This is a genomic window from Bradyrhizobium sp. I71 (assembly GCF_022354745.1).
In the GTDB taxonomy this organism is placed as follows: domain Bacteria; phylum Pseudomonadota; class Alphaproteobacteria; order Rhizobiales; family Xanthobacteraceae; genus Bradyrhizobium; species Bradyrhizobium liaoningense.
In genome coordinates this window covers 4,339,653-4,394,033 of record NZ_CP059398.1, presented here as the reverse complement: position 1 = coordinate 4,394,033, position 54,381 = coordinate 4,339,653, and the positions used below count along the sequence as shown (strand labels likewise).

The 54,381-nt window shown below is 65.0% G+C and carries 59 protein-coding genes, 1 tRNA gene and 1 pseudogene (2 of these 61 running past the window's edge); 34 read left to right on the top strand and 27 right to left on the bottom strand.

Annotated elements, in window-relative coordinates; translation table 11 throughout:
- From FJV43_RS21240 to FJV43_RS21220, 5 genes are all read right to left on the bottom strand, one after another.
- On the bottom strand, positions 1-25 hold the 5' end (the start) of the coding sequence (locus FJV43_RS21240; protein WP_239620592.1) for a DsbA family protein. The gene continues 638 nt to the left of window position 1, outside the view; only the first 25 of its 663 coding nucleotides appear in the window; the start codon lies at positions 23-25; its stop codon lies off the left edge, out of view.
- Between the two features lie 86 nt (positions 26-111).
- Positions 112-834 carry an LrgB family protein gene (locus FJV43_RS21235; RefSeq protein WP_239620590.1) on the bottom strand — a complete coding sequence of 241 codons (723 nt, stop codon included), beginning with the start codon at positions 832-834 and terminating at the stop codon, positions 112-114.
- On the bottom strand, positions 831-1,214 hold the full coding sequence (locus FJV43_RS21230; RefSeq protein ID WP_239629535.1) for a CidA/LrgA family protein: 384 nt from the start codon (positions 1,212-1,214) through the stop codon (positions 831-833). Before FJV43_RS21230 ends, FJV43_RS21235 begins: the two co-directional genes overlap by 4 nt.
- A gap of 34 nt (positions 1,215-1,248) precedes the next feature.
- Positions 1,249-1,734 (bottom strand): PaaI family thioesterase, encoded by a 486-nt coding sequence (locus FJV43_RS21225; protein WP_239620588.1) that lies wholly within the window; start codon positions 1,732-1,734, stop codon positions 1,249-1,251.
- Between the two features lie 3 nt (positions 1,735-1,737).
- Positions 1,738-2,166: an acyl-CoA thioesterase gene (locus FJV43_RS21220; RefSeq protein WP_239620587.1), complete on the bottom strand. Its 429-nt coding sequence runs from the start codon at positions 2,164-2,166 to the stop codon at positions 1,738-1,740.
- 107 nt (positions 2,167-2,273) lie between these two features.
- Here FJV43_RS21220 and FJV43_RS21215 point away from each other — a divergent pair, with 107 nt between their 5' ends.
- The gene (locus FJV43_RS21215; protein ID WP_239620585.1) at positions 2,274-2,822 is read left to right on the top strand and encodes a TetR/AcrR family transcriptional regulator; all 549 of its coding nucleotides are present in this window, start codon (positions 2,274-2,276) and stop codon (positions 2,820-2,822) included.
- A 146-nt stretch (positions 2,823-2,968) separates the two neighbouring features.
- On the opposite strand, the gene FJV43_RS21210 is transcribed toward FJV43_RS21215, so the two are convergent.
- Positions 2,969-3,460, bottom strand: a complete 492-nt coding sequence (locus FJV43_RS21210) for a hypothetical protein (RefSeq protein WP_239620583.1) — start codon at positions 3,458-3,460, stop codon at positions 2,969-2,971.
- Positions 3,461-3,660: 200 nt separating this feature from the next.
- Here FJV43_RS21210 and FJV43_RS21205 point away from each other — a divergent pair, with 200 nt between their 5' ends.
- The gene (locus FJV43_RS21205; protein ID WP_239620581.1) at positions 3,661-3,963 is read left to right on the top strand and encodes a PsiF family protein; all 303 of its coding nucleotides are present in this window, start codon (positions 3,661-3,663) and stop codon (positions 3,961-3,963) included.
- A gap of 99 nt (positions 3,964-4,062) precedes the next feature.
- Positions 4,063-5,148, top strand: a complete 1,086-nt coding sequence (locus tag FJV43_RS21200; protein WP_239620574.1) for an AbrB family transcriptional regulator — start codon at positions 4,063-4,065, stop codon at positions 5,146-5,148.
- Positions 5,149-5,260: 112 nt separating this feature from the next.
- Here the strand turns inward: FJV43_RS21200 and FJV43_RS21195 are convergent, their stop codons facing one another.
- Positions 5,261-5,800 (bottom strand): disulfide bond formation protein B, encoded by a 540-nt coding sequence (locus tag FJV43_RS21195; RefSeq protein WP_239620572.1) that lies wholly within the window; start codon positions 5,798-5,800, stop codon positions 5,261-5,263.
- A gap of 156 nt (positions 5,801-5,956) precedes the next feature.
- On the opposite strand from FJV43_RS21195, the gene FJV43_RS21190 reads away from it, so the two are divergent.
- From FJV43_RS21190 to FJV43_RS21170, 5 genes are all read left to right on the top strand, one after another.
- Positions 5,957-6,041: transfer RNA gene (locus FJV43_RS21190), tRNA-Leu, on the top strand.
- Positions 6,042-6,212: 171 nt separating this feature from the next.
- Positions 6,213-6,515, top strand: coding sequence for a hypothetical protein (locus FJV43_RS21185; protein WP_239620570.1), 303 nt, complete (start codon positions 6,213-6,215; stop codon positions 6,513-6,515).
- A gap of 950 nt (positions 6,516-7,465) precedes the next feature.
- Positions 7,466-7,693, top strand: a complete 228-nt coding sequence (locus tag FJV43_RS21180) for a hypothetical protein (protein WP_239620568.1) — start codon at positions 7,466-7,468, stop codon at positions 7,691-7,693.
- A 1,275-nt stretch (positions 7,694-8,968) separates the two neighbouring features.
- Positions 8,969-9,652, top strand: coding sequence for a response regulator transcription factor (locus FJV43_RS21175; protein WP_239620562.1), 684 nt, complete (start codon positions 8,969-8,971; stop codon positions 9,650-9,652).
- Entirely contained in the window at positions 9,649-11,586 is a 1,938-nt protein-coding gene (locus tag FJV43_RS21170; protein ID WP_239620560.1) for an ATP-binding protein, read from the top strand. The genes FJV43_RS21175 and FJV43_RS21170 overlap by 4 nt, the downstream gene beginning before the upstream one ends.
- A gap of 135 nt (positions 11,587-11,721) precedes the next feature.
- On the opposite strand, the gene FJV43_RS21165 is transcribed toward FJV43_RS21170, so the two are convergent.
- Positions 11,722-12,012 carry a hypothetical protein gene (locus FJV43_RS21165; protein WP_239620559.1) on the bottom strand — a complete coding sequence of 97 codons (291 nt, stop codon included), beginning with the start codon at positions 12,010-12,012 and terminating at the stop codon, positions 11,722-11,724.
- Positions 12,013-12,247: 235 nt separating this feature from the next.
- Between FJV43_RS21165 and FJV43_RS21160 the strand changes: the two genes are divergently transcribed.
- Positions 12,248-12,472 carry a cysteine rich repeat-containing protein gene (locus FJV43_RS21160; protein WP_131872197.1) on the top strand — a complete coding sequence of 75 codons (225 nt, stop codon included), beginning with the start codon at positions 12,248-12,250 and terminating at the stop codon, positions 12,470-12,472.
- Positions 12,473-12,626: 154 nt separating this feature from the next.
- Here FJV43_RS21160 and FJV43_RS21155 read toward each other — a convergent pair whose 3' ends face one another.
- Together FJV43_RS21155 and mddA are read right to left on the bottom strand one after the other, a co-directional pair.
- Complete coding sequence (locus FJV43_RS21155; protein WP_239620557.1) at positions 12,627-13,049, bottom strand: GFA family protein; 423 nt, start codon at positions 13,047-13,049, stop codon at positions 12,627-12,629.
- 90 nt (positions 13,050-13,139) lie between these two features.
- Positions 13,140-13,928 (bottom strand): methanethiol S-methyltransferase, encoded by a 789-nt coding sequence (mddA, locus tag FJV43_RS21150; protein ID WP_239620555.1) that lies wholly within the window; start codon positions 13,926-13,928, stop codon positions 13,140-13,142.
- 133 nt (positions 13,929-14,061) lie between these two features.
- Between mddA and FJV43_RS21145 the strand changes: the two genes are divergently transcribed.
- The gene (locus FJV43_RS21145) at positions 14,062-15,609 is read left to right on the top strand and encodes a winged helix-turn-helix domain-containing tetratricopeptide repeat protein (protein WP_239620553.1); all 1,548 of its coding nucleotides are present in this window, start codon (positions 14,062-14,064) and stop codon (positions 15,607-15,609) included.
- A gap of 19 nt (positions 15,610-15,628) precedes the next feature.
- Here FJV43_RS21145 and irr read toward each other — a convergent pair whose 3' ends face one another.
- The 4 genes from irr to FJV43_RS21125 all read right to left on the bottom strand — a co-directional run bounded on the left by irr (position 15,629) and on the right by FJV43_RS21125 (position 18,531).
- A complete protein-coding gene (gene irr, locus FJV43_RS21140) occupies positions 15,629-16,117 on the bottom strand; it encodes a Fur family transcriptional regulator Irr (protein ID WP_239620551.1) in 489 nt (162 codons plus the stop codon).
- Positions 16,118-16,365: 248 nt separating this feature from the next.
- Positions 16,366-16,935: a DUF2147 domain-containing protein gene (locus FJV43_RS21135; protein WP_239620549.1), complete on the bottom strand. Its 570-nt coding sequence runs from the start codon at positions 16,933-16,935 to the stop codon at positions 16,366-16,368.
- Between the two features lie 32 nt (positions 16,936-16,967).
- The gene (locus FJV43_RS21130) at positions 16,968-17,630 is read right to left on the bottom strand and encodes a DUF3313 domain-containing protein (protein ID WP_239620548.1); all 663 of its coding nucleotides are present in this window, start codon (positions 17,628-17,630) and stop codon (positions 16,968-16,970) included.
- A gap of 253 nt (positions 17,631-17,883) precedes the next feature.
- The gene (locus FJV43_RS21125; RefSeq protein WP_239620546.1) at positions 17,884-18,531 is read right to left on the bottom strand and encodes a TetR/AcrR family transcriptional regulator; all 648 of its coding nucleotides are present in this window, start codon (positions 18,529-18,531) and stop codon (positions 17,884-17,886) included.
- Between the two features lie 216 nt (positions 18,532-18,747).
- Between FJV43_RS21125 and FJV43_RS21120 the strand changes: the two genes are divergently transcribed.
- From FJV43_RS21120 to FJV43_RS21075, 10 genes are all read left to right on the top strand, one after another.
- Positions 18,748-20,298, top strand: coding sequence for an ABC transporter substrate-binding protein (locus FJV43_RS21120; RefSeq protein WP_239620545.1), 1,551 nt, complete (start codon positions 18,748-18,750; stop codon positions 20,296-20,298).
- 283 nt (positions 20,299-20,581) lie between these two features.
- Positions 20,582-21,553 (top strand): ABC transporter permease, encoded by a 972-nt coding sequence (locus FJV43_RS21115; protein WP_239620543.1) that lies wholly within the window; start codon positions 20,582-20,584, stop codon positions 21,551-21,553.
- Entirely contained in the window at positions 21,550-22,389 is an 840-nt protein-coding gene (locus FJV43_RS21110; protein WP_239620541.1) for an ABC transporter permease, read from the top strand. Before FJV43_RS21115 ends, FJV43_RS21110 begins: the two co-directional genes overlap by 4 nt.
- 1 nt (position 22,390) lies before the next feature.
- Positions 22,391-24,010, top strand: coding sequence for an ABC transporter ATP-binding protein (locus tag FJV43_RS21105; RefSeq protein WP_239620535.1), 1,620 nt, complete (start codon positions 22,391-22,393; stop codon positions 24,008-24,010).
- Positions 24,011-24,369: 359 nt separating this feature from the next.
- Complete coding sequence (locus FJV43_RS21100) at positions 24,370-24,537, top strand: hypothetical protein (RefSeq protein WP_239620533.1); 168 nt, start codon at positions 24,370-24,372, stop codon at positions 24,535-24,537.
- Between the two features lie 6 nt (positions 24,538-24,543).
- Entirely contained in the window at positions 24,544-24,753 is a 210-nt protein-coding gene (locus FJV43_RS21095; protein WP_239620531.1) for a hypothetical protein, read from the top strand.
- Positions 24,754-24,950: 197 nt separating this feature from the next.
- Positions 24,951-25,271 (top strand): hypothetical protein, encoded by a 321-nt coding sequence (locus FJV43_RS21090; protein WP_239620529.1) that lies wholly within the window; start codon positions 24,951-24,953, stop codon positions 25,269-25,271.
- 226 nt (positions 25,272-25,497) lie between these two features.
- Positions 25,498-26,223, top strand: a complete 726-nt coding sequence (locus FJV43_RS21085) for an outer membrane protein (RefSeq protein WP_239620527.1) — start codon at positions 25,498-25,500, stop codon at positions 26,221-26,223.
- Positions 26,224-26,387: 164 nt separating this feature from the next.
- Complete coding sequence (locus FJV43_RS21080; protein ID WP_239620525.1) at positions 26,388-28,544, top strand: methyl-accepting chemotaxis protein; 2,157 nt, start codon at positions 26,388-26,390, stop codon at positions 28,542-28,544.
- A gap of 236 nt (positions 28,545-28,780) precedes the next feature.
- Entirely contained in the window at positions 28,781-29,842 is a 1,062-nt protein-coding gene (locus FJV43_RS21075; RefSeq protein WP_239620523.1) for an MBL fold metallo-hydrolase, read from the top strand.
- A gap of 253 nt (positions 29,843-30,095) precedes the next feature.
- On the opposite strand, the gene aroQ is transcribed toward FJV43_RS21075, so the two are convergent.
- Positions 30,096-30,527, bottom strand: a complete 432-nt coding sequence (gene aroQ / locus FJV43_RS21070; RefSeq protein ID WP_239620522.1) for a type II 3-dehydroquinate dehydratase — start codon at positions 30,525-30,527, stop codon at positions 30,096-30,098.
- A gap of 336 nt (positions 30,528-30,863) precedes the next feature.
- Between aroQ and hemA the strand changes: the two genes are divergently transcribed.
- Both hemA and FJV43_RS21060 read left to right on the top strand, forming a co-directional pair.
- Positions 30,864-32,093 carry a 5-aminolevulinate synthase gene (gene hemA, locus FJV43_RS21065; RefSeq protein WP_239620520.1) on the top strand — a complete coding sequence of 410 codons (1,230 nt, stop codon included), beginning with the start codon at positions 30,864-30,866 and terminating at the stop codon, positions 32,091-32,093.
- A gap of 378 nt (positions 32,094-32,471) precedes the next feature.
- Complete coding sequence (locus tag FJV43_RS21060; RefSeq protein ID WP_239620514.1) at positions 32,472-35,981, top strand: PAS domain-containing hybrid sensor histidine kinase/response regulator; 3,510 nt, start codon at positions 32,472-32,474, stop codon at positions 35,979-35,981.
- Positions 35,982-36,050: 69 nt separating this feature from the next.
- Here FJV43_RS21060 and FJV43_RS21055 read toward each other — a convergent pair whose 3' ends face one another.
- From FJV43_RS21055 to FJV43_RS37220, 3 genes and pseudogenes are all read right to left on the bottom strand, one after another.
- Positions 36,051-36,614, bottom strand: a complete 564-nt coding sequence (locus FJV43_RS21055) for a cytochrome P460 family protein (protein WP_239620512.1) — start codon at positions 36,612-36,614, stop codon at positions 36,051-36,053.
- 72 nt (positions 36,615-36,686) lie between these two features.
- Complete coding sequence (locus FJV43_RS21050; RefSeq protein ID WP_239620510.1) at positions 36,687-37,715, bottom strand: alpha/beta hydrolase; 1,029 nt, start codon at positions 37,713-37,715, stop codon at positions 36,687-36,689.
- Between the two features lie 35 nt (positions 37,716-37,750).
- Positions 37,751-37,966, bottom strand: a pseudogene (locus tag FJV43_RS37220) (OsmC family protein); the annotation flags it as partial.
- Positions 37,967-37,978: 12 nt separating this feature from the next.
- Here FJV43_RS37220 and FJV43_RS21040 point away from each other — a divergent pair.
- Positions 37,979-38,638 (top strand): hypothetical protein, encoded by a 660-nt coding sequence (locus FJV43_RS21040; protein WP_239620508.1) that lies wholly within the window; start codon positions 37,979-37,981, stop codon positions 38,636-38,638.
- A 5-nt stretch (positions 38,639-38,643) separates the two neighbouring features.
- Here the strand turns inward: FJV43_RS21040 and FJV43_RS21035 are convergent, their stop codons facing one another.
- The 3 genes from FJV43_RS21035 to FJV43_RS21025 all read right to left on the bottom strand — a co-directional run bounded on the left by FJV43_RS21035 (position 38,644) and on the right by FJV43_RS21025 (position 42,326).
- On the bottom strand, positions 38,644-39,324 hold the full coding sequence (locus FJV43_RS21035; protein ID WP_239620506.1) for a response regulator transcription factor: 681 nt from the start codon (positions 39,322-39,324) through the stop codon (positions 38,644-38,646).
- 182 nt (positions 39,325-39,506) lie between these two features.
- Positions 39,507-41,615: a DUF294 nucleotidyltransferase-like domain-containing protein gene (locus FJV43_RS21030; RefSeq protein ID WP_239620504.1), complete on the bottom strand. Its 2,109-nt coding sequence runs from the start codon at positions 41,613-41,615 to the stop codon at positions 39,507-39,509.
- Between the two features lie 102 nt (positions 41,616-41,717).
- A complete protein-coding gene (locus FJV43_RS21025; protein WP_239620493.1) occupies positions 41,718-42,326 on the bottom strand; it encodes a hypothetical protein in 609 nt (202 codons plus the stop codon).
- A 270-nt stretch (positions 42,327-42,596) separates the two neighbouring features.
- Here FJV43_RS21025 and FJV43_RS21020 point away from each other — a divergent pair, with 270 nt between their 5' ends.
- From FJV43_RS21020 to FJV43_RS20995, 6 genes are all read left to right on the top strand, one after another.
- Complete coding sequence (locus FJV43_RS21020) at positions 42,597-42,875, top strand: DUF4212 domain-containing protein (RefSeq protein WP_239620492.1); 279 nt, start codon at positions 42,597-42,599, stop codon at positions 42,873-42,875.
- 11 nt (positions 42,876-42,886) lie between these two features.
- Positions 42,887-44,866: a sodium:solute symporter family protein gene (locus FJV43_RS21015; RefSeq protein ID WP_239620491.1), complete on the top strand. Its 1,980-nt coding sequence runs from the start codon at positions 42,887-42,889 to the stop codon at positions 44,864-44,866.
- A gap of 204 nt (positions 44,867-45,070) precedes the next feature.
- Positions 45,071-45,391, top strand: a complete 321-nt coding sequence (locus FJV43_RS21010) for a hypothetical protein (RefSeq protein ID WP_239620490.1) — start codon at positions 45,071-45,073, stop codon at positions 45,389-45,391.
- On the top strand, positions 45,388-45,711 hold the full coding sequence (locus FJV43_RS21005) for a hypothetical protein (protein ID WP_239620488.1): 324 nt from the start codon (positions 45,388-45,390) through the stop codon (positions 45,709-45,711). The genes FJV43_RS21010 and FJV43_RS21005 overlap by 4 nt, the downstream gene beginning before the upstream one ends.
- Positions 45,712-45,803: 92 nt before the next feature.
- On the top strand, positions 45,804-46,172 hold the full coding sequence (locus FJV43_RS21000; RefSeq protein ID WP_239620486.1) for a hypothetical protein: 369 nt from the start codon (positions 45,804-45,806) through the stop codon (positions 46,170-46,172).
- A 243-nt stretch (positions 46,173-46,415) separates the two neighbouring features.
- On the top strand, positions 46,416-48,041 hold the full coding sequence (locus tag FJV43_RS20995; RefSeq protein ID WP_239629534.1) for an MFS transporter: 1,626 nt from the start codon (positions 46,416-46,418) through the stop codon (positions 48,039-48,041).
- A 65-nt stretch (positions 48,042-48,106) separates the two neighbouring features.
- On the opposite strand, the gene FJV43_RS20990 is transcribed toward FJV43_RS20995, so the two are convergent.
- The 3 genes from FJV43_RS20990 to FJV43_RS20980 are packed head-to-tail and all read right to left on the bottom strand — an operon-like array spanning position 48,107 to position 49,388.
- Complete coding sequence (locus tag FJV43_RS20990) at positions 48,107-48,580, bottom strand: secondary thiamine-phosphate synthase enzyme YjbQ (RefSeq protein WP_239620484.1); 474 nt, start codon at positions 48,578-48,580, stop codon at positions 48,107-48,109.
- Positions 48,581-48,588: 8 nt separating this feature from the next.
- On the bottom strand, positions 48,589-49,104 hold the full coding sequence (locus tag FJV43_RS20985; protein ID WP_028178156.1) for a hypothetical protein: 516 nt from the start codon (positions 49,102-49,104) through the stop codon (positions 48,589-48,591).
- A gap of 41 nt (positions 49,105-49,145) precedes the next feature.
- Complete coding sequence (locus FJV43_RS20980; RefSeq protein ID WP_239620477.1) at positions 49,146-49,388, bottom strand: hypothetical protein; 243 nt, start codon at positions 49,386-49,388, stop codon at positions 49,146-49,148.
- 75 nt (positions 49,389-49,463) lie between these two features.
- Here FJV43_RS20980 and FJV43_RS20975 point away from each other — a divergent pair, with 75 nt between their 5' ends.
- The 5 genes from FJV43_RS20975 (at position 49,464) to FJV43_RS20955 (ending at position 52,103) form a co-directional block, all read left to right on the top strand.
- Positions 49,464-49,838: an AtpZ/AtpI family protein gene (locus tag FJV43_RS20975; protein ID WP_239620475.1), complete on the top strand. Its 375-nt coding sequence runs from the start codon at positions 49,464-49,466 to the stop codon at positions 49,836-49,838.
- A 111-nt stretch (positions 49,839-49,949) separates the two neighbouring features.
- The gene (locus tag FJV43_RS20970) at positions 49,950-50,699 is read left to right on the top strand and encodes a F0F1 ATP synthase subunit A (RefSeq protein WP_061882481.1); all 750 of its coding nucleotides are present in this window, start codon (positions 49,950-49,952) and stop codon (positions 50,697-50,699) included.
- Positions 50,700-50,752: 53 nt separating this feature from the next.
- Entirely contained in the window at positions 50,753-50,983 is a 231-nt protein-coding gene (locus FJV43_RS20965) for a F0F1 ATP synthase subunit C (protein WP_007599451.1), read from the top strand.
- Between the two features lie 65 nt (positions 50,984-51,048).
- A complete protein-coding gene (locus FJV43_RS20960) occupies positions 51,049-51,612 on the top strand; it encodes a F0F1 ATP synthase subunit B (RefSeq protein ID WP_239620473.1) in 564 nt (187 codons plus the stop codon).
- Positions 51,613-51,617: 5 nt separating this feature from the next.
- Positions 51,618-52,103, top strand: a complete 486-nt coding sequence (locus FJV43_RS20955; RefSeq protein ID WP_061882483.1) for an ATP F0F1 synthase subunit B — start codon at positions 51,618-51,620, stop codon at positions 52,101-52,103.
- A gap of 207 nt (positions 52,104-52,310) precedes the next feature.
- Here the strand turns inward: FJV43_RS20955 and FJV43_RS20950 are convergent, their stop codons facing one another.
- From FJV43_RS20950 to FJV43_RS20940, 3 genes are all read right to left on the bottom strand, one after another.
- Positions 52,311-52,961 carry a hypothetical protein gene (locus FJV43_RS20950; protein ID WP_239620471.1) on the bottom strand — a complete coding sequence of 217 codons (651 nt, stop codon included), beginning with the start codon at positions 52,959-52,961 and terminating at the stop codon, positions 52,311-52,313.
- 133 nt (positions 52,962-53,094) lie between these two features.
- Positions 53,095-53,682, bottom strand: a complete 588-nt coding sequence (locus FJV43_RS20945) for a GNAT family protein (RefSeq protein WP_028178162.1) — start codon at positions 53,680-53,682, stop codon at positions 53,095-53,097.
- A 38-nt stretch (positions 53,683-53,720) separates the two neighbouring features.
- Positions 53,721-54,381, bottom strand: partial view of a pitrilysin family protein gene (locus tag FJV43_RS20940; protein ID WP_239620470.1) — the 3' portion only. It continues 629 nt past the right edge of the window; 661 of the gene's 1,290 nt are visible here — the last part of the coding sequence; its start codon lies beyond the right edge, outside the window; its stop codon occupies positions 53,721-53,723.

Here is a 54,381-nt window from a genome sequence, read left to right as displayed (position 1 = left end):
GGCCCTTGTTCCCAAATTCGGTCATATCTTGTCCCGTTTCGGCCCCATCACCGCAAATACGGCTCAGGACCAGGAAATGTTACGGACATATAGAGCCTCGCGGCAGCGATGTCATCGCACCAGCAGTGTGACTGCCAGCGGGACCAGGAACGAGGTCACCAAGGCGTTCAGGCTCATGGCGATGCCGGAAAAGACGCCGGCAATCTCGTCGACCTGGAACGCGCGCGCGGTGCCGATGCCGTGCGCGGCAAGGCCGGCGGCGAAGCCGCGAGCCCGATAATCGGTGACGCCGGTGCGGTTCATCAGCGGGGTCACGATGATGGCGCCCATGATGCCGGTGAGGATGACCGCGACGGCCGCCAGCGAAGGATCGGCATGCAGGGATTCGGCGATACCCATGGCGACGCCGGCGGTGACTGATTTCGGCGCCAGCGACAGCACCACGTCGCGCGGCAGGCCGGCAAGTTCGGCCAGCAACACGACCGACACCACCGCGGTGACCGAGCCCGCGACCAGCGCCACCAGCATCGGAACGATCGATGAGACGACGCGCTTGCGGTTCTCATAGAGCGGCACCGCGAGCGCGACGGTCGCCGGCCCCAGCAGGAAGTGCACGAACTGCGCGCCGGCGAAATAAGTCGTGTAGGAGGTGCCGGTCAACAGCAGGAACGCGCCGATGATCCACATCGCGTGCAGCACGGGATTGGCCAGCGGATGACGCCGGGTCGCCAGCGAGACCGCGTCCGTGGTCGCATAGACCAGCAGCGTCACGGTGAGCCAGAGCAGCGGCGATTGCGAGAGATAGACCCACAGCGAGAACGGATTGTCCTTCATCGCGCGTCCTGTTGCTTCAACAGGCGGCTGACGAGGCGAAAGGTCAGCACGGTCGCGAGCAGCGTGATGACCACGGACAGCGCGAGCACGAGAATGATGGCGATGCCGTGAGACGCGAGCAGATCGAGCTCCTGCACGACGCCAACGCCGGCCGGCACGAATAGTAACGAGAGATGGGCCAGCAGGCCCTTGCTCGCCGTCTCGACACCGTCATTGCGCAGCGGCCCCCGCGCGAGCAGCGCAAAGCGGTCGCGGGCGAGCAGCAGGATCAGAAGCAGCAGCAGACCGAGCACGGGTCCCGGCAACGGCAGGCCGAGCCCACGCACGACGGCTTCGCCGATCAATTGGCAGAGCAGGATGAGGCCGAGACTTGCAAGCATGACGATCGCATCAAGGGATGCGCTGGCACGCTTGTCAATCGCCGCCATGCGCAGACGTGCGCGGCACGTCCGCGGCCACTATGCGGGGCAGCATCGCCATCAAGGTCCCGGTCATGGTCGCGATCAGCGTGGTCTTGCCGTCATGCTCGGCAAATGCCTTGGCCTCGCAGAAGGTCAGCGTGCGGCCAGGCTTGACGACTTCGGCCCTGAAGACGAAGCGGTCGCCCCGGGCCGGCGCAAGCAGCGTGGTCTTGAACTCGACGGTGAGGATGTCGGCTTCGCGCGGCATCAGGGTGAAGGCGGCGACGCCGCAGGCATTGTCCAGGCCTGCCGTGATGATACCGGCGTGCACGAAGCCGTTCTGCTGCGTAAAGGCGGATGCATACGGCATCGCCAGTTCGACCTGACCCGGCGCCAGAGAGACGATCGATATGCCCAGCGTGCGCATCGCCGGCTGAGCGGCGAACATCGCGGTCGCGGCCGGGCGGTACTCGGGGTTTCTCGGCTCGAATGTGGCCATCGCTCAGGCCTCCGCCGGCTCGGAAAGGTGCGTCACGGCGATCCCCCGGATCGCATCGGCGAATGGTGCGGACTTCCGCAATTGACGGTCCATGTGCACGCCGGTGATCTCGCACGTCGCTGCGAGTTCGCCGGTCTCCGCATTCGTCATGTCGTGCCGGAAGCGGATCGACCTGTCGCGAAGCTCGAGCAGATGGCTGCGGATCTCGACGATGTCGCCGGCCAGCAGCTCGCGCCGGTAGGCGATGTTCTGCCGCACGGCGGCCATGCCGCGGCCGGAGCTGCGCAGATAGCTCGGCGTCAGGCCCAGGCGGGCGAACAGATTCCAGTTGGCCTCGTCGAACTTGCCGACATACCACATGATGTTCATGTGCCCGACGTGATCGCATTGCCACGGATAGACCGTGCCACGATAGGTCGCCTCCTGCTCCATCGCACTTCCTCCCGCAATTTCGTCTTTGATCGTTGATACGGTAGCGTATCAAACCCGAGTCGCGTTAGCAATACGGTACCGTATCAAGAGCCGGTGGGGTTTCCTTCATGAGTGACGGCAAGGGCGATGTCTGGGTCGAGGCAGGCTTTGCCGAGCTCGCCCGCGCGGGGGTCGAGGGCGTGCGGGTCGAGGTGATCGCCAAGAATCTTGGCGTCACCAAGGGCGGATTCTACCGCCGCTTTGCCGACCGCGCCGCGCTGCTCGATGCCATGCGGGAAGGCTGGCGCGAGGGACGCGTCGCCGCAATCGCGCAGCAGACCAGTCTCGACGGGCAAGAGCCCCGCGAGCGCCTGAAGGCTCTGATCCAGCTCTATTCCGAGCGGCTCAATCCGGAAGGAATGGCGATCGAGCTCGCGATCCGGCAATGGGCCCGCTCGGACGAGAACGCCGCGGCGGCGGTGGCGAGCGTGGACGCGGCGCGGCTCAAGCACGTCAGCGAACTCTATCGCGCGACCGGCCTTGCGGCCGAGGCGGCCGACGCGCAGGCGTTCCTGTTCTACTGCTTCATCTTCGGCCAGAGCCTGCTGTTCGTCGAGGGCGGCCCGCGCAAGCGGTCGCAGCTCGTGACGAACTCGGCCGAGAAGCTGCTCGGCTAGAGCCTTCCCGTTCCGATGGAATCGGAACGCGCTCCAGCTTCTTGTCTTGACGCGTTTTCTTGACGCGAACCGGTGTCCACTTCGCTCGAAAACGCTCCAGGCGAAATGGCCGGAGCGCTGCTCCGGCCATCGTCTCGATTCGAAGCTCAGGCGGCGCCCTTCAGCTTCTTGGTGCATTCGCTGTAATAGCCGCCGCCCTTCTGGATCCACTTCAAGCCGCCATTGCCGTTGGTGGCCTTGTTGGCGTTGTACTGGTCGACGCAGGTATGCAGCCGCGCCTTGCCGGGAGTCTCCTTGGCATATTTCGGATCGACCGCGTTCGGATAGACCGCCGGTCCGGCCGGCAGGGCCGGCGCGGCGGCGGGTGCCGCCTCCTTCGCCGCCTGCTTCGGCTCGGCAGGAGCGGTGGGCGCAGCCGGAGCAGCTGCGGTCGGTGCAGCGGCGGGCTTCGCATCGGCACCGCACTGGGCCTTGCGGAAGTCATTCCACTTCATGGTCCCGAGCGAGCCGTCCTTCTTGGCGGCCTGATATTTCGCGCCGCATTCCTGCGCGGTCAGTGCCTGCGCCGGCGCGCTCGCCAGCAATGCCGCGACACCGGACGCCGCAATCGCGCACAACAATCTTGTCTGAATGATCATCCCTGGGTCTCCTGCTTGGTCTTCCCCGACGGAAGTGAAACGAGGATTGCTATCCTAGCGTGTCGGCCGCTTGCGACAAGGATGCGATGGCTATCGCCGCCAAAATATAGTGATCCCATCGCTCAGCTCATTCATGTCGCGTTCAGCAATGCAGGCCGACGTTCCAGCCCTTCGTCATTCTCCCAAGCAGAGTGCAACACATGACCTTCACGTCTCGCCTCGCCGCCGTCGCCCTCGCCTCCCTGCTCGTCACCGGCACCGCCTTTGCACAGACCGCAGCGCCGGCAGCCAAGACCGAAACCAAGACCGATGCCGCCGCCACCGCCGACAAGATGGCGCCGAAGGAGCGTTCGGCCGAGTCGCTCGAATGCTCCAAGCAGGCGGACGCCAAGGGATTGAAAGGCAAGGAGCGCAAGAAGTTTCGCCGTGAGTGCAAGAAGGAAGCGAGGGCCGGCACCGCCGCTCCCGCCGCGCCCACCGCCCCCGCCGCAGACAAGAAGTAAGTCCGTCACGATCCTCCGCGAGCATCGGCGAGAGGCGCGCGCATTGCGGCATGACGAGCCTGCAATTGTGCGCCTCCCGACGATTTGCGATAAGGTGGTGTGAAGCAGATCACCGCCTCCCTGACGTTCGAATGGCCGAGCCGTGCCAGCATATTGAGCACGGTGGAGACGCTCGTCATCGGCACCGCCGGCGGTCTCGTGTTTCTCGTCGCGAACCTTCCCGGCGGGCTGATCTCGGGCTCGATGATCGCGGTCGGGATCGCCGCGATCGCCGGCCGCCAGCTGACGCTGCCGCCGATCCTGACCCAGACCGTGCTGGTGCTGCTCGGCATCTCGCTGGGCTCGGTCGTCTCGCGCCATTTGCTTCAGCAGGTCGGCGCCTATCCCCTCACCATCGGGCTGCTCGCGCTCGCCACCTTCTGCTCGACGTTCGGCTCGAGCTATTACCTCCAGCGCATCCATGGCTGGGACCGCACCTCGGCTTTCCTGGCCGGCAGTCCCGGCGCGCTGTCGCAGATCACCATCCTTGCGGTCGAGCGCGGCGCCGACCTGCCGGGCATCGCGGTGGTGCAGACCATGCGCGTCATCATCCTGACCGCCGCGCTGCCGATGGTGCTGGCGATTGCAGGCGTGGCGTCCTCTGCTGCGCCGTCGCCGACGACGACGATCGCCTCGCCGCTCGACCTCCTCGAACTGGCCGCGGCCTCGCTGGCCGCAGCGCTCGTCTTGCGGCTGATCAAGTTTCCGGCGAGCTGGATGTTCGGCGCGATGATCGCCTCCAGCGTGCTGCACGGCGCCGGATGGGTCGAGGGCGGCCTGCCGGACTGGGTCCGCGGCGTGGCGCTGGTCGGTATCGGTGCACTGATCGGCAGCCGCTTCGCGCGGATGCGGATCAAGACGCTCGCCGGCCACCTCAGCGCGGCACTGGGCTCGTTTGCCGTGGCCATCGCCGTCTCCGCCATCTTCGTCGGGATCGTGGCGCTGACCACCCAGGTGAAATTCTCCGACGTGGTCGTCGCCTTCGCGCCGGGCGCGATGGATGCGATGCTGGCCCTGGCGCTGACATTGCACATCGACCCGATCTTCGTCGGCGCCCATCATCTGTCGCGTTTCGTCTTCGTGACGATCGCGACGCCGGGCATCGTGCACCTGTTCGGGCGCACGCAGGACGATGTGGATGATTGACGGGGCGCAGCTCCCGTAGGGTGGGCGAAGGCGCTCTTGCGCCGTGCCCACCATCCTTCCAGAATGGAGATAGAAGTGGTGGGCACGCTTCGCTTTGCCCACCCTACGGCAACTACGACCGTTGCGTCCGCACGAATCCCCACGCGGCGATCGCGGCCATCAGCACCGAGATCAGCACGTTGTAGCCGGCGAGCGACAGGCCGAGGAAGCGCCACTGCACCTCGTCGCAGCGCACCACCTTGACCGTGTCGAGCTTCGACAGCAGATCAGCCGCGCTGCCGAGATTGACGACGGGCCCGGAGCAGTCGGTCGGCCCCTTCCAGAATCCCCATTCGACGCCGGCGTGATAGGTGCCGAGTCCGGCATTGGCGAGCGTCGCCAGTGCGAGGATCGCGAGCCCCGCCAGCAGCAGCGGCCGCGGCGCGCCGCTCCTCGCCGCCAGCGCCGTGAGCGCACCGAGCGGAATCGCGAGGTAATAGGCGTAGCGCTGCTCCAGGCAGAGCGGACAGGGCAGGATCTCCAGCACGAGCTGGAAGAACCAGGCGCCGGCGATCGTGACTGCGGCGATCAGCGTGACCAGCAGCGAGGCGGTCAGCGCGGGGCCCGCACTGGCCTGCTTGAACGCTGGTATGGCGGCACTCTGGGTCGTCACGGCAGCCTCTTTCCGGTGGTCGCACCCTCAAGCCTCTAGCTCCGGCCCGTGCGGCTGTCGAGAACGGCCGGGATCACTTTGGCGCGGGTTGACCCCGTCTTGTCCATGGCTATAGTCCGCCGGCTTCGCGACGCCCCCCTTTAGGGCCGACCGGGGGCCCCTGTGGCGGAACTGGTAGACGCGCTCGACTCAAAATCGAGTTCCGCAAGGAGTGCTGGTTCGATTCCGGCCAGGGGCACCACGCTTCGCCCTTCGGGCTACGCGTGGCGCGGCCATGCTGAACCGAAGGGCGAAGCGTGTCCGTCCGGCGAAGCCTCTTGGCGAAGACGGACTGGCGACAATCCCTCCCTAGCCATCTTCCCATGCCCCCTGTATAAACCGGTAGCTTCTTCCGTCACTCGAAGGAGCTCACATGAACGACCTGCACGCGTGGCTTTCGCAGCAACACCACGGCTTGCGGACCTTCCAGACCTTTCAGCAAAAGCTCGAGACGCTCGGCCGGGACGATCCCGCCCAGCGCGGACTATGCCGCCTGTTGAGCGGCCTCGTCGGCGGCTATGTCGACGCCTTCGACGAGGCTCCGCTGCCGGTCGACGTCGCCGATCGCGCTTACCGACGCCTGCTGACGCTGGTCGGCAGCCTCGATCCGCACGGAAACGCCGACCGCCGCCTCGCCGACATCAACCGCGTGGCGACCTGCGACTTGTGGCGGTGACTGGCAGGACAAGCTGGCACAGATCAACTTTCAAACAACGGGACACGCCAGTACGGCCTCGCGACGCATGGCGCCCGAGCCTTGCTTCTCTCGACGCCCCTTCCTTCGAAAGGGCGCAGGGAAGGCCGGGCGCCGGCTGGCACCCGCGGTCCGCTGTGCGCAAATTGCGCGAAGACAGATGCACAGCGGCATACAGGGCAGCCTGGACATCCCGGCCTTTCCCTGCGCAGTGGTTTGACGGCTTATGGCGCGCTCTCCCCGGGGAGCGATGCACTATTGCCCCCGTCGCCTTGCGGATGACCGATGCGCGGACCCGGTCGGACCGCCACATCGCCGCAAGCCTTGACGCACAGGCCCCGGGCGTCAGGACCACACGCTTTTGCCGTACGCTGGAATCGCACCGGTCGTGTGCGCGCCGCGCAACCGCTCACGGGCCAAGCCCGCCCTGCAATTGCCGGCGCGCCGATGCACTCCACGTCCACCGCCACCCGGCCCGCGTATCGTGACGATCGCGAAACGCCCCTATCCTTGGGCCGGGATGGCGCATGTGTTACGCTATTTCCGAATTTCGGTCAACCGGAATTTTTGAGTTTCGAAGCGGCGAGCGTTCGGGCAAACCTCGTTCCGGCTAAGAACCATCTTCGCAACAGTTCATTCTTGCCCCGCCTATGTCCGCATCATCATTGCGAGCGCAGCGAAGCAATCAAGGAATGCACCCGCGGAGCTAGCCTGGATTGCTTCGTCGCAAGGGCTCCTCGCAATGACGAGGAGGAGAGATTGCGCGCCCAACTGCCGTATCGGCGCGGAGCCCCCGGGAGCGAAGCGGCACCTGCTGTTCGAACGTCGACTATCGATAGGGGCTAGATCCCGTACCGCCGCGAGGCATTCGACTCCGCACGGTCGCTGCCTATATCCTCTCGCATACGATGGGATGCAGTGAGCAGCTTTCGATGGCCAGGACACGCAGGACGGATGCCGACGACCTTCCCCGCTATTTCGTCTGGGTGCGGGGCCTTGAAGGCCCCGAGCCGCAGAAATGGATGGCGATGGATTTCGGCATCGGCGACTGGAAGCGCCCGCTCGTGCTGGCCTATCTGGAACTGCCGGAGGACGAACGGCGTCTGTCGCTTTCGATGCTGGCCCGGCGCTATCCGCCACCGCGGGTTGACCTTTCGTGAGCCGGGCCGGGGTGTACTCACAGGCGTCGGCTCCGCAAGGTGAAGCGGAAGTCACCCGCTTGAGCGCAATCGGCGGCCTGTGACCCGTAGCGGACTCGAGGGTCATACTCCCGCTCGCCAGAGCCTTTGGAGAGAGTCGAATTGAAGACGGCAGCCCGCAGCGCCCCGTTGTCCCTGATCAAGCACGTGACCCTGCTTGGTCTCAACTTCGCTGTGTTCGCTGTGCTCGCGCGTGACCAAAGGCAATGTGGACTAGCGGCGCCCTGATCGCTTAAGTTCTGCGACCTTAAACCTGTTGCCAGCGGCCAGGCTGCTGCACAACCAGTGAGCCTTGTTGCGGCCTTCGCCCAAGAACGTCTTTGTTTCGACGCAACCCAGGTAAGATGTGTGGGTGATGGTGTCTCGGCAGGTTGGTGAGAAGGGTCCGTAGTCTATTTGGCCGCCCGACTCGCTACATCCGATCCAAGGCTCCTTGCCTTTCGGAAAACTCGATGCACAGCCACCGTTGCAACTGCTGGCGACTTTCTCCAGGCTGGCAATCCTCCCCATAACAGAACCTGGCGCATATGCAGGCGCGCGCGCGGTTGACGGTCGAGTTGTTGATGCAGTTCGACGCGGCGCCGTTGTGTCTGTTCCCCGCTCCGAGACGTGCGGCTTCGCCACCTGTTTCGGCGCATCGACTGTGACGGGAGGAAGCGTGGCGGCGGAGCCGGTTGGGATCTGCGACGCAGCCGGGGCGCACAGCAAGACAGTCGACAAGACAGCGACGGTTGAAGGCACGACAAGGCTCGATGACAATCTCATGACCATGTCCTTCCAGGTCCGGGCGGGAAACGCCGTACCGGTAAATGCACCCTAGCATACATACTGGACTGCGCAACCTTTGGTTGGGAGCATACAACCTGTCGATAACTGTGGCGTTGGTCGCCTGGCCCTTCGCTGACATTCGGGTTGATCCGGATCTGAAGTCCGATAATGGGCCCGTAACTCGCCTTCGGCGATCGTCGTCCCTAAGTCGCTCTTGGCCCAACTCGGACATCTGGTGAGATGCCGTCATGGGCCGGTGTCGGAGGCAGAGTGGACCTCATCCATGCGCTGAATGCAGCGCGGATTATGAGCACGCGCTCAAGCCTCGGCGCAACCAACGACCGTCCATCCGCGCCGGACACCGCCCCGTGTCATCCCCGCCCCCATGATTATGGGTGTCGCGGCATCCGCGCTGCGGTTAAACTTGCCTCGCGCCGCGGGGGACACGCGGGTCGCGGGACGATGATCATGACCGAACAGGGCGAGACGGGTGAAGCCATCACCATCCTCCTCGTCGAGGACGACGCGCCGACCTGCTGGCGGCTCCAGGATGCGCTGGTCAAGGCCGATTACGAGGTGCGAAGCGCCGGTACGCTCGCGGAGGCGCGGCAGGCCCTGAGCGTCGGCGCGCCGCGCGTGCTGCTGACCGACCTGCGGCTGCCCGACGGCCACGGCGTCGAGCTGATCCGCGAGACCCGGCGGCGCTTTCCGGACACCGAGATCATGGTGATCTCCGCGCTCGGCGACGAGGAGAGCGTGATCTCCGCGATCACGGTCGGCGCCACCGGCTATCTGCTCAAGGATGCCTTCCCCACCGACATCGCCACCACCGTGCGCGACCTGGTCGCGGGACATTCGCCGATCTCGGCCTCGATCGCCCGTTTCATCGTGCGCAGAACACAGGGGGCCGCACAGAATTCGGCGGAGCCGCCGCCCGGGCCCGCGCTCAACACGGCCAGGCTGACCCCGCGCGAGATCGACATCCTCTGGGGCATCGCGAAGGGCTTCAGCTATGCCGAGATCGCGAGCCATCTCGGCCTGTCCAGGCAGACCGTGCCCGGCCACATCAAGAATATCTATCGCAAGCTCGAAGTGCACACGCGCAGCGAAGCGGTGTTCGAGGCGGTGCAGCAGGGCCTGATCAAGCTGTGAGCGAGCTCGCGGCCAAGGCACCTATGAAGGCACCGGCCACACCCGCGCGGCGCCGGCTGCTGGCCTCGCGCCTCGTGCCCTATCTGCTGTTCCAGGCGCTGATCGTGATCGCCACCATTCTCGGCTTGCGGCTGCTCCAGCCGAGCGACCCCGAGGATTTTGCGCTCGGCAGATTCGCGCTGCGGGAGGACGGCGTCACGCGCCCCGTGACGCTGCCGCATTTCACCTCGTCGCGCTACTCCCTGGCCGACCCGCCGTTCTACACCGGCGCCTTCACCTTCCAGAGCGGCGATGCGGCCTCGGGCTGGTCGGTGTTCCTGCCCCGCTTCAGCAACGCGGTGGAGGTCGCCGTCAACGGCGTCGTCGTGCTCGACTCCCGGCGCGATGCCAACGCCAACCGGCCCGACCGCAACACGCCGCAGATCGCACTCATCCCCGCTTCGCTGCTGCGCGAGGGCGGAAACGAGATCGCGGTGCGGCTGTTCGTGTGGGGACCGCTCAAGGGCTTCCTCGACACCGTCTATGTCGGGCCGGATGCCGCCTTGCGCCCGGCCTATGAGACACGCACGCTGCTGTTCGTCACGCTGCCGGTGGTGTTCTCCGCCTGGCAGGCGATCCTGGCCGTCATCCTCGCGATCATGTGGCTGATGCGGCGCCGCGAGCCGGTCTATGGCGTGCTGGCGGTGGCGATGGTGCTCGGCCTGGTGCAGGCGTTCGCGCAGGCGCCGGTGCCGCCGGCCACCGCATCCCGGCTCGCCGCGGTGCTGCTGGCGTCCGCGCCGATCGAGAGTGCGCTGGTCGTCGTGTTCGGCGTGCTGTTCTTCGGCTGGCGCTGGCCGCGCTACGGCACGCTGCTGTTCGTGCCCGGCGTCGTCGTGTTCGTGGTCGGGCTGATCGGGGGGCCGCCGCTGCCGCGCATCCTCTTCCTGGTGCTCGGCATTCCCACCGTCGGCCTCTGCCTGTTCCTGATGGCCTGCGTCGCGGCTGCCGCGGTGGTACGACGGCAGGACGCGGCGAGCTTCATGATCGGCTGCGCGGTGACCATCGTGCTGGTCTGCTGGATCCAGGACATGCTCACGGTGCTCGAAATCGAGACCAACGATCGCATCTTCGTCTCGCGCCTGTCCTATTCGGCCATGCTGGTCGCGATCGGCGCCGGGCTGACCTGGCGCTTTGCCCGCGCGTTGAACCAGGTCGACAGCTTTGCCGGCCAGCTCGTGACGCGCGTGCGCGAAGCCGAGGAACGGCTGAAGGCGAGCTTCGCCCGCGAGGAGGAGCGCGCCCGCGCCGCCGCGCTCGCCAACGAGCGCACGCGCCTGATGCGGGACCTGCATGACGGCCTCGGCGGGCAGCTCGTGAGCATCGTCGCATTGTCCGAGCGCGGCAGTGAGGGCGCGACCATCACGGACGCCGCCCGTGCGGCGCTGAAGGACCTGCGCCTCGTCATCGACTCCATGGACGACATCGGCGGCGACCTGATGCTCGCGCTCGGCTCCTGGCGCGAGCGCGCGACCGCGCAATTGCGGCCGCACGACATCGCGCTCGACTGGCGCGTGGCGACGCCGCAGGGCCTGCCGCTGCATCCCGAGCTGAGGCCATGGCACGTCATCCAGATCGTGCGCATCCTCGACGAGGCCGTGACCAACGCGGCCAAGCACGCACAGGCCCGCCACGTCGCGGTCACCATCGAGACGCATGATGGAAGCCAGGGGCCTTACGGCGTGATCAGCGTCACGGATGACGGCCGGGGCTTTGCGCTGGCCGGCGACTGCGAGGCCGCGGGCGCGGGCCAGACCGCGCGCGGCCTGCGCAACATGAGAAGCCGTGCCGCGCGCTGCGGCGCGGTGCTCGACCTGAGCTCGGATGCCTCCGGCACGCGCGTGCGGCTGCAATTGCCGCAGCGCTTTCCCGACAGCGACATGGCTGCGGGCTGAAAAGCCCCCTCTCCGGACGTGTAGGGCGCACGGAGAGAGGGGACGGGCCGGGTGATTGCCTGCGGAGGACGGGGGGTGTTCGTCCGCAGGCTCCGTTGGCCCGAAGCAATGCAATCAAATCAATCGAATGAAGTATCAGCGCACGCCGACGCGATTGACAGGACCGCCGCGATTCATCGGCGTACCTGCGCGCACGCCGACGCCGGGCGCGCCGACACCGGGGGTCGCCACCGCAGCCCGCGCAACCGGAGCTCCCGGCGCAACCAGCACCGCCGCGGTCGGCCGCACCACGCAGCCCTTGGGCACCCCGACGGTCTTGCAATAGACCACCGCCTGCGCCGGGCTCGTGCCCAGCGACACCATCGCCGCGCCCGCCAGGGCCATGATCGTCAGCCCGGCGCTCAGCGCTCCAGCTCTCTTTGACATCTTGCTCTCCTGCTTCCCGTTCGGCGTCCCGATGCAATCACCGGTTTTCGCAGCCGAGGTGCAGCCTGAATGGCAAAAGTCGGGACGCGGATACATGCCATGAAGATGGGGGTACGGCGCTCGGGTCACCGAGCCGGTGCCATGAACATGGCATGGACCCACGCCTGGGCTTCGCGAGATGGTCCGGCCCGCGTGATCCCGGTCGGGACCAACCACGATTCCAAAGAGGTGCCTTATGAAGATTTCGGTTCTTGCCGCGCTGCTGCTCACTGCTGCCGCCCTGCCCGCTGCTGCACAGTCCGGCCCATCGATCCAGGAGCAAATGGCCTGCCGCGGCGACGCCAGTAAATTCTGCGCCGAACATGTCGGCAAGCCGCCGCAGATGAACGCCTGTCTGCGCGAGAACAAGTCGAAGCTCTCGGACTCCTGCCGCAAGGTCGTTGAATCGCGCGGAGGCTAGTCCTTCGTCCTTCTCCCCATCAAGAGCGAGGGCGGCGCTCTGCCGCCCTCTGGAGAGAAGGCCGAAGCAGAGCTTCGGCCTTGGCTTGCGGATGGGGGCGGCCCCCACGAGCTCCTTATCGGATTTGTGGTGAGGGTCACCTCACCCACCGCCGCTACTCCTGCATCATCTCGCCGCTACCGCCGAACTCGGCCGGAAAATCCTTCAGCTTGGGCAGGCCATCGTGCATCGGCAGCACGGTCTCGGCATAGTTGACGTGGACGCCGGGCGTGAACGCGAGCGTCGGGATGGTGGCGGCGAAGACGTCGACCAGACCGAGCGGCGGATGGTTGGTCATGAGATGGCCACCGCACTTCCTGCAATATTTGCGCTGGCTGAGCGGCGTCTTGACGAAGGTCTCGACATTCTGAGCGCCTTCGGTGATGCGCACCGCTTCGGGCTTCCACAGGCTGAAGGCGTTGACCGGACCGCCCGACCAGGAGCGGCAGGAGCGGCAATGGCAATAGCCCATCGCCTCCGGTGCACCCGTGACCTCGACCGTGACCGCGCCACAGAAGCAATTTCCGACATGTTTCATTTAGGCGTCTCCGTTCTTTTTTGGGATCATCATTGCGCGTCGGCGCCCCGCGCGCCCTCCTTTCGGTGGACGCGCGGGGCGAGGCTCAGACTATACCGACCGGCGCCAGGGAATAAGCATGGAGACGCGTTGCCTGTACTGCCGGTACTCCTCGCCGAAGAGATCGACGAGATCGTTCTCCTCCAGCGCGATGCCGGCGAAGATGTAGAGCGTGGTCACGGCCGCGAACAGCAGGTGGCCCGCGGTCATGGTCGGCGCCGCCCAGAACGCGATGATGAAGCCGAGATAGATCGGATGGCGGACGAACTTGTAGAGCAGCGGCGTCTTGAAGCGCGGCGGCGCCGCCTCCTTGCCGACGAGATGGTCGGTCACCTGATGCAGTCCGAACAATTCGAAATGGTTGATCATGAAGGTCGAGGTGAACACCAGCACCCAGCCGGCGAAGGACATCGTGACCAGGGTCACGGCAAGATCCGGATTCTCGACGTTCCATATGACCGACGGCAGCGGGCGCCACTGCCAGAACAGGAGGAGCAATGACAGGCTCGCGAACAGCACATAGGTCGAGCGCTCAACCGTCTTGGGCACGAATTGGGTCCACCAGGCCTTGAACTGCTTGCGTGCCATCACGCTGTGCTGAAGGGCGAACAGCGTCATCAGGAGGAGGTTGACGATGAGGGCCTCGACCGTCGACGAGTCGCTTCCGGTGTCGATGGTCTTGGGCACCATCACCCCCATGACGAAGCCGATGGCGTAGAGAATGGTGACGAAAAACACGAGATATGCCGCAATTCCGTACAGAAAGGCGATGAACTTGAAAATGCGAGAGCCCGTCACCTCCGGGCCGACAGAATGAACGTGTTGATCAAGTTGGGTCATGAAATGCTCCGTTGTGCCGAGACATCGACACGGTTTGGTCGTCGCACCATGCCGGATCGGTCGTCCCGGGACTTTCGCGGACGGTTGATTTTCGCCTGAGACGACTTTGATTTTTGCTTGAGACGACGAAAACGTGCGATTTCGCTTTGAAAACAATGTGCTCGACAGTGACCTGCGGGAGCTCACTTGCGACGGGACGGCCGTTCCATTGCAGCCGCAAGTGTTCGATCTGTTGCTTTATCTGGTCACGCAACGCGCCCGTTTGGTCAGTAAGGATGACCTGATCAGCCAGATCTGGGGCGACCGCATCATCTCGGATTCCGCCCTGAACAGCCGGATCAACGCCGCGCGCAAGGCGATTGGCGACGACGGCGCGGCGCAGCGGCTGATCAAGACCATTCCGCGCAAGGGCTTTCGTTTCGTCGGCGAGGTCCGGGAAGAAGCGGCAGCATCTCCCGCGCAGGCAGGAACCAAGCCCACTCCCCCACGCGTGACGGACCGGCCGGCGATCGCGGTGCTCGCCTTCGAGAACATGAGCGGCGATCCCGCGCAGGACTATTTCGGCGACGGGATCAGCGAAGACATCCTCACCGCGCTGTCGAAGCAGCGCTGGTTCATGGTGATCGCCCGCAACTCGTCCTTCACCTACAAGGGGCGCGCGGTCCACATCAGGCAGATCGCCGAGGAGCTCGGCGTCCGCTACGTCGTCGAAGGCAGCGTGCGCAAGGCGGACAACCGGGTGCGCATCACCGCGCAGCTCAACGACGCCGTGTCGGGAAACCATCTCTGGGCCGAACGTTATGACCGCGAGCTCGTCGACGTCTTCGCCGTGCAGGACGAAATCACCAATGCGATCGCGGCGGCGATCGAGCCGCAGATCCACGCGGCGGAGAATTTTCGTGCCCATCGCAAGCCGCCCGCAAGCCTGGACGCCTGGGACCTCTTGATGCGTGCGCTGTCGCATTACTGGCGCGTGACCCGGCAGGATCACGGCGCCGCCCGGGGGCTGCTCGAGCGCGCGATTGCAATCGATCCGAACTACGGCCAGGCGCTGTCGGTGCTGGCCGTGAACGACATGTTCGGCGTGCATCTCGGCTGGGCCGAGCTGGCCGCGGTTGCCCCGGCCGCGGAAGCCGCCGCGCTCGCCGCGGTGCGGTGCGACCATGAGGACGCCTGGGCGCATGCCGCGCTCGGCAGCGTCTGCTTTTCGACACGCAGGCTTGCGGACGCGCTGTCCGAGTTCGAGCAGGCGCTCGCGCTCAATCCGAACTTCTCGCTGGCGCAGGGCTATTACGCGCTGGCGCTGTCCTATGCCGGACGTTCCCGGGATTCGTTCGAGGCCGCGCAAAGGGCGATCCGGCTGTCGCCGCGCGATCCGTCATTGGCGATCTATCACGGCATCGCCGCCTATGCCCGCTTCACCGAGCGGCATTATGACGAGGCCATCGCGCTGGCGCGCGAGGCGATCCGCCACCGCGGCGACCTCACCGGCGCCTACCGGGTGCTGGCGGTCTCCGCCGGCATGACGGGCGACGGGGCGCTTGCGGAGATGGCGCTCGGCGAGCTCCGTCGCACCCAACCGAACATCTCGCTGCACTGGATCGAGACGCAACTGCCGTGGGCCAATGACGGGGATCGCGAGCACTATCTGGAGGGATTTCGGCGGGCGGGCTTGCGGTAGGAAATTCGCAAGGCCCGGGTTACGCCATGCGCTTGCGGCGCAAATGGACGATGACGTCGAGCCGCGCGATCTCGTGGCCGGGAAGCGCCTCGGGCACTTTTGTGAAGGCCAGGCCGTCGGCAACGTCGATCAGCATATCCTCGCCTTCGAGATAGAAGTGCGGATGCACGGATGTGTCGGTGTCGAAGAACGACTTGATGCCGTCGGCCGCGATCCGGCGCAGCAGGCCGGCTTCGGTGAACTGGTTCAGCGTGTTGTAGACGGTCGCGAGCGACAGATATGCGTTCGCCGCCATCGCCTCTTCATAGAGGCTCTCCGCGGTGACGTGACGATGGCCGCCCAGGAACAGCAACTGGCCGAGCGCCAGGCGCTGGCGCGTCGGACGCAGGCCGGCATTGCTCAGCAATCGCAGGCAGTGCTGCACGCCCGCCTCCGACGAGTGCTCGAGGCCGGCGACCTCGGCCCCGCAATCGTCATCCGTTGGGGTAGTCGTGGCCAGAATGTCCATGGATCGTCTCACGGCTCAAGGAAACGGGACGCGCAGTGCCGCGTCCCGCCAGTTGCCATTCGATCGCAAAAGCGGCGGCTTGGCTTTGATCCGGATCAAATTCGCGGGCGGATCCGCCACTGACCGATCGCGAGGGCGGTCATGAGCCCACCGGGAGCGTCGCGGCCGTCCCAACCACGACTTCGCGTACCGCGAGCAACGCGCAGGCGCGCTCGACGAGTTGCGACGGGCTGGAGACCTCCTGAAGGCTACTTCGCCTTCGCCTGCATCGGCTTCGGAGCCGGCACCGCGGCCCATTCCTTGTCGGCGCGCGGACCGTTGAGATCGCCGGTCAGGCCGACGAGCTGGCCGGGCAGAACGTCGAGGGTCTGCTGCCAGGTCTGGGTCTGGCAGAGCAGCTTGATGAGGCAGCCCTTGAGCTTGAGGCGGTCGGCGGATTCGCGCCACAGCGAGACCGAATAGAACTTGCCGTCCTCGGCATTGTAGATGTCGCCGGCAAACCGGCCCTCGGGCGTCGCCTGCAGGCCCATGATGAGCTGGTGGCCGAGCAGTGCGCGGGCGCGTTTGTCGGGGTCCGGATTCTGACTGTCGCGATAGGGCTGGCCGCGCTTGTCCGCCGGCTCCTTCATCCAGACGATGAAGCCGCAGATGCGGTCACGCGTCGGACCGCAGCGCTCGAGCCGAATGCGGGCGCGGCCGTCCTCTACGAGCCATGTGCCGCTGGGATCGGCGGGAGCGGCCGCGCCCGCGCGGCCACCGATGATCATCATCACGACGGTGATCGCGACGCGCAGCACGAAGCGAAGCAGGAAGTTCATCAGCGGCACCTTTCGTTGCAGGGGTTGCGGCTTCAATTCAGTTGCGCCATCAGCGCATCGGCGCCCTTGTCGAGGCCGGCGGTGGCGGCCGCGAGCGCGCCGACGCTGGCCTTGATGTCGTAGGCGCCCGGATATTGCTTGGTGACGTAGGCCGAGAGCAGGCGCGAGGTCGTGGCATCGAAGATCTCGACACCGTAGATGACCGAGCCGGTCATCATCCCCTCGCCGTCGCGCGCAGCCTGCACCCCGTTGTAGACGGCGCCGGCCATGTCGAAGCGCGAGAGCGTGCCGAGCACCGGTGTGTTAGTGACCGCGCCGGTGAGCGTCAGCCTGATCCGCAGCGTGTTCGGTCCGCGCTCGCGCACGAGCGTGAACCGGCTACGCAGCCGCTCGGCGAAACAGTTCTGCATGTAGGCGGCGAGCGTCGCCTTGTCCTTGTCGGACATGTCGCCGAACTGGTGATCCCGGCCGCGATAGACCGCGACGGGTTGGAGGATCACATTACGATAGGCACGCCAGTCGACCGGCGTGGAATAGCGGTAGGGCACGCGGCCTGATGCGTCCGCCTTGTCCGGGGCCATGTAGGCCGAGGACGCCAACTCCGAATAGGGCACGGGCGCGACAGATGCGCAGCCGGCGATGCCCGCGCAAAGCACCAGCGTTCCCAGACCGCGCAGGGCGATCGAGCGATCCATTCCAAACTCCTCTTGCGGCTTCTTGGGAAGGCAAGGACGACCGCAGCCGCGCTTTGGGACCAATCGCGGCTGCGGCGCTCACCATTGCCAACCCAAGGCATCGTCCGGGGCGTTTCGGATGCCTTGGGCCGTCTCAGTGTTTCAATTTATAAAACCGACTGGTTGGTTTGTAAAGTCGCAAAAATGCGTCCTGACACATTTGGCCGCAGGCGCGGTTTTGGGCAGCGATCGGTCGGAATTCATTAACGATGAATCAGGCGCGCTTGCGAGGGGTTGCGGCCTTTGCGGCCGATGCCGTCCCCGATTTAGCGGGATTGGCGGTGCGCGTCGCGGCCGGCTGTTCGAGGCCGCTCCATTGCGCGTCGTCGAGCAGACGCGCGAAGAGTCGCTGGTGCTCGTCGTTGCTGAGCGGCGACATGCCGAACAGCGAGCTCAGCAGCAGTCCCATCGCTCCGGCCCAGCGTATCATCGCAAGGTCCGGATCTGCGGCCTCTTCCCTGATCGCCGCCATCCTCTCCATCTCGCGCTCGCGCGGCAGCGCCATCAGGCGGGGATTCTCGACCATGGCCGCAACCAGGGCCAGCGCGGCAGAGTTCGGCGAGCTCGCCGCTTCCCTGATCGTGGCGAGCTGCGTCGCCAGATTGGGGCTTGCCGAGGACGCGCTCACCTTGGCCATGTGGCGCGTCGAGAACTCCTCGAAATGCGCCATCTGCCGCTCGAGCAACGCCTTCAGCACCGCCTCCTTGGTGCGGAACTGATGCATCACCCCGCCCTTGCTGAGGCCGCTCTCGCGCGCGATGGCATCGAGCGTCAGCCGGCCGGGTCCGTCGCGTGCGATGATGGCGATCGCCGCCTCGAGCGCGGCATTGCGGGACCGTTCGGAGCGCGTGGCATTGTCCATGGCGGACTTCTCTCCGTGACACGAGAATGAATCAAGTGAAAACAGGACGCGCTGTACATTTTTTGTGCGAACACTGTCGAGACTTTCATCTTGCGGCGCCGAACGAGACTGTGTGAGCCTCGATATCGGATGGGGACTGGGATGGGCCGACCGTCGCTTTGCGCGCCAGGACGTTGCGAAGCGTTTGCGGCTGGCCTCGCTTGAGAAAGATACGACATGCCAAAACGAGTGTTGCTTGGTCTTCTCCTGGCTTGCGGCCTCACGGCCTCGGCGCTGGCGCAAGAGCCGAAAGCAGGGGGCGCGATCAATGCCGTGATCCAGCCCGAGCCACCCGGCCTGATGCTTGCGCAGATCCAGAACGGCCCGACCCAGATGGTATCGGGCAACATCTTCGAAGGCCTGCTGCGCTACAGCCCCAAGCTCGAGCCGCAGCCGGAGCTTGCCGAGAGCTGGAGCGTCAGCGAGGACGCCAAGACCTACACCTTCAAGCTCAAGAAGGGCGTGACCTGGCATGACGGCAAGCCCTTCACCGCCGCCGACGTTCTGTTTTCGATCGAGATGCTGAAGCAGACCCACGCGCGCGCCCGCAACAATCTCGCGCAGGTCGAGAAGGTCGAGGCGCCCGACGACCACACGGTGGTGTTCACGCTGAAGCAGCCGTTCGGCCCCTTCCTCGGCATCTTCGAGGTCGGCTCGATGCCGATGGTGCCGAAGCATCTCTACGAAGGCACCGACTGGAAGACCAATCCCTACAACAACGCGCCGGTGGGCACCGGCCCCTTCATGTTCAAGGAATGGCAGAAGGGCTCGTTCATCCGCCTGGTCAAGAACCCGAACTACCACGAGAAGGGCAAGCCCTATCTCGACGAGATCTACTGGCAGGTCATTCCCGACGCCGCGGCGCGCGCGGTGGCGTATGAGACCGGCAAGGTGGACGTGCTGCCCGGCGGCTCGGTCGAGAATTTCGACGTGCCGCGGCTGTCCAAGCTCAAGGACACCTGCGTCACCGGCGCCGGCTGGGAGTTCTTCTCGCCGCTGGCCTGGCTGTGGCTGAACAACCGCCAGGGGCCGCTCGCTGACAAGCGGGTGCGGCAGGCGATCATGTACGCGATCGACCGCGACTTCGCCAAGGACGTGATCTGGAACGGGCTCGGCAAGGTCGCGACCGGCCCGTCAGCCTCGACCATCAAGTTCTACACCGACGACGTGAAGAAATATCCGTACGATCCGGCCAAGGCCAAGGCGCTGCTGAAGGAAGCCGGCTACAAGGGCGAGAAGATCCGCCTGCTGCCGCTCGCCTATGGCGAGACCTGGCAGCGCTGGGGCGAAGCGGTGAAGCAGAATCTCCAGGACGTCGGCATGACCATCGAGACGATCGCCACCGACGTTGCCGGCGGCAACCAGAAGATCGCCGAGTGGGACTACGACATCGCCTTCACCTATCTGTACCAGTACGGCGATCCCGCGCTCGGCGTGGGGCGCAACTACGTCTCCAGTGCCATCGCCAAGGGCCAGATGTTCAACAACGTCGAGGGCTATTCCAACCCGGAGATCGACAAGCTGTTCGCCGACGGCGCGGTCGCGACGCCGGATTCCAAGCGCAAGGAGATCTACGAGAAGGCGCAGAAGATCCTGGTCGAGGACGTGCCGGTGGCCTGGATGCTCGAGCTGCAGTTCCCGACCATCATGCGCTGCAAGGTCAAGAACCTGATCACCACGGGGATCGGGGTCAATGACGGCTTCAAGGACGCATGGCTCGACAAGTGACGAGGTGCATGCGACACCGCGATGAAATCTCAGTCGCGGCGTCGCGCTCCAGGGTACGAACTGATTCACGATGAAATCATATCGAGACGCTGAGGCATCGGCGGTGCCCACCTCTCCCATCGGGAGAGGTCGGATCGCATCGTCAGATGCGATCCGGGTGAGGGGTTGCACTCCCTCGTGGGACCAGATCCCCCTCACCCGCGCCTTCGGCGCAACCTCTCCCCGTCGGGGAGAGGTGTTCCTCGCGGCGAGACCGCCTCGATCAACTGGCATACGAGTCTAGATGCTCTCCTTTGTTGCCCAGCGTGTCGTGAAGGGCGTGATCGTCCTGCTCGCGATCGTCGTCCTCAATTTCTTCCTGATTCGCCTTGCGCCCGGCGACCCCGCGGTGGTGATGGCGGGCGAGGCCGGGGCCACCGATCAGGTCTTCGTCAAGCAGCTCCGGGAGAAGTTCGGGCTCGACAAGCCATTGCCCGAGCAGCTCTTCATCTACGTCAAGGGCGTCGTGACGCTCGACCTCGGCTTCTCCTTCCGCCAGCAGGCGCCGGTCGCAAAGCTGATCGGCGAGCGGCTTCCGGCGACGCTGCTGCTGACTCTGACTGCCTTCGCGATCTCGCTCGCGCTCGGCATCCTGTTCGGCTCCTTCGCGGCGCGCTTTGCCGGCACCTTCCTCGACACCGCCATCACCGTGTTCGCGCTGATCTTCTACGCCATGCCGATCTTCTGGGTGGCGCTGATGGGCATCCTGCTGTTCTCGGTCACCATGGATTGGTTGCCGAGCTTCGGTTACGAGACGGTCGGCGCCAATCTCACCGGCCTTGCTCATGCGCTCGACGTCGCAAAACATCTGATCATGCCGGCGATGACGCTCGGCCTGTTCTTCATGGCGACTTACACCCGCATGACGCGCGCCTCGATGCTGGAGGTGAAACGCCTCGACTTCGTCAAGACGGCGCGTGCGAAAGGTCTCTCCGACGCCGTGATCCAGCGCCGCCACGTGCTCCGCAACGCGCTGCTTCCCGTCGTGACGCTCGCCGGCGTCCATTCGGGCACGCTGATCGGCGGCGCCGTCATCACCGAGACCGTGTTCGCCTGGCCGGGCATCGGGCGCCTGATGTACGACGCGCTGCTGCAGCGGGACTACAATCTGCTGCTCGGCGTCTTCGTGATCTGCTCCGCCATGGTCCTGATCTTCAACCTCATCACCGACCTGGTCTACCGACTGGTCGACCCACGCATCGAATTCGCCTCATGAAACAGTTCTGGAAATCGATGCTGAAAAGCCCGAGCGGCGTCATCGGGCTCATCATCCTCCTGCTTGCGATCTCCGTCGCGGTGTTCGGACCGATGCTGTTCCCGAACTCGCCGTGGCGCATGGTGCAGCGGCCGTTCCTGCCGCCGTTCACGCTCTCGTCCGTCCCGCTCGGCACCGACGCGCTCGGCCGCGACGTGTTCGCCGGCATGATCTTCGGCGCACGGGTGTCGCTGCTGGTCGGCCTCGTCTCCACGCTGGTCGCACTGATCGTCGGCGTGCCGATCGGCGCCATGGCCGGCTATTTCGGCGGCAAGGTCGATGACGCCCTGATGCGCTTCACCGAATTCTTCCAGACCATTCCGAGCTTCGCGCTCGCGATCGTGCTGGTCGCCATCCTGCAGCCCTCGATCTATTCGATCGTGACCTCGATCGCGGTGGTGAGCTGGCCGCCGGTGGCACGCCTCGTCCGCGGCGAGGTGCTGTCGCTGCGCACGCGCGAATATGTCCAGGCCGCCGTGGTCACCGGCCAGAGCAACAGCTGGATCATCCTGCGCGAGATCCTGCCGAACGCGTTGTCGCCCGTGATCGTGCTGGCCTCGCTGATGGTGGCGACCGCGATCCTCCTGGAATCCTCGCTGTCGTTCCTCGGCCTCGGCGATCCCAACCTGATTTCCTGGGGCTACATGGTCGGCGCCGGCCGCACCGTGATCCGCCAGGCGTGGTGGATCACGGTCTTTCCCGGTGTCGCCATCCTGATTTCGGTGCTCGGCCTCAATCTGATCGGCGAAGGCCTCAACGACGCGCTCAATCCGCGCCTGTCGCGCGAGGGACGCTGACATGACCGCCCCCGCCACCGTCTCCATCAAGAACCTGCGGATCGCGCTGCCCAAGAGCGCCGAACGGCCGTACGCCGTCGACGGCATCTCGCTGGACCTGCGGGCCGGCAAGATCGTCTGCGTGGTCGGCGAATCCGGTTCCGGCAAATCGATGTGCGCGCACGCGCTGATGGGCCTCTTGCCCGATACGGTCGACGTCACGGCCGGCGAGATCATGTTCGAGGGCCGCGACCTGCTCAAGCTCGACGACGACGGCTGGCGCGATCTGCGCGGCCGCCGGCTGGCGATGATCTTCCAGGAGCCGATGACGGCGCTCAATCCGTTGATGCGGATCGGCGACCAGATGGCGGAGATGTTCGAGGCGCACGGCCTGCTGACGCCGAGGGAGCGCCGCGCGAGGGCGCTCGCATTGGCACGCGAAGTCGGCCTGCCCGATCCTGAACGAATCGTGCGCGCCTACCCGCACCAGCTCTCCGGCGGCCAGCGCCAGCGCGCCATGATCGCGATGGCCCTCGCGCTCGAGCCGGCCGTGCTGGTCGCTGACGAGCCGACGACCGCGCTCGACGTCACCACGCAGGCGCAGATCCTGAAGCTGATCCGCAATCTCCAGCGCAACCGCAACATGGCGGTGATGTTCATCACCCATGATTTCGGCGTCGTCGCCGACATTGCCGACCAGGTCGTGGTGCTCAGGCACGGCAAGGTCGTCGAGGAAGGTCCCGCCGCGACCGTCTTCAGCGCGCCGCAGCACGACTACACCAAGGCGCTGCTCGCCGCCGTGCCGTCGATGGATCCGCCGGCGCGCGCGCCCCTCGACGATCGGGCCAGGGCCGTCGAGGTGATCGGGCTGGACAAGACCTACGTCACCTCGGGCGGCTGGTTTCGCGAGGACCGCCGCGTCGATGCGGCGCGCGCGGTCAATTTCAACATCTTCAAGGGCGAGACGCTCGGCCTGGTCGGCGAATCCGGCTCCGGCAAATCGTCCGTGGCGCGCCTGGTGATGCGGCTGATCGAGGCCGACCGCGGCACGGTGCGGATCGGTGAGACCGACCTGACCTCGCTTTCCGGCAAGGCGCTGCGCGCCGAGCGTCATCGCATCCAGATGATCTTTCAGGATCCATTCGCCTCGCTCAATCCGCGCCGCAAGATCGGTCACATCATCGCCGACGGCCCGATCGCGGCCGGCGTCGATCCGAAGGTCGCGTTCGACCGCGCCCGCGATCTCCTCAAGATGGTCGGCCTGGACGCCGGCTCGCTCGAACGCTATCCGCACGAATTCTCCGGCGGCCAGCGTCAGCGCATCGGCATTGCGCGCGCGCTTGCGCTCGAGCCGGAGATCGTCGTCGCCGACGAGGCCGTCTCCGCGCTCGACGTCTCGGTGCAGGCGCAGGTGTTGAAGCTGCTCGAAGACCTCAAGGCGCGCCTCGGCCTCTCGATGCTGTTCATCACCCACGATCTGCGCGTCGCAGCCCAGATCTGCGACCGCATCGCGGTGATGCAACGCGGCGCCATCGTCGAGCTGAAGCCGACCGCGCAACTGTTCGCCGCGCCCGAGCATGCCTATACGCGCGAGCTGCTCGCGGCGGTGCCGGGTCGAAAGGAGCAAGCCCCGGCGGCCTGAGGGGCTGGTCGGGCGGATTCACCGGATTTCGAGATCGTTCCAAGAACTTGCACGCCGCAAGAGGCGAAACAGATTCGCTCCGGCAGCACTGCTTCGTGCGACCTTCCTTGCCAACGGGCGCAAGGACAGGCCGACACAAGCATTTCCCCGCTCGGCTGCTGGAGTTGCGCAACTGACATGAAGTGGTGGACCGGCCTTGCAACCCAACGAAACACCGGGACGTTGGGATGTGCGGTCACGCGCTTTTTATTCGGTCGTGACTGCCGCGCCGCTTCAAGGTCGAAGGCGGCACCATAGATGACGATTGGATGTTTTGCGTCATCTCATGACAGACTCATGAGTTGAGATTTGGAGCCGCCATGGGCGAAGTCATTCGATTTGTCTCGAAATCCGAGCGCGAGCGAGCACGTCTCATCCAGGAGGCGCGCGCCATCTACGACAGCATCTTCCCTCCGGCGGACCGGGCCGGCGAGGAGCAGGACGAACCGGCGATCGGTCGCACCTTCATCGGCCGCGACGGGGAGTAGCGTATCGTGATCAAGATCATCGCCGTGCTTTGCAGTCTCGCCTCTCCCACCAATTGTCACGAGCAGATCGTCACCACTTCGGACTTTGCGCAAATCTCGGTGCAGTCCTGCCTGATGGGTGCCCCGCAGCTCGCCGAATGGATGAACCAGCATCCGGCCGAGCGGCTGGCTGCATGGCGCTGCGTGATCGGCGACCGGGGTGGCAGAGGCATCTGAGGCCTAAGCCGGCAGCGCATCAGCCCGTCGCCTTCGGATGGACCCGAATCAGCGCTAAAGAGCGATGCGATTGGGATGAATCGTCATCGCGCTTCAGGTCATTGTTTGAGCATGGTCCTTTTCGGAAAACCGCTGCACACTCTTCCGGATCATGCTGTAGTGCCTTGCGTTCGGCCACTTCCCTGGACGCAAGCAGCATGACCGGCCCCGAACTGAAGCAGCTTCGCAACGACCTGTCCGATGCCCTCGAGCGAAAGCTCACTGCGGCCGACATGGCCAGGCTTTGCGGATTGCCGGAGACAGGCGGCACCGACACCATCCGGCGCTGGGAGATCAGTGGCCCGACGCCGGCGGCGACCAGGGTTCTGCGCGTGCTCGCGATGGCGAGCGAGCGCTATCCGATCCTGGAGAAGTTCGACATCTTCGATCGTCATGACGTGCGCGAGGATGACCGGCCGGCAAAGCGCGCGGCCTTTCGCGAACAGATGCGCGATGAGGTTCGGCGGCGTCTTGGTTAACAAAAGGCGCGCGCAAGTTACCTGGGATGCGCGAAGTTAAGCCTTCCTTCACCACTTCTTAAGCCGCCATTAAGCACGAAAATCATTTACAGCCCAATAAGTTAGGTTGGCTGTGGCCGTGCCATGCATGTGACAGCATTTTCATCAAAAGCGAGCTATCTGCAAAACCAACGACGGCGCAGGAAAGCGCGCCTGCCGGGGACCTTACGTGTTGGAGTTCAAGACGATGAAGAAGATTCTGTTTGCGACCGTGGCGCTGCTCGTGGTGGGCGCGGCTGCGCCGGCCGTCGGCGCCGATCTCGGCAACCGCAGCTATTACAAGTCGCCCGCGCCGGCCTATGCCGCGCCGATCTACAATTGGACGGGCTTCTATCTCGGCGCCCATGTCGGCGGCGCGTTCTCCAGCGACAACAATTTCAACGGCCTCTCCACCGGCAGCAACGGCAACGGCCGCTTCCTCGGCGGCGTGCAGGTCGGCGCGGACTGGCAGTTCAACCCGAACTTCGTGGTCGGCGTCGAAGGCCAGTATTCCTGGCTCACGGGCAGCGTCGGCGCAGTGTTTCCGGGCGGCATCGCCTATACCAATGACCAGCGCGGCCTCGGCTCGATCACCGGCCGCGTCGGCTACACCTGGGGCCCCGGACTGCTCTACGTGAAGGGCGGCTACGCCTATTCGGACAACAACGAGAAGGTGACCGTGGGCGGCGTGCCGACCGGCTTCATCATCGACGGCGATCACCGCAACGGCTACACCGTCGGCGCCGGCCTGGAATACATGTTCGCCCCGAACTGGTCGGCCAAGGCCGAGTACCAGTACTACAATTTCGGCGATGCGCACTTCACGGCAGGCCCGCTGGTGGGCACCGGCAACTTCACCACCGACGACCATACCTTCAAGGCAGGCGTCAACTACCGCTTCAACTGGGCAGGCTCGGCGGTCGCGCCCTACTGACCGGTTATCAAAACCTTATCACGATGAAGGGCCGGCCTCGTTGCCGGCCCTTCTTTTTTCGCTCTGCGGAACATGCGCAACCAATTGTGCCAAGTGCGATTTTTTAACCGGTGCTGCCGATACTGCGCTCACAAACAGAAGCAAGAACATTGGGGGAATTTTCGATGGCGATCCGTCTGGGCCTTGGCCGTTTCCTTGGCCGTCTCCGTCCTCGTTTCAGAATGCCGAAATGGGGCGTGCGCGGCAGCCTGTTCGCGGCCTTCGCAGTGATCGCGGGCATGGGCCTCGTGATCGCGGCCGGCGCCGGGCTGGCGCTGCAGAATCTCGGCGGACGCATGACCGAACTGAGCGGCCGGGACATTCCGCGCCTTTCCGCCAGCCTCCAATTGTCGGCACTCAGTGCCAGCCTTGCGGCGCAGGGACCGGCCCTGCTTGCGGCGCAAAGCGACGACGCCCTGAATGAGCGCACCAAGAAGCTCATGGAATTGCAGGAGCAGACGCAGCGGAAGCTCACGGAGATCATCGATCTCGGCGGCGACAAGAGCGTCGTCTCCGGGCTCAGCGACACGATGAAGAGCATCAACGAGGCAACTCAGAGCCTTGCGAAGGCCGCCCGCGAACGGCTCGACATCGCGGCCCTCCACGAGAAGCAATATGATGCGCTTCGAAACGCGCAGGGCGCGTTCGTCGGCGCGGCGAGCCCGGCGATGCTGGACGCGCAGACCCGCGTCAACGCCATTCTCGGCTCGGCCGACCTGTCCGCCGCAGATGCAACCGAAGCCGCGCAGACCGTCGGTCAGCTCGGCAACGTCGTCGCCAGCGGCAACCTCGCCGCCGCCAACATGAGCGCGGCGCTGTCGGCGAGCACGAGCGACAAGCTCGACGACATCCAGAAGGAATTCAAGACGGCGCAGGGACGCCTGCGTTCCAACCTCGACCTGTTGCCGGACAACCAGGGCAACAAGATGCTGCGCGAGACGGCGGAAAAGCTGCTCGCGCTCGGAACCGGCAAGACCGGCGTGTTCAATCTGCGCGAGAAGGAGCTCGACTCCATCGACTATGGCCAGACCATTCTGGACGAGACCCGCAAGCTCAATGTCGGTCTCGGCATCAGCGTGCAGCAGCTCGTCGACGGCGTGCAGAAGGAGACCAACGCCTCGACCTTCCAGGCGCGGCAGGAGATTTCGCTCGCGACGTCGGTCATGCTGGCGATGGGCGCGTTGATGCTGGTCGGCTCGGCGCTGTTCGTCTGGCTCTATGTCGGGCGCAGCATCCTGCGCCGGATCGGCGCCCTGCATCAATCGATGCAGTTGCTCGCGAACGGCGACCTCGAAACCGACATCTATCGCTCGAAGAACCACAACGACGAGATCTCGGTGATGGCGAACACGCTGCAAGTGTTCCGGGAGAGCATGATCGAGGCCCGCGCGCTGACGAGCGAGCAGGACAGGGACCGTATCGCCAAGGCCGAGCGTGCCGCGCGCATGGAAGCGAAGATCGCCGAATTCGAAAGCACGGTGCGCTCCGCGCTCGACAATCTCGCGCAGTCGGCCAATTCGATGCAATCGACCGCGCAGAGCATGTCGAACACCGCCGACCAGTCCAACGCGCTGGTGAACGCGGTCGCCTCCGCCGCGGAGGAAACGTCTGTCAACGTACAGACCGTATCGGCCGGCACCGAGCAGCTGTCCTCCTCGATCCAGGAGATCAGCCGCCAGGTCGTGACCTCCGCCGAGATCGCCAAGAAGGCGGTCGACGAAGCGGGAGCAACCGACGCCACCGTGCAGAGCCTCGCCGACGGCGCGAGCCGCATCAGCGTCGTCGTCGACCTGATCCAGACCATCGCCTCGCAGACCAACCTGCTCGCGCTCAACGCGACCATCGAGGCTGCGCGCGCAGGCGAGGCCGGCCGCGGCTTCGCCGTGGTCGCCTCCGAAGTGAAGAGCCTGGCGAGCCAGACTGCCAAGGCGACAGACGAGATCCGCACCCAGATCGCCAGCATGCAAGACGTCACGACCTCCGCGGTCGGCGCCATCCAGGGCATCGGCCGGATCATCGGCGAGATCAACGACGTCACCACGACGATCGCAGCCGCGGTCGAGGAACAGGGCGCCGCCACGCGCGAAATCGCCCGCAACATCCAGCATGCCGCCGGCGGCACCAGCGAAGTCTCCAGCAACATCGTCGGCGTCTCCACCGCGTCCGCCGAAGCGGGCGCTGCGGCAAGCGACGTGCTGAGCGCCTCGGACGCGCTCCGGCGCGAGGCCGATATGCTGCGCGGGGAAATCGACGCTTTCCTCAACGACATGCGGGCGGCCTGATCGTCGTTCCGGGGCCCTCGAAGAGGCGCCCCCGGAATCCCGCACCACGATCTCCGGATTCTCAGGTGCGCAACCGCGCACCAGAGCTCGCGCTTACGCGCGCCCCGGAATGACTGCGTTTTTGGCGGCCTCAAACCGAGAGGCGGAAAAACACGGCCGGTATGACGGCCATGCGGCGCCCGCCAGGCGTGCTTTTTCGGCTGGCGCCCTGCGCGCGCTGGGTTTAAGCGGGTAGCATGAGCTCAAAAACCGACATCGCACAGTCCTCGGCCGAGGCCCTGCGCTACCCCTGGGACCAGCATCCCGGCCACGACGAGGTCGTCGAAGTCCGGCCCGGCGTGTTGTGGGCGCGGCTGAAACTGCCGTTCCGCCTCAACCACGTGAACATCTACCTGCTCGCCGACGGCGACGGCTATGCCATGGTCGATACCGGATTCGGCAACGAGGAGACGATCGAGGCCTGGACCAAGCTGTTCGACGGGCCGCTGAAGGGCGTCAACATCACGCGCCTGATCGTCACCCACTCCCACCCCGACCATGTCGGCCTCGCCGGGTGGATCGTCGAACGCTTCAACTGCCCGCTGGTGATGTCGCAGGTCGAGTATCTGCAATCGGTCTATCACCAGAACCGCGGCACCGAGGAGCGGCGCGAGGCGCAGCGGCTGTTCTTCCGCCGTCACGGCATGGACGAGTCGCTGACCGAGAAGCTGCTCGGGCGCGGCCAGGATTACCTCAAGCGCGTCTCAGTGCTGCCGCCGTCCTACCGCCGCATCTCGCATGGCGACGAGGTCGTGATCGGCACGCGCCGCTTCAAGGTGATCACCGGCGGCGGCCACGCGCTCGACCAGGTGATGCTGTATTGCGCCGACGACAAGCTGTTCCTCTCCGCCGACCAGGTGTTGAGCAAGATCTCGCCCAATGTCAGCGTCTGGGCGGTCGAGCCCGACCAGAACTCGCTCGGCGAATACCTGGCCTCGCTCGCGAGCCTCACCACCACCCTGCCCTATGATCTGCTGGTGCTGCCCGGCCATGGCGTGCCGTTCTATGGATTGAAGACCCGCATCAAGCAGCTCGCCGACCATCACGAGGAGCGCTGCCGCCTGATCGCGGAAGCCTGCCGCGAGACGCCGCAAACCTCGCGCGCCTTGGTGCCTGTCGTGTTCAACAAGCACGTGCTGGACGAGCACCAGATGGGCTTTGCCGCCGGCGAACTCGTCGCCCACGTCAATTATATGATCGTCGAGGGCCGGCTGACGGCAGAGATGCAAGACGGCGTGCTGCAATTCAGGACGACGTAATTTCTTCGCCTCTCCCCGCAAGCGGCAGGGCAATCGCATATGATGTGCAGGATGCAGCGGCATCGGCAGTGGGCTCCCTCCCCCGCTTGCGGGGCGCGACGAGCTTCGCTCGCGCTGAGAGGGTTGGGGAGAGGGTGTCTCCGCGCTGGGATTATTGAGATTAACTGAGGACGTCCCTGTGCGGCGAGAGCCCTCACCCACGCGCTCTGCGAGCGCGTTGGCCTCTCCCACAAGCGAGGCGAGGGAGAAGTTCTCACTTCATGTTCGCAATCGCGTGCAGCGCCGCGATGTAGCCGAACGGCCCGAGCCCGCAGATTACGCCCGTCGCCACGAACGAAATTTTGGAGTGGCGATGATATTCGTCGCGGGCGTGGATGTTGGAGATGTGGACCTCAAGCACCGGGCCCTCGAACGTCTTGATCGCGTCCATGATCGACACCGAGGTGAAGGAGAGACCGGCCGGGTTGATGACGATGGCGTCGGCATCCTGCCGCGCCGACTGGATCAGATCGACGAGCACGCCCTCGTGGTTGGACTGGTGGAAGGCGAGCTTGAGCCCGAGCTTGGCGGCGGCGTCCTCGCAGCTCGCGTTGACCTCCGCGAGCGTCGTCGTGCCGTAGATGTGCGGCTCGCGGATGCCGAGCATATTGAGGTTGGGACCGTTGAGGATCATGACACGCTTCATCGGGGCTTCCTTTCGCATGGGCTGTCCGACTGACCGGCACACCGCCCCAGCCGGGCACGGCTATGGCGTCGGTGCCGCCAGCTTGGCCATCATGGATGGTGCGCGCGCCATGGACAAAATGTCCACGGCAGCCCCTGCCTCCCCCGGTCAGTCCGGTCGCGGCCGGCAATCCCGTGTTAGGCGCTTGATCCAAATCAACAATCGCCGCCGGACCGGCGGTTATCAATTGGCACGCTCGCCTTGCCTCAAATGTGTGCTGGCGCATAGACATTGGAGCTCGAAAAGCTCTAAAAAATGAGCGGCCGTCATGGCCGGGTTCCGTTGCAGGTCTTGCCGATGGATTACAACCAGTTCTTCAATTCCGCTCTCGATCGTCTCCACACTGAGCGGCGCTATCGGGTGTTCGCCGACCTCGAACGCACGGCCGGCCGGTTCCCGCACGCGGTGTGGCACTCGTCCAAGGGCAAGCGCGACGTCGTGATCTGGTGCTCCAACGACTATCTCGGCATGGGCCAGCACCCGAAGGTGGTCGGCGCCATGGTCGAGACCGCGACGCGCGTCGGCACCGGTGCCGGCGGCACCCGCAACATTGCCGGCACGCACCATCCGCTGATCCAGCTCGAAGCCGAGCTCGCCGACCTCCACGGCAAGGAAGCCGCGCTGCTGTTCACCTCGGGCTATGTCTCGAACCAGACCGGCATCCCGACCATCGCAAAGCTGATTCCGAATTGCCTGATCCTGTCGGACGAGCTCAACCACAATTCGATGATCGAGGGCATCCGGCAGTCCGGCTGCGAGCGGGTCGTGTTCCGCCACAACGACGTTGCGCATCTCGAAGAGCTGTTGAAAGCGGCCGGCCCGAATCGGCCGAAGCTGATCGTCTGCGAGAGCCTCTATTCCATGGACGGCGACGTCGCGCCGCTCGCCAAGATCTGCGATCTCGCCGAGACGTATGGCGCAATGACCTATGTCGACGAAGTCCACGCCGTCGGCATGTACGGCCCGCGCGGCGGCGGCATCGCCGAGCGTGACGGCGTCATGCATCGCATCGACGTTCTCGAGGGCACACTCGCCAAGGCGTTCGGCTGTCTCGGCGGCTATATCGCCGCCAGTGGCCAGATCATCGACGCCGTGCGCTCCTACGCGCCGGGCTTCATCTTCACCACCGCGCTGCCGCCGGCGGTCTGCTCGGCCGCGACTGCCGCGATCAAGCACCTGAAGAGCTCGAACTGGGAGCGCGAGCGCCACCAGGACCGCGCCGCCCGCGTCAAGGCGATCCTCAATGCCGCCGGCCTGCCCGTCATGTCGAGCGACACCCACATCGTGCCGCTGTTCGTCGGCGATCCCGAGAAGTGCAAGCAGGCCTCCGACCTCCTGCTCGAAGAGCACGGTATCTACATCCAGCCGATCAACTATCCCACCGTCGCCAAGGGCACCGAGCGCCTGCGCATCACGCCCTCGCCCTATCACGACGACGGCCTGATCGATCAGCTCGCCGAAGCTCTGCTCCAGGTGTGGGACCGCCTCGGCCTGCCGCTGCGCGAGAAGTCGCTGGCAGCGGAGTAGACCCCCTTCCACCCTTCTCCGGATGGCGAGGCCTTCTCCGGATGGCGAGGCGGAACGCATTTGAGATTTTGCAGAGGTCGTCATGCCCGGGCTTGTCCCGGGCATCCGCGTTCTTTGTGCTGCATGGAAGGCGTGGATGGCCGGGACAAGGCCCGGCCATGACGCTGTGGAGACCGTCGGTGCTCCACAAGCCCGCATGTAGCGTTCCCCCCGTCCTCCAGCAAGTAAGGGCCGCCTCCTGGCCGCACCTTAACGACAACCCCGGTTCCTCCCCCACCCTCGGCATTTCGCTGTCGCTTGCGACCGTCCAACGCGCTAGGTTTGCGGGGAAAATGAGCACGGGCGCTGCCAGCGCCCAGGGAGAGAAGCACGCTCACCATGCTGCACGACTGGGGCGTGATCGCCGCCGCGTTCGGTTATATCGGCTTCCTGTTCCTGGTGGCGAGCCATGGCGACCGCCGCTCGCCGGCCGGGCGCGGTCGCGCCTCCGGGCTGATCTATCCGCTGTCGCTGGCGATCTACTGCACCTCCTGGACCTTCTTCGGCTCGGTCGGCTTCGCCACCCGCACCTCGACCGACTTCCTCGCGATCTATCTCGGTCCGATCCTGATGATCGGGCTCGGCGCCGGCGTGTTGCGCCGCGTGATCCAGCTCGCCAAAACCCACAACATCACCTCGATCGCCGACTTCATCGGGGCCCGCTACGGCAAGAGCCAGGCGGTGGCGGCGACCGTCGCGCTGATGGCGATCATCGGTTCGGTGCCCTACATCGCGCTCCAGCTCAAGGCGGTTGCCTCCTCGCTCGAAACGATCCTGAGCGAGGACCAGGCCTTCTCCCACATCCCGATCGTCGGCGACGTGGCGCTGATGGTGACGCTGTCGATGGCGGCCTTCGCGGTGCTGTTCGGCACGCGGCAGACCGATGCCACCGAGCACCAGCACGGCCTGATGCTGGCGGTCGCGACCGAATCCATCATCAAGCTGATCGCCTTTCTCGCCGCCGGCATCTTCGTCACCTTCTGGATGTTCTCGCCGCATGAGCTGATCGAGCGGGCGATGAAGACGCCGGAAGCGGTGCGCGCGATCAACTATTCGCCGTCGATCGGCAACTTCCTGACCATGACGCTGCTGTCGCTGTGCGCGATCATGCTGCTGCCGCGCCAGTTCCACGTCAGCGTGGTGGAGAATTCCTCCGATGCCGAGGTCGGCCGGGCGCGATGGCTGTTCCCGCTCTACCTCGTCGCCATCAATCTGTTCGTGATCCCGATCGCGATCGCCGGCCTCGTGACCTTCCCGTTCGGCGCCGCCGATCCCGACATGTACGTGCTGGCGCTGCCGATGGAAGGCGGCGCCGATCTGCTCAGCGTCGTCATCTTCGTCGGCGGCCTGTCGGCGGCGACCGCGATGGTGATCGTCGAATGCGTCGCGCTCTCCATCATGGTCTCGAACGACCTCGTGGTGCCGCTGGTGCTGAAACGTCGGCCGGAGGGCCGCGCCGGCGGTGCCGATTTCAGCGACTTCCTGCTGCGCTCGCGGCGGCTCGCGATCTTCGCCATCATGGTGATGGCCTATTTCTACTATCGCGCGCTCGGCAATACCCAGCTCGCGGCCATCGGTCTGCTCTCCTTTGCCGCCATCGCCCAGCTTGCGCCGAGCTTCTTCGGCGGGCTGCTCTGGCGGCGCGCGACCGCGCGCGGCGCCATCGGCGGCATGCTGGTGGGCTTTGTGGTGTGGCTCTACACGCTGTTCATTCCGAGCTTCATGGACTCCTCGACGGCCGGCATCATGCTGCTCCAGCACGGCCCGTTCGGCATCGAGGCGCTGCGGCCGCAGGCGCTGTTCGGCGCCGACCTGCCGCCGCTGATGCACGGCGTCATCTGGTCGCTGTCGCTCAACATCCTGACCTATGTGCTGCTGTCGCTGGCGCGCCAGCCGTCGTCCATCGAGCTGTTGCAGGCCGATCTGTTCGTGCCCAATACGCTCGCACCGATCTCCCCGAGCTTCCGCCGCTGGCGCACCAGCATCACCGTGCAGGACATCCAGACCACGGTGGCGCAATATCTCGGACCCGACCGCGCGCGGCATTCCTTCGAGGCATTCTCGGCGCGGCGAAACGTGCGGCTGGAGCCCGGAGCACCCGCCGATTTCGAGCTGCTGCAGCACGCCGAGCACCTGATCGCGTCCTCGATCGGCGCGGCCTCCTCCCGCCTCGTGATGTCGCTGCTGCTGCGCAAGCGGACGGTCTCCGCCAAGGCCGCGCTGAAGCTGCTCGACGACTCGCACGCGGCGCTGCATTTCAACCGCGAGATCCTCCAGACCGCGCTCAACCACGTGCGCCAGGGCATCGCCGTGTTCGATGCCGATCTGCAACTGATCTGCTCCAACCGGCAGTTCGGCGATCTCCTCAACGTTCCCCCGCATCTGATCCAGTTCGGCACGCCCCTGCGCGAAATCCTGGAATTCATCGGCGTGGGCGATCCAGAGCATCCGCTCGAGAGCGAGGCCCTGCTGGAGCGGCGCCTCGCCGCCTACACCACCGACAGCGAGCCTTATCTCGAACGCCTGCCGGAACGCCACATGGTGATCGAAGTGCTCACCAACCATATGCCCGGCGGCGGCTTCGTCATCACTTTCACCGACGTCACGCCCACTTTCGAAGCCGCGGAAGCTTTGGAGCGCGCCAATGCGACGCTGGAAAAGCGCGTGCGCGACCGCACCGAGGAGCTGACGCGGCTGAACTCCGAGCTGGCACTGGCCAAGAGCGCGGCGGAAGACGCCAGCATCTCGAAGACGCGTTTCCTCGCCGCCGCCAGCCACGACATCCTCCAGCCGCTGAACGCGGCGCGGCTCTACGTCACGAGCCTGGTCGAGCGTCAGCACGAAGGCGAAGAGACGCGGCTGGTCGAGAACATCGACGAATCGCTGCAGGCCATCGAGGAGATCCTCGGCGCGCTGCTCGACATCTCCAGGCTCGATGCCGGTGCGATGACGACCTCGATCTCGAGCTTCAAGATGGCCGATCTGATGCGCTCGCTGGAGATCGAGTTCGCGCCGATCGCGCGCGCCAAGGGCCTGGAGCTCAGCTTCGTGCCCTGCTCGCTGCCGGTCGAGTCGGACCGGCTCTTGCTGCGGCGCCTGCTCCAGAACCTGATCTCGAACGCGATCAAGTATACCCCGCGCGGCCGCGTGCTGGTCGGCTGCCGCCGCCGCGGCACCTCGCTCAAGATCTGCGTCTACGACACCGGTGTCGGCATCCCCCCGGTCAAGCGCGGCGAGATCTTCAAGGAATTCCATCGCCTGGAGCAGGGGGCGCGGATCGCGCGCGGCCTGGGGCTGGGGTTATCGATCGTCGAGCGGCTGGCACGCGTGCTCAAGCACGGCATCGCCATCGACGCCAATGCCAGCGGCGGCTCGGTCTTCTCCGTGACGGTGCCGACGGCCAAGGCAATCACCCATACCGCGGCCGTGACCAGCGCGACGCCGTTGGCGCGCACGCCGATCTCGGGCGCACTGATTGTCTGCATTGAGAACGATGCGGCCATCCTCGACGGCATGCGCACGCTCCTGAAGGCCTGGGACGCCGAGGTGATCGCGGTCGCCGACCCCGAAGGTGCGATCGCCGCAATCGAAACAGCCGGACGGCGCGTCACCGGCCTGCTCGTCGACTATCACCTCGATCGCGGCAACGGCATCGCCGCCATCCGCGAGATCCGCCGCCGCTTCGGCGACGCCATCCCCGCGATCCTGATCACCGCCGATCGCAGCCCCGCCGTGCAGGTCGCCGCCCGGGACGAGAAGATCGCGGTGCTCAACAAGCCCGTGAAGCCGGCTTCGCTCCGTGCCCTGCTGGGTCAGTGGCGCACGCAGCAGATGGTGGCGGCGGAATGAGACGCGTGGGTCAGTAGTCGGTCGATAGGCTGAGCGCCCGCCACCTCTCCAATTCCTCTCTCCGGATGCTCAGGGCGCCAGGCGCGTGAAGACGTAATCGTGACTCCTGGCTCGAGCCTCGTGGCAGGCGAAGCAGGTGCGATGCTGGGCCTCGTCCACCGGCCTGCCGTTGATGAAGCGGCCGAAACCCCAGCCACCGGTGGCAGCGTATTTCTTGGAATCCTTGACCATCACCTGGACCGTGGTGGCGGCGCCGGGAATGGTTGCGGACGCGAACTCCGGCGATTGCTTCCGCTTCCAGGCGCGCTTGACCAGAATGGTGCCGTCCGGGAACGGGAGTTTCCCGGCCTGATAGGCTTCGATTGCGGTCTGGTTGCCGACCACAGCGCGAAGCTCGTCGAGTGGCGCCGCCTCCTCGGCCGGCGCGACCAGCTCCCACTGCTTGTAGCCTTGCGGAATCGTGACGCCGAAGATCGGTGAGGCATCCGCCGCGCTGCGTTCTGCCGGCCCCTCTGCGGAGGCGATCGTGACGAGATACGGCCCGCAGGTCAGGAGCACGACAAGCAAGACCACCGTCAGCACGAACATCGTGGCGTAGAAGGACTTCTTCTTTTCAGGTTCGGTTGGCGACATGACGTCCTTCAAGCTGGGATCAACGGGGCGATCCTCGATCCAGCCGGGCTGGACCGAGGTGCTGACAGATGCTCAGGCGCCGTCGGCGTCGACGACGGCCTTGGCAAAAGCTTGCGGTGCTTCCTGCGGCAGATTATGGCCAATGCCGCCGGTGATCAGGCGAAACTCGTAACGGCCCGAGAATTTCCTGGCATAGGCGCTCGGATCGGGATGCGGCGCGCCGTTGGCGTCGCCTTCCATCGTGATGGTCGGCACATCGATGACGGGAGCCGCCGCGAGCTTCTTTTCGAGATGCTCGTACTTCGCCTCGCCCTGGGCGAGCCCGAGCCGCCAGCGGTAATTGTGGATCGTGATCGCGACATGATCCTTGTTGTCGAGCGCCGCCGCGCTGCGATTGAAGGTGGCGTCGTCGAACTTCCACTGCGGCGAGGCGAGCTTCCAGATCAGCTTGGCGAAATCGTGCGTGTACTTCTCGTATCCGGCGCGGCCGCGCTCGGTGGCGAAGTAGAACTGGTACCACCATTGCAGCTCCGCCTGCGGCGGCAACGGCGCACTGCCGGCAGCCTGGCTGGAAATCAGATAGCCGCTGACCGACACCAGTGCGCGGCAGCGGTCGGGCCACAGCGCGGCGATGACGTCCGCGGTGCGCGCGCCCCAGTCGAACCCGGCGACGACGGCTTTCTTGATATCGAGCTTGTCCATCAGCGCGATGATGTCGACGGCCATCGCCGCAGGCTCGCCGTTGCGCGGCGTTTCACTGGAGAGGAAGTGCGTCGTGCCGTAGCCGCGCAAATAAGGGATGATCACGCGATAGCCGGCCTTCGCCAGGATCGGCGCGACATCGACAAAGGCGTGAATGTCGTAGGGCCAGCCGTGCAGCAGGATCGCGACGGGACCGTTCGAGGGTCCCACCTCCGCATAACCGATGTTGAGAACGCCGGCGTCGATCTGCTTGATCGCCCCGAAGGACGCATTCGATGCGGAGGATCGAAGCGGTTCCGTCTCGGCACGTGCGAGATCGATCACGCCGAGACCGACGGCGACGGCTCCTGTGGCGATGCCGAGAAGCTGGCGGCGGTGCTCATCGATGATCTGCTTCATGGCGTTGCGACCTCCTGGTGATTGATGATGCTGCGTCAGACCAGCGCGACCGTGACGTCGATGTTGCCGCGGACGGCCTTGGAGTAGGGGCAGGTTTGATGCGCTTCAGCGACGATGCCCTGTGCGGTCTCGCGATCGAGACCCGGCAGGCTGACATTGAGGCGCGCCCGGAGGGCATAAGTGCCTTCATCGAGAAGAAGATCGATTTCCGTATCGACCGCACTTTTCCTGGGAAGCACGATTTTCCGCTTGAGGCCGCGCAGATGGAGCACCCGATCACGCTCTGCATCGCGCTGATCTGGGCGGTCTCGATCTCGCTCTGGGGCGGCGATCTCGACGGCGCGGAAGAGAGCATCGACCAGTTCATCGCCCATGCCGAATCTCGGTCGATGGGTCCCTATCTCGTGGTCGGCCGCGGCGCGAAAGGGGAGCTGGCGATCCGGCGGGGAGACGCCGCGTATGGCGTCGAGACGATCAGGGCTTGCCTGCGCGAGCTCCACGAGGCCGGCTACGAATTGCTCACCACGACCTTCAACATCGCGCTGGTTCATGGCTCGTTGGCGCTTGGACAGTTCGAGCAGAGCGCGGGCCTGATCGACGACGCGATCCGGCTCGTCGAGCACAGCGGCGATCATCTCTACATGCCCGAGCTGTTGCGGATGAAGGGCAAGGTCCTGCTGTCGCTGCCGCAGCCCAGGGCTGAGCAAGCAGAGGTCTACCTGATGCAATCCCTGGGTTTGAGCCGCCGCCAAGGCGCCACAGCCTGGGAGCTGCGCGCCGCGATCGATCTTGCCGGACTATTTGCCGAACGCGGGCTGCACGAGGATGCGAGGCGATTGCTCCAATCGTCCCTCGAGGGCTTTGCCGAGGGCTCCGAAACGGCGGATATCAGAGCGGCCAACGTGCTTCTGACCACACTGTAGCGACCTCACCCCGTCGGCGTGCCCTGCGTCCACTGGCCGCCGGCGATCTTTGCGGCAGCGATTACGGCTTGGGTGCGGCTCTCGACGCCGAGCTTTTGCAGGATGGCCGAGACATGCGCCTTGATCGTGGCCTCGGAGACACCGAGCTCATAGGCGATCTGCTTGTTGAGAAGGCCCTCCGACAGCATCATGAGGACCCGGACCTGCTGCGGCGTCAGCGTCACCAGGCGATCGCGCAGACGGGTCATGTCGGGATCGGCCGCAGCCGACAGGTCGGTGTCGGCGGGAACCCAGACGTCGCCTTCCATCACCTTGAGGATGGCGTCACGCAACGTCTCGACGCCGAAACGCTTTGGAATGAAGCCGGAGGCACCGAAATCGAGCGAGCGGCGGATCGTGGCGCTGTCGTCGGACGCCGAGACGATCACGACCGGAATCGCCGGATATTGCGCGCGCAGATAGATCAGACCGGAAAAGCCGGAGATCCCGGGCATCGAGAGGTCGAGCAGGATCAGGTCGACGTCGGAGGTCTGCTCCAGCAGCCCGGTCAGGTCCTCGAAGGATCCGGCCTCGTCGATCCTGGCCGACGGGAGGACACCCGCCACCGCCTGTCGCAGCGCATCGCGGAACAGGGGATGGTCATCGGCGATGACGAGATGGGTGTTTGCATTGGCTGTTGCAGTCATCTGTTCCGCAGGCCGACGAAAGATCGGGAAAGAATTTCAACTCGTTGCTGATCAAGCAGCAATTGACGATTGTTCACTGACTGGAGCCGTCTTGCAAGGCAACCTTCCGCCCCCAGTCGCAAGGCAGTTAATCACAGCCGCGAACCAATTGATGCTGCAACGCAAAAAGCCGCTGACGGGTCTCATAAATCCCTGAACAGCAGGTCCCGGATCAAATCATCGATCACGGCGACCGCTTGAAGCGCTGCCCTCAATCGCTCGCGGTCACGGGCCGACAATCGCTTGACCAACACCGCATTGGAGGGCGGCGTCCCCTGCGCCACATCCGCAATCTGTTGCGACACGATCAGCTCCAGAAAGACACCATGGGCCTCGTCGAGCGCATCGAGATCGGTCTCGCCACGGCCAACCACGGCCTTCACACCCGCGAGTCGCTGCGATGTCGACCGGCCCATCACATGGTAGCGAATCGCCATCGCACGCGCTGCAGCGACCAGGCCGAACAGCCCTGCCGCCTTGAGGTCGATGCGACCGCCTTCAGTGCGGATGCCGCCGAAGAATTTCAGGCTCGCGGGGACGCTGATCCCTTCGACCAGAAGCTTGGCGAATGCGACCTGCCCCTCGGCTGCCGCGAAGGCCGCCTGCCTGACGGAGACGGCAAGGCTGCCGTCGCCATGAACGGCCCGCAGATCGAAGAAGATATCCACCGACAGCAGATCCTTTGGACTTGAGCGCCAGACCCAGTGCTCGATGCGGTCCCGCCACGTTGCAACAGAGCCGCGCCAGGGCGGGTTTTTCGCCATGACGCCCCCCTTGCAATAGGGCACACCGGCCTCGTGCAGAATATCTGCAACGTGCGCCCCGAACGTCTCAAACCAGCGATCCTCGTCGCCTCCCGGCTCGCCTTGCCCGAAGATCACGGCATTGTCCTGATCCATCGCCAGCAGGCTTTCGCCGCGTCCGGCAGACCCGAGCACGACCAGCGTGTATGGCGTTGGGGGGTCGCCCTCGCCGCGCTCCCGCATGAGCCGCTCGGCAATCACAGCGGCCTGACGGGTGAGGGCGCAGAGCTCGCTGGAAATCACGTCCGCAACCTGGCGGCCGGACAATCCTTCCGCCAGGAGCACCTCCGCAACCCGCGGCAGCTTCGCCCACGCCAGCGCCAATGCCCGCGTATCCGCGGCATCCTCGATCTCGTCCCCGAGCGAGATGGCCTCCCCTGCCCGCAGACGGAGCAGGTCCCGCGCGGACAACGCACCGACGACCCGGCCGGCCTCATCGACAACGCCGAGATGACGGGTCTTGAGGCGATTCATCCGGCCAATCGCGCGATAGACGAGCGCGTCGTCGGGAATCGACGCCAGCGGCCTGCTCATGATCCGATGCACCGGCAGCTCCAGCGCCGGGGCACCGAGCCGGGCGATCGCCCGCAGCACGTCGCGCTCGGTGACGATCCCGGCCTCGACGGCCTTGACGTCGTCCGCGGCCGCATCCGGCGCGCCGACGTACACAGCCGATATTCTCTCGCTGGTCATTCGCGCCAGGGCGTCGCCTACCGAAACCTCCGCACCGACGAAAATGGCGGGATACCGCATGATGTCGCGGTTGCGGTGGCGATAGGCATAGGCGTCGAACCGCTTCAGCGTTTGCTCTGCATCGATGCGGGCTGTCGCTTCGACCGCCTCGATCCAGCCCATCCGCACCTGATCGTCGAGCACGGCGGTGAGCGCGCGACAGACCCGCTCGGCTTGAGCAACGGTCCGGATGCCGTGCTCGCGCAGCCTCGGCAGCAGCGCCAGGAAGATCCGTGCCGTCGTGACCGCATCGCCGAGAGCGGAATGCCGGCCGGCCACGTCAATGCCAAGCCAGGCCGCAAGATTCTCCAGCTGGTATCCGCCGAGGTCCGGCGCAACGATCTCCGCGAGCAGTCTGGTGTCGAGCGTTCGAGGCCGGGACCATGGCAATCCCGCCAGATCGCATTCGCGCTTCAGGACCGCCAGATCGAAACCGATCATGTGCCCGATGACGACAGCCCGACCGAGAAACGCCTCGAAACGCGGCCAGACCTCCACAAACAGCGGCGATTCGGCGACCGTGGCATCATCGATGCCGTGAATGCGCGTCGTCTCGGCGGGGATCGGTTGATCGGCCGGCCGCAGCAATTGAACGAACGAACCGCCGTCGACCAGCTTTCCGGCCGACAGACGCACGCCGGCAAGCTCAATCACCCGCGCCTTGCGCGGATCGAGCCCGGTCGTTTCGGCATCGATGACAACGGCGTCGAGCGACAAAAGCGGGGCAGCACCACTTGTCGTATCCATTGTCCTCCCTCGGAAGGCCCGGACCGTGCGATGCCGGCCGGCAAACCGGGCATTGGCAGAGGCCGGGCGATGCTACGCCAGCAGCCTGTTGGTCACCGCAGCCGCATCGATGCGATCGACCAATTCGTCATGGATGTTGCACAGGCTGACGCGCAGGTAATTGCGTATCGTCTCGAGATCCCGTCCGCGCAGTTTTTCGTGGATCGGCATCATCGCGAAATAGGTTTCCGCCAGCGGCTCGGGAATATCCATCACGCGCTTGGGCGCATGCCCGCCAACGAGGTCGAGCCGCTGCTCCAGCTCGCGCCGGGCCTGAAACCAGGCGTCCTCGCCGATCGACGGCGGCACTGGATAACGGTCGAAAACCGAGAGGACGACGAGGATCATCCGGTCGAGAACCGCCCGGCGCTGCATGCCGGCATGTGGGCGCAATACCCCCTCGACCATCTCGCCGACCATCGCAAGCCCGAGCGGATAAGCCTGCCAGCGCGAACGTTCGACGGCTAGTGCAAATCCTTCCTCGGCAAACAGCACCTTGGCGTAGTGGCCGGCGCGGGCACGCGAATACTCGTAGATGCCCTTTTGCACGATGAATGCCGACTGCGCGTCGATGAAGTCGGCAAGTGCCTCGCGGTCGCCAATCGGCGGCCGGGGACGAAAGAACTTTTGCAGCAGCTTCATCGCAGTCCGATCCTGCCAGACGGAATCGCCGTGCTATCCCGCGCTCGCTGCGCCCGAATTGTCAACGGCCGCAACGCCGTTCGCATCCGCAGCATCGGTTCCCTCCGAAAGTATTAGAAAGACCGCGGCATTCCTGATGTTAGCCTCCGACATTCCAAACTGGCGAAAGACCGGTTGGAAGGCGGCACGAGGGGGGCCGCAGCGACGGGTATGCAACCCCTCGATTCCTCCGGCTCGCATGCCGGAGTTGTGACAGAGGAAATGCAGCCCATGCCTGACTCCCACAATCTCAGAGAACGAGAAGAAGCCCACTGGCGCAAGACCTCGCGCCTGATGCTGATCAACCTCGGCATCTGGTTCTTCTTCGGATACGTCATCCACATGTTCGTGGTTCCGCTCAACACCATCCAGTTGCCGATCCTTGGCTTCCCGCTCGGTTTCTATATGGCCGCGCAGGGTTCGCTGATCGCCTTCGTGGTCATCCTGTTCGTGTTCGCCAGACAGCAGGACAAGATCGACCGCGAATACGGTTTTGCAGAAGACGACTAGGGGGATGGAACATGGCTACGCAGGCCTCAACCGGCGGCTCCGACTTTCTCAGCAACCTTGGGCGGATCTACGGCTTCTACACCGGTGGATTCGTCGCGTTTGTGCTTCTGCTCGCCGTCCTCGAGATGATCGGGGTGCCGAACAAGGTTCTAGGCTATCTGTTCGTGTTCTTCACGCTCGCGGTCTACGCCATCATCGGCGTTCTGTCGCGAACGGCGCAAGTTTCGGAATACTACGTGGCGGGCCGCAGCGTGCCGGCGTTCTACAACGGCATGGCCACCGGTGCCGACTGGATGTCGGCAGCGTCCTTCGTGGGCATGGCGGGCACGCTGTTCCTGCTCGGCTATGACGGGCTTGCCTGGGTGCTCGGATGGACCGGCGGCTTCGTGCTGGTCTCCATCCTGATCGGGCCTTATCTGCGCAAATTCGGCGCCTATACGGTGCCCGACTTTCTGTCCTTCCGTTATGGCGGCAATTTCGCCCGGGGGCTCGGCGTCATCGTGCTCGTCGCCTGCTCGTTCACCTATGTGACGGCGCAGATCTACGGCACGGGCATCATCGCCTCGCGCTTCCTCGGAATGCAGTTCGAGCTCGCGGTTTTCGCGGGACTGGTCGGCATCCTGGTCTGCTCGATGCTGGGCGGCATGCGCGCGGTGACCTGGACGCAGGTGGCCCAATACATCGTACTGATCATAGCCTACCTGACGCCGATCGTGATCCTGTCGACAAAGATCTACGGGATACCGATTCCCCAGCTGACCTATGGACATGCGATCGCGGACATCACGGCGCGCGAACAGGAGATGCTCGCCAACGGACTGGCGGCGGCAGCAAGCCTCAAGCCGCACATTCAGCCGTTCCTCAGCTACAGTCCGCTGAACTTCTTTGCGATCATCCTCTGCATGATGGTCGGCACGGCCTCGCTGCCGCACATCCTGATGCGCTACTTCACGACGCCGTCGGTGCGTGAGGCGCGGCAATCCGTAGCATGGTCGCTGCTGTTCATCTTCCTCCTGTACTTCTCGGCGCCTGCCTACGCAGCGTTCTCCAAGCTGGAGGTGTACACGAACATCATCGGGCGCGATCTGTCCGCGATCAGACCCTGGCTGTTCAGCTGGGGCGAGCTCGGGCTGATCCAGATCTGCGGCAAGAACGCCGTCAACATCGACGCCGTCATTGCCGCGTGCAAGGCCGTTGCCGGTCACCCCGGTGTGGTCCGGCTGCAGGACTTCGTCATCAACACGGACGTGATCGTGCTCTCGACACCGGAGATCGCGGGGCTTCCCTACGTGATCTCCGGCCTCGTCGCGGCCGGCGGCCTGGCTGCGGCTCTGTCCACCGCCGATGGGCTGCTGCTCGCGATCGCCAATGCATTGTCGCACGACGTCTACTACAAGATGATCGATCCGAACGCGCCGACGGCGCGCCGGCTGATCATCGCGCGCGTGCTGCTGCTGGCGGTCGCGGTCATTGCCGCGGCGACGGCCGCCACCAAGCCCGGGGATATCCTGGCCATGGTCGGCTGGGCGTTCTCCCTGGCGATGGCGGGCAATTTCCCGGCGCTCGTGATGGGGGTCTGGTGGAAGCGCACGACGTCCGCGGGCGCGGTCTGCGGCATCATCGCCGGATTTGGGCTGTGCATGTTCTACCTGCTGGTCACGCGCTATTTCCCGGGCGCCGGCGTCCAGTACTTCGGCATGACGTCGCTGCTCAATCCGGTCACCGGCGCACCGCTGGTCGACATCGTCAAGGCCATGGCATTGCCCAACGCCATGGAGAGTTGGCCGACGCTGGCCCACCCGCTGGCCAACAAGGTGGGTTGGTTCAACCTCAACAACATCGCATGCGGTTTGCTGGGTGCGCCCTTCGGCTTCGCGGTGATCATCGTCGTGAGCCTGCTGGGACGGGCGCCGTCGCGGGAAATGCAGGCCTATGTCGACGAGATCCGCAAGCCGCGAGGCCGCACGGTGCTCGAAGAGAAAACGACCTGAGCGGATCGGATGGATTGCGACAAACGGGGCCTTGCGAGGCCCCGTTTTTGTTTGCGACCGGTGGCGCTCGCTTGCCCCGAACCGCCTGCCTTGACATTGTTGCGTGCGGAGGCTGGTGCAGCATGTCCGACGGCCCGGGCGGAGCGAGCGCCCCTCGCAAGACCATGCTGCTTCCACAGCGACACCCGGGAGGAGGACCCGATCTTGGACATTGCCGACTCGCTCGTCAGATACTGGTATTTTCACCTGCCGAACTTCGTTCTGGCGGCTCTGATGTACACCATGCTCGGCCGCTTCCTGCTTGGCCTCTTCGTCGACGCCGACTCGCCGAATTATATCTGGCGCTTCTTCTGCCGCTTCACCGATCCGGTGCTCACCGCCATTGCAACCGTCACGCCGAAGGCAGTTCCTCCAGCCGTCGTGTGGCTGTTCGGTTTTGTCTGGATGTTCTGGTTGCGGATCGTGCTGCACTACACATTGCTCGTGCTCAATCTCGCGCCGCGGCTTGCGGGAGGAGGATCATGAGCCGCAACTTCTTCCTGATCGGTATTGCCTTCTTCGCAATGATCAACGGCCTCTTCAACCAGCTTTGGCTGATCTTCGCCTTGCTCTATGTCCAGCCGCTCGCAGGCCCTCTTCTGTTCGGAAGCATGTCGCTGACGCTGATGTTCGCCTCGCTGATGGTCTCGACTGCTACCGTCATCCTGGGCGGCATTCCCGCCGCCATCTACGAACGCGTCACCGGTGCACAGGAGTCGAACGGCGTCTCGCTTTGGATCTGGCTGGCCGGCACGGCTATTCTGGCCCTCCCCGCCGCCGGCAATTTCATCAGCATCGGCCTCTGAACGGCGGGCGGGAACCATTGAAGGCAGGCCCCGCAGGGACTACCCTAAGCCGCATCTCGATCCCAATGAGCCAGGCGACGGAGTCCCTCCTCATGGAAGAAATGCGCCGCATCGCCTTTGAAACGGTCCTGCGCGCGTGTGGATTTGCCTCCCTCGCCATATTCTGCGTCATGATCGGCCTTTCGTTTCTGCCGCGCTCCGCGTTTCAGGCAGGAGGCTTTCTGAGCCTGATCATGACACTGGTGCTTCTCCTGAAGGCGGAGGAGGCGCGGACCAAAGACCACCGCCGCACCGAGATGTGGCTGTATCTTCCAAAAGACCGACGCCCGCCTCAGCCGCATGCACAAAAAACAGTCTCAGCGGTGATGCGAGAGACCTATCTGGTGTTTGCATACTGGTCTGCGCTGGTGTCCGTCGTGATGTGGATTGTCGCGATGGGCTTTTCCGTACTTGGACTTTAGTTTGAGGCTGCAGACCCCACGGTATTTCGTTGCTGCGGTTCCGTGATTTCTGACCGGTATCTACGCGGTCCCTCCCATTCGCGTCGAAAGTACTATTGGGCCGGACGCGGCAGGCATGTAATTGCTCGCTCCCTATTGGTGGCGCGCCTATGTGGCGCGGATCGGTTCTTGAAAAGAAAACAAGCGGGAGCGAATCGGATGACGACAGTAACTGCAACATCGGCACCATCTGCCAGCGCCGGCATGACGAAAGACGAACGGTTCGTCATTCTCGCCTCCTCGCTCGGTACCGTGTTCGAGTGGTACGACTTCTATCTCTACGGTTCGCTGGCAAGCATCATCGGCGCCCAGTTCTTCTCGGCCTATCCGCCCGCAACCCGCGACATCTTCGCGTTGCTGGCGTTCGCCGCCGGCTTCCTGGTCCGCCCCTTCGGCGCCATCGTGTTCGGCCGCATCGGCGACATCGTCGGCCGCAAATACACCTTCCTCGTCACCATCCTGATCATGGGTCTGTCGACCTTCATCGTCGGCCTGCTGCCCAACGCCGCGACCATCGGCATCGCGGCACCGATCATCCTGATCATCTTGCGTCTTGCCCAGGGTCTGGCGCTCGGTGGCGAATACGGCGGTGCCGCGACCTACGTCGCGGAGCATGCGCCGAACGGCAAGCGCGGCTACTACACCTCCTTCATCCAGACCACGGCGACGCTCGGCCTGTTCCTGTCGCTGCTGGTGATCCTGTTCACCCGTTCCGCGCTCGGCGAAGCGGACTTCGCGGCCTGGGGCTGGCGCATCCCGTTCCTGGTCTCGGTGCTGCTGCTCGGCGTCTCGGTCTGGATCCGGCTGCGTCTCAACGAATCGCCGATCTTCCAGAAGATGAAGGACGAAGGGAAGGGTTCGAAGGCGCCGCTGACGGAAGCCTTCGGCAACTGGCAGAACGGCAAGCTCGTGCTGCTCGCCCTGCTCGGCGGCGTGATGGGCCAGGGCGTGGTCTGGTACACCGGCCAGTTCTACGCGCTGTTCTTCCTGCAATCGATCCTGAAGGTCGACGGCTATACCGCCAACCTGCTGATCGCCTGGTCGCTGCTGCTCGGCACCGGCTTCTTCATCGTATTCGGCATGCTGTCCGACAAGATCGGCCGCAAGCCGATCATCCTCGGCGGCTGCCTGATCGCGGCGCTGACCTTCTTCCCGATCTTCAAGATGATCACCACCAACGCCAACCCGGCGCTGGAGAAGGCCATCGAGCAGACCAAGGTCGAGGTGGTGGCCGATCCCGCAGGCTGCGGCGACCTGTTCAACCCGGTCGGCACCCGCGTCTTCACCGCACCTTGCGACACCGCGCGCGCCTTCCTGTCGCAGTCGTCGGTCAAGTACTCGACGACATCCGGTCCCGCCGGCTCCGGCGTGAAGATCATGATCAACGGCAAGGAGCTGCCCTACACGAACGCCAAGGACAGCAACCCGGCGGTTCTCGCCGCGGTGCAGGCGGCGGGCTATCCGAAGGCGGGCGACGCCGGCATCGTGAAGATGTCGCATCCGCTCGACATCTTCCGCCCGCAGGTGGCGGCGATCATCGGCCTGCTGTTCATCCTGGTGCTGTTCGTCACCATGGTGTACGGCCCGATCGCGGCGATGCTGGTCGAACTGTTCCCGACCCGCATCCGCTACACCTCGATGTCGCTGCCCTACCACATCGGCAACGGCTGGTTCGGCGGCCTCTTGCCGGCGACCGCCTTCGCCATCGTGGCCTCGACCGGCGACATCTATGCCGGCCTCTGGTACCCGATCATCTTCGCGTCCATCACCGTCGTGATCGGTTTCTTCTTCCTGCCCGAGACCAAGGACGTCGACATCAAGGCGACCTGATCGAAGCAGTAATCGACAACACGAACCGGCCGCGGACTCCCCGCGGCCGGTTTTGTCTTGTGCGCTTACTGATTGCTGCCGATGAATTGCAGCACGACCTCGCGGCGGTGCGGGCGGCTGCGATGCTCGACCAGATAGATCGCCTGCCAGGTGCCGAGCGCGAGCTTCCCGTTCAGGACCGGCACATGAAGCGAAGTCTGCGTCAGCATGGTCTTGATGTGCGCGGGCATGTCGTCGGGCCCCTCGGTGTCATGGGTCCAGCCGGCGTTCTCCGGTGCGAGCCGTGACAGTGCCGTGGTGAGATCGACCAGCACGGAGGGATCGGCGTTCTCCTGAATCGTCAGCGAGGCCGAGGTGTGGCGGATGAACAGCGTCAACGCGCCGTCGCGCGCGTGAACGTCCTTGATGAACTTCGTCGCTTCCGCGGTGAGATCGACGAAGGTTCGCCCGGGCGTCGGCACCGTCAACAGGGCGGTACCGATGGCCGTGGCCTGCACGGTCGATGGCACCGAACGCGTCAGCTGTTTCTCGGAGGTCATTTAAACTCTCAAATCTTGCCCGACACGTCCTTCTGCACGCGGTTGGCCATGTCGATCAGCCGCCGCCAGGCCTTTTCCAGGAACGACATCACGCGATCGACGTCCTGGTCGCTCGGCAGCGGGATCTCGATCTTGCGCTCGCCCTCGGCGGCCTTGGGCTCCGCCTTCTTCAACTGGTCGGATTTCGGCAGCGCCTCGTCGATCTTGCCCGACACAGTCGGCCCCGCCGCGAGCTGTCCCTTCAGCCTCTCGACCTCGGCCTGGAGCCTGCCGATCTCGGCGTCGAGTGCGGTCCGCTCGTCGGGCACCGCGTAGCAGGCCCAGCCGGCGTCGTTCTTGGTGCAGGTCGATACCGTGCCGGTGCGCGTGTCGAGCCGCAGCACGCCCTCGGCGATGGGCGTCATGCTGTAGCGGCCATTTTCGCCGTCGGGCGCGGATTGCGCGGCCACGAGGCCGCCGCTGACGACCATCACCGCGGCGGCCGCCGCAAGCCATGATGTTGTGGATGACGTCGCTGGTCTCATCGCCCTCTCCGCCACGGCACTGGTGCGGCTTTTGTGCAATTCTACACCCGCGTCAGGCGATCCGCCGCCAAAAACCCGCCTCTGGAATCAACGAACGCGGTAGCTTCTTTGATCCAGGCCGTGAGGCGAAAGGACAGCCGCGTCCGCCGATCATGAGGAGACCTGCTGCGGTGCGGCGTCACGCTGTGTGCAGCGCTGCCGCGCACGCCGATATCATCAAACAAATCAGATACATAACCGAAAGCGACGCAATCGTGACTTGGCTTGACTTGATTATGGGCCATCAGTATGGTCCGCGCGGCTTTTGAGGGTGACGGGCGCAATTTCCATTCAGCCGCAGCGTTTCGGGTCTTCGTTGCATGACACAGGGCACGGGACACGGCGAGGATGGAGATCGCGATAGATCGTCCGAGGAAGCCGCGCTTTCCGAACGGCTCGGAAGTCTTGATCAGCGGTTGTCCGAATTTCGCGACCGCCGGACCAAGACCGAGCAACCCGCAGGTGACGGTGGAGACAGAGCGGCCAGAGCCTCGGCGATGGCGCTTGGTTTCCGGTTATCCTCGGAGTTGATCGCCGGCGTCGCTGTCGGAGGGGGGATTGGCTGGGGGTTCGACCGCTTGCTGTCGACGTCGCCCTTCGGATTTATCGTGTTCCTGCTGCTGGGCTTCGTGGCTGGCGTGGTGAATGTGGTGAGAACGGCGGGCGCGGGTCAAAACAGGCGCGGCGATTCCTAGCGGATCCCACCAGGAGAGGAATGATCGTGCCGGCCTCGCCGGTACGGGCCGGCCCGGCCGGCAGACCGAGACCCGCCGGCATTGCCCGGCAGACCAAGAGATGCCGCGCTGATGAAAATCGATCCGATCCACCAGTTCAACATCGAGCCTCTCTTCACCCTGGGCCACATCGGCAATCACACGATCGCCTTCACCAATTCGTCGCTCTACATGCTGGTGGCGGTGGCGATCATCTCGCTCCTGATGCTTGCCAGTGGCACGCAGCTGGTTCCCGGGCGCCTGCAGTCGGTCGCCGAAATCTCCTACGAATTCGTCGCCTCGACCATCCGTTCGACGGCCGGCGCGGAAGGCATGAAGTTCTTCCCGCTGATCTTCTCGCTGTTCATGTTCATCTGCGTCTCGAACCTGGTCGGCATCATCCCCTACACCTTCACGGTGTCGAGCCATTTGATCGTCACCGCAGCGCTCGCGCTGCTGGTGTTCTTCACGGTCCTGATCTACGGCCTCTACAAGAACGGCCTGAAATTCTTCAAGATCTTCGTTCCCCACGGCGTCCCCATCTACATCCTGCCGCTGGTCATGTTCATCGAGATCCTGTCGTTCTTCCTGCGGCCGGTCTCCCACAGCGTTCGTCTCTTCGCCAACATGCTGGCCGGCCACATCGCGCTGAAGGTGTTTGCGGGCTTCGTCGCCATGCTCGGCTTCTCGCTCGGCGCCATCGGCTGGATCGGCGGCGTGCTGCCGCTGGCGCTCACGGTCGCGCTGACCTCGCTGGAAATCCTGGTCGCGTTCCTCCAGGCCTATGTGTTCGCGATCCTGACCTGCATCTACCTCAACGACGCCATTCATCCGGGACACTGAGCGGTCCGGGGAATTTCCACCCACAACCCCATCTTTCTTCCAAGGAGTCTAAAATGGATCCGGCAGCAGCAAAACTTATCGGCGCGGGCATCGCGTGCATCGGCATGGGCGGTGCGGGCGTCGGCGTGGGCGTGATCTTCGGCAACTACCTCGCCGCAGCCGTGCGCAACCCGTCGGCCGCTCAGGGCCAGTTCGGCAACCTGATCTTCGGCTTCGCCGTGACCGAAGCGCTCGGCATCTTCTCGCTGCTGATCGCGCTGCTGCTGCTGTTCGTTCCGCTCTGAGGACGACGTTTTTCGCGCCGTTCCAGTCCTTGGAACGGCGCGTGTGACAGCAACAGGAGAACTCCATGGCTGAGAGTCATGGCGGCGCGAAAGGTCCGGCGGGCGCTCACACCGAGGCTGACGGTGGTCACCACGGTGGCGGTTTTCCGCCGTTCGAGAGCAGCAGCTTCGCTTCACAGCTGGTGTCGCTCGCGATCTTCTTCGTCCTGCTTTACGTGATCGTGTCCAAGCTCGCCCTGCCGCGCATCGGCGGTGCGATCGAGGCGCGTCAGAACAAGATCGAGGGCGACCTCGCCGAAGCGCAGAAGCTGAAGGACCAGTCCGACGCTGCGCTGAAGGCCTATGAAAGCGAGCTCGCTGCGGCGCGAACGCGGGCGCAGGCAATCGGCAACGAATCCCGCGACAAGGCGAATGCGCAGGCGGAAGCCGAGCGCAAGGCGCTGGAAGAACAATTGGCAGCCAAGCTCGCCGGGGCGGAGAAGACCATCGCCTCGACCCGCGCCGCCGCCATGAGCAACGTCCGCGGCATCGCGGCCGATGCGGCAGGTCAGATCGTGCAACAGCTCACCGGCGTCGTTCCGGACGCCGCGTCGGTCAATGCCGCGGTCGATGCGTCCTTGAAGGGTTAGTCGAGATGTTCTTCGAACCTGAATTTTGGGTCGCCGTCGCCTTCGTGATCCTGATGGTCGTGTTCGGCTATCTCGGGGTCTTCAAGACGGCGATGACGGCGCTGGATCATCGCGCCGAACGCATCAAGGCCGAGCTCGACGACGCCGCGCGCCTCAAGCAGGAGGCGGCCAAGGTGCTCGCCGACTACAAGTCGCGCAGTGCCACGGCCGAGCGCGAGGCTGCCGACATCATCGCCAACGCCAGGGCCGAAGCCGAGCGCATCGCGACCGAGGCCAAGGCGAAGATGGAAGACTTCGTCGCCCGCCGGACCAAGACCGCGGAGAGCAAGATCGCGCTCGCCGAGGCCCAGGCGCTGGCCGACGTCCGCGCCGCAGCCGCGGAAGCCGCTGTCCAGGCCGCTTCCACGATCCTGTCGCAGTCGGTCAGAGGCCAGGTCGCCGACGACCTGCTCGCCAAGGGCATCAACGAAGTCAGGCAGAAGCTGAACTGAGGGGTACCCTCTCATCAATCAAAAAGCCGGCGCGATGAGCGCCGGCTTTTTTGTTGGTCGATCTGCAGCCGCAAACTGGGTGTCATCGCCCGCGAAAGCGGGTGATCCAGTACGCCGAGGCTTCTCGGTTCAAGCACCTCGCCCTCTGGAATACTGGATTGCCCGCCTTCGCGGGCAATGACAGCTGAGATTGCCGCAACACCTCGCCTACTTCTTCTTCCGCGCCTTCGGCTCGGGCGAGAGCGCCTGCGGGTCGAAGCCGACATAGAAGATGTAGGAATCGGCATCCTTGGCCGAGGGCACCGGATAGCTCAGATCCTCGGCGACAAAGGTGAAGGGCACGCTGCCGCCCTCCGACATCGCGACCGTGGTCCGGTAGGCCTTCGAGGCGATCACCTTCTCGCCGACGCCGCCCTGCACCACCGCGATGCGCAATGGGACGTCGACCGTAGCTGGCGCACCGGCGGGACCTGCGATGACGCGGCCCTGGATTCCGATCCGGGCGGTGATGTCGCCGCCATTCCGGGCGCATTCGCGCGCCATCTTGGTGATCGTGGCCTGGAAGCGGATGTCGTTACCGACGGCCTGCTTGCCGTTCGCACCGACGGCATAGGTGGAAGCGCCGGCGCGCACGGTGACCTGCGGGCAATCGAGTTCGTCGTCGGCTGGCTGGCCGGGCGTGGGCGCCGGATTGGGCTGCGCCGGCTCGTCCGATTTGCCGCCGAACAGGCTCTTGAAGCGGTCGCTCAAGGATTGGGCCGCCACCGGCGAGACGAACACGAGCGCAATCGACAGCGCCAACGCGGCCGCTGTCCCCCGCCGCAACGCGTTCCGCGATGACCGAAGCTCCTTCACCATCGACACCCATGCTCCATCACAATATCCGGACCCAACCGCCGGCCGGCCCGCGCCGTTATATCGTCAAAATCGGCGAACCCAAGGCAGCAAAAAGGTGGCAGGCAGGGAGACCTTGCCCTCACGGGATGGCAGCTCAGCCGCGGAAATCCTCGTGCAGCAGGCCGAACAGCAGGTGATCCTGCCAGACCCCGTTGATGCAGAGATAACGGCGCGCCAGGCCCTCGCGCGAGAAGCCGCACTTCTCCAGCACGCGGATCGACGGTGCATTGGTGGGGATGCAGGCGGCCTCGACCCGGTGCAGATTGAGCTCGCCGAACAGCGTCGGCAGCAGCACCCGCAGCGCGGCTGTCATGTAGCCGCGATGGGCATGAGGCTGGCCGACCCAATAGCCGATGGTGCCGGCCTGCACGATGCCGCGCCGGACATTGGCAAGCGTGATGCCGCCGACCAGGGCGCCGTCGAGCTCACGGAAGATCAGGAAGGGATAGGAGCGGTCCGCGGCAATGTCCTCGGAATAGCGGCGCAGGCGCCGCCGGAAGCCGGACCGGGTGAGATCGTCGGACGGCCAGATCGGCTCCCAGGGCGTGAGGTAGTCGCGGCTGGTTTCGCGCAAATGAGCCCATTGCAGGAAGTCCGACATTTGCGGCGCACGCAGCAGCAGCCCGTTGCCTCGCGGGGCGAGGGTGGCGGGTCCACTGGATGGCAGGCGAAAGAGGGCCATGGTGATGCTTTCCGGGGCGGGGCTCCCTAGCACAGCTCCTAATGCAGCCGCGCCTTGGCGCGCGCCCGGGTCAATCCTTCCGCAAAAGATACGGCCGTGTCCAGACCCCTGCCACTGCCCAATGCGACAACGGCGGGCCGGCTCCGCGACAGCAGCGCACGCGCCGCGTCCCTCGTCGATTCGATGCTGACGGCATCGATCCGGGCGACCAGTTCCTGCACCGTCTGCGGCCGCCCATAGGCGAGCACATGCCGGGCAAGCTGCTCGGCACGGGAGGAGCAGCTCTCCAGGGCCATCAACAGGCCCGCCTTCATCTGCGCCTTGGCCCGGGCGATCTCGGCCTCGGTCAGCGTTTCCACCGAATCATTCATGATGTCGACCACGACCTCCATCATCTCCGGCGCGTCGGCCGGGTCGGTGCCGGTGTAGAGGCCGAAGAAGCCGGTGTCGGTATAAGGCGCGTGGAAGGTGTAGATGGAGTAGCAGAGGCCGCGCTTCTCGCGCACCTCCTGGAACAGGCGCGACGACATTCCGCCGCCGAGGATGTTGGTGAAGACCTGGAGCGAGAACAGCGACGCGTCGCTCTGCGGCACGCCTTCCAGCGCCAGCGTCAGATGCGCCTGCTCGAGCTCGCGATGCACCACCTTGGCGCCGCCCTTGCCGAACTGAGCGGTTTGCGGCTTCGGCCCCGGCGTCCCT

Excerpts from the sequence above, each read along its gene's own strand:
- FJV43_RS20970 (WP_061882481.1), top strand. The coding sequence starts at position 49,950 with ATGAAAATCGATCCGATCCACCAGTTCAACATCGAGCCTCTCTTCACC.
- FJV43_RS21185 (WP_239620570.1), top strand. The coding sequence starts at position 6,213 with ATGAACGACCTGCACGCGTGGCTTTCGCAGCAACACCACGGCTTGCGG.
- FJV43_RS21075 (WP_239620523.1), top strand. The coding sequence starts at position 28,781 with ATGAGCTCAAAAACCGACATCGCACAGTCCTCGGCCGAGGCCCTGCGC.
- FJV43_RS21015 (WP_239620491.1), top strand. The coding sequence starts at position 42,887 with ATGGCTACGCAGGCCTCAACCGGCGGCTCCGACTTTCTCAGCAACCTT.
- FJV43_RS21000 (WP_239620486.1), top strand. The coding sequence starts at position 45,804 with ATGGAAGAAATGCGCCGCATCGCCTTTGAAACGGTCCTGCGCGCGTGT.
- FJV43_RS21100 (WP_239620533.1), top strand. The coding sequence starts at position 24,370 with ATGGGCGAAGTCATTCGATTTGTCTCGAAATCCGAGCGCGAGCGAGCA.
- FJV43_RS21220 (WP_239620587.1), bottom strand. The coding sequence starts at position 2,166 with ATGGAGCAGGAGGCGACCTATCGTGGCACGGTCTATCCGTGGCAATGC.
- FJV43_RS21005 (WP_239620488.1), top strand. The coding sequence starts at position 45,388 with ATGAGCCGCAACTTCTTCCTGATCGGTATTGCCTTCTTCGCAATGATC.
- FJV43_RS20965 (WP_007599451.1), top strand. The coding sequence starts at position 50,753 with ATGGATCCGGCAGCAGCAAAACTTATCGGCGCGGGCATCGCGTGCATC.
- FJV43_RS21025 (WP_239620493.1), bottom strand. The coding sequence starts at position 42,326 with ATGAAGCTGCTGCAAAAGTTCTTTCGTCCCCGGCCGCCGATTGGCGAC.
- FJV43_RS21205 (WP_239620581.1), top strand. The coding sequence starts at position 3,661 with ATGACCTTCACGTCTCGCCTCGCCGCCGTCGCCCTCGCCTCCCTGCTC.
- FJV43_RS21035 (WP_239620506.1), bottom strand. The coding sequence starts at position 39,324 with ATGACTGCAACAGCCAATGCAAACACCCATCTCGTCATCGCCGATGAC.
- FJV43_RS21135 (WP_239620549.1), bottom strand. The coding sequence starts at position 16,935 with ATGAACTTCCTGCTTCGCTTCGTGCTGCGCGTCGCGATCACCGTCGTG.
- FJV43_RS21105 (WP_239620535.1), top strand. The coding sequence starts at position 22,391 with ATGACCGCCCCCGCCACCGTCTCCATCAAGAACCTGCGGATCGCGCTG.
- FJV43_RS21125 (WP_239620546.1), bottom strand. The coding sequence starts at position 18,531 with ATGGACAATGCCACGCGCTCCGAACGGTCCCGCAATGCCGCGCTCGAG.
- FJV43_RS21055 (WP_239620512.1), bottom strand. The coding sequence starts at position 36,614 with ATGTCGCCAACCGAACCTGAAAAGAAGAAGTCCTTCTACGCCACGATG.
- FJV43_RS21160 (WP_131872197.1), top strand. The coding sequence starts at position 12,248 with ATGAAGATTTCGGTTCTTGCCGCGCTGCTGCTCACTGCTGCCGCCCTG.
- FJV43_RS21085 (WP_239620527.1), top strand. The coding sequence starts at position 25,498 with ATGAAGAAGATTCTGTTTGCGACCGTGGCGCTGCTCGTGGTGGGCGCG.
- FJV43_RS21020 (WP_239620492.1), top strand. The coding sequence starts at position 42,597 with ATGCCTGACTCCCACAATCTCAGAGAACGAGAAGAAGCCCACTGGCGC.
- FJV43_RS21175 (WP_239620562.1), top strand. The coding sequence starts at position 8,969 with ATGACCGAACAGGGCGAGACGGGTGAAGCCATCACCATCCTCCTCGTC.
- irr (WP_239620551.1), bottom strand. The coding sequence starts at position 16,117 with ATGGACATTCTGGCCACGACTACCCCAACGGATGACGATTGCGGGGCC.
- FJV43_RS21050 (WP_239620510.1), bottom strand. The coding sequence starts at position 37,715 with ATGAAGCAGATCATCGATGAGCACCGCCGCCAGCTTCTCGGCATCGCC.
- FJV43_RS21080 (WP_239620525.1), top strand. The coding sequence starts at position 26,388 with ATGGCGATCCGTCTGGGCCTTGGCCGTTTCCTTGGCCGTCTCCGTCCT.
- FJV43_RS21060 (WP_239620514.1), top strand. The coding sequence starts at position 32,472 with ATGCTGCACGACTGGGGCGTGATCGCCGCCGCGTTCGGTTATATCGGC.
- mddA (WP_239620555.1), bottom strand. The coding sequence starts at position 13,928 with ATGACCCAACTTGATCAACACGTTCATTCTGTCGGCCCGGAGGTGACG.
- FJV43_RS20980 (WP_239620477.1), bottom strand. The coding sequence starts at position 49,388 with ATGGCCCATAATCAAGTCAAGCCAAGTCACGATTGCGTCGCTTTCGGT.
- hemA (WP_239620520.1), top strand. The coding sequence starts at position 30,864 with ATGGATTACAACCAGTTCTTCAATTCCGCTCTCGATCGTCTCCACACT.
- FJV43_RS21225 (WP_239620588.1), bottom strand. The coding sequence starts at position 1,734 with ATGGCCACATTCGAGCCGAGAAACCCCGAGTACCGCCCGGCCGCGACC.
- FJV43_RS20955 (WP_061882483.1), top strand. The coding sequence starts at position 51,618 with ATGTTCTTCGAACCTGAATTTTGGGTCGCCGTCGCCTTCGTGATCCTG.
- FJV43_RS21120 (WP_239620545.1), top strand. The coding sequence starts at position 18,748 with ATGCCAAAACGAGTGTTGCTTGGTCTTCTCCTGGCTTGCGGCCTCACG.
- FJV43_RS21040 (WP_239620508.1), top strand. The coding sequence starts at position 37,979 with ATGGAGCACCCGATCACGCTCTGCATCGCGCTGATCTGGGCGGTCTCG.
- FJV43_RS21235 (WP_239620590.1), bottom strand. The coding sequence starts at position 834 with ATGAAGGACAATCCGTTCTCGCTGTGGGTCTATCTCTCGCAATCGCCG.
- FJV43_RS21130 (WP_239620548.1), bottom strand. The coding sequence starts at position 17,630 with ATGGATCGCTCGATCGCCCTGCGCGGTCTGGGAACGCTGGTGCTTTGC.
- FJV43_RS21210 (WP_239620583.1), bottom strand. The coding sequence starts at position 3,460 with ATGATCATTCAGACAAGATTGTTGTGCGCGATTGCGGCGTCCGGTGTC.
- FJV43_RS21155 (WP_239620557.1), bottom strand. The coding sequence starts at position 13,049 with ATGAAACATGTCGGAAATTGCTTCTGTGGCGCGGTCACGGTCGAGGTC.
- FJV43_RS21115 (WP_239620543.1), top strand. The coding sequence starts at position 20,582 with ATGCTCTCCTTTGTTGCCCAGCGTGTCGTGAAGGGCGTGATCGTCCTG.
- FJV43_RS20995 (WP_239629534.1), top strand. The coding sequence starts at position 46,416 with ATGACGAAAGACGAACGGTTCGTCATTCTCGCCTCCTCGCTCGGTACC.
- FJV43_RS21110 (WP_239620541.1), top strand. The coding sequence starts at position 21,550 with ATGAAACAGTTCTGGAAATCGATGCTGAAAAGCCCGAGCGGCGTCATC.
- FJV43_RS21215 (WP_239620585.1), top strand. The coding sequence starts at position 2,274 with ATGAGTGACGGCAAGGGCGATGTCTGGGTCGAGGCAGGCTTTGCCGAG.
- FJV43_RS20975 (WP_239620475.1), top strand. The coding sequence starts at position 49,464 with ATGACACAGGGCACGGGACACGGCGAGGATGGAGATCGCGATAGATCG.
- FJV43_RS20985 (WP_028178156.1), bottom strand. The coding sequence starts at position 49,104 with ATGAGACCAGCGACGTCATCCACAACATCATGGCTTGCGGCGGCCGCC.
- FJV43_RS21180 (WP_239620568.1), top strand. The coding sequence starts at position 7,466 with ATGGCCAGGACACGCAGGACGGATGCCGACGACCTTCCCCGCTATTTC.
- FJV43_RS21090 (WP_239620529.1), top strand. The coding sequence starts at position 24,951 with ATGACCGGCCCCGAACTGAAGCAGCTTCGCAACGACCTGTCCGATGCC.
- FJV43_RS21165 (WP_239620559.1), bottom strand. The coding sequence starts at position 12,012 with ATGTCAAAGAGAGCTGGAGCGCTGAGCGCCGGGCTGACGATCATGGCC.
- FJV43_RS20945 (WP_028178162.1), bottom strand. The coding sequence starts at position 53,682 with ATGGCCCTCTTTCGCCTGCCATCCAGTGGACCCGCCACCCTCGCCCCG.
- FJV43_RS20990 (WP_239620484.1), bottom strand. The coding sequence starts at position 48,580 with ATGACCTCCGAGAAACAGCTGACGCGTTCGGTGCCATCGACCGTGCAG.
- aroQ (WP_239620522.1), bottom strand. The coding sequence starts at position 30,527 with ATGAAGCGTGTCATGATCCTCAACGGTCCCAACCTCAATATGCTCGGC.
- FJV43_RS20950 (WP_239620471.1), bottom strand. The coding sequence starts at position 52,961 with ATGGTGAAGGAGCTTCGGTCATCGCGGAACGCGTTGCGGCGGGGGACA.
- FJV43_RS21230 (WP_239629535.1), bottom strand. The coding sequence starts at position 1,214 with ATGCTTGCAAGTCTCGGCCTCATCCTGCTCTGCCAATTGATCGGCGAA.
- FJV43_RS20960 (WP_239620473.1), top strand. The coding sequence starts at position 51,049 with ATGGCTGAGAGTCATGGCGGCGCGAAAGGTCCGGCGGGCGCTCACACC.